We start from the raw sequence: 56,916 nt of genomic DNA on the forward strand, positions 1-56,916 counted from the left end.
CAACCAGGAGTTTAAAATGAACATCAAGAGCCTTCTTCTCGGCTCCGCTGCTGCGCTGGCAGCAGTTTCTGGCGCCCATGCGGCTGACGCGATCGTCGCTGCTGAGCCCGAGCCGCTGGAATACGTTCGCATCTGCGACGCCTACGGCGCTGGCTACTTCTTCATTCCAGGCACTGAAACCTGCCTCAAGATCGGCGGCCGCGTCCGTACCGAAGGCGAGTGGTACGATGCCTACAACCCGAACAGCCATAACGGTACGCTGTGGCACACCCGTGCGGAGCTGAGCGTCGACACGGCAACCGACACCGAATACGGCCCGCTGAAGACCAACACGGTCATCCGTTGGGATTGGAATGACGGTAACTCCACTTCCACGAAGCTGCTGTTCGCAAACATCAGCCTCGGCGGTTTCCTCGTCGGTAAGGCTGACTCCCAGTACAACTCCTACATCGGTTATGCCGGCGACGTCATCAACGACGACGTGATCTATGACGGTCCGTACGAACTCAACCAGTTGACCTACAACTACGACGCCGGCAACGGCTTCACGGCTGTGATCTCGGTTGAAGACTCGAACTCCAGCGGCTCGGGCGCTTCCTATGGCTCCAGCTGGTGGTCTGACGACAAGGGCAACCACTACGCTCCCGACGTCGTTGCCGGTGCTGGCTTCAAGTCCGGTGCATGGGGCTTCAAGGTCGTTGGCGGTTACGACTCGATCGTCGAAGAAGGCGCTATCAAGGCTCGTGTCGATGCTGACTTCGGTACCTTCTCGGCCTTCTTGATGGGCGGTTGGAACACCGATGGCGACAAGCTGAACAAGTATGCCGGCACCAACCTCGATCGTTCGGCTTGCCCGATTAACGATGCATCGAAGTGCGGCTGGGGTGACTGGGCTGTTTGGGGCGGCGTTGGCGTTCCGATCAACGAAAAGCTGAAGTGGAACCTGCAGCTCGCCTACACCGATTCGAAGATCTTTGCCGCAACCACCAACGTCAAGTGGAACCCGGTCAAGAACCTGCTCATCGAGCCGGAAGTCTCCTACACCAACTTCGATTCTGTGAACCAGGATCAGTGGGCTGGTATCCTGCGCTTCGAGCGTAGCTTCTAATATTGAATTACCCGGCTCAATGCCGGGTAAGAGAAGCCTGACGTTCCAATCCGTCAGGCTTCTTTCATCGATCGGTTGACCTCCGATCAAAGCAAAGGATCTGGCTTTCCCTCCGGATCCTTTTTTATTTCCAGCTTTGGGAAATCGGTTCAGCTCCCGGCAGAAGCTTCAAACCGCCGTCGTTGATTCTCTTCAATTCCGAAGGTAAAACCGTTCTAGGCTTTTTCCGGTATCATTGCGGCAATCGCCAGTTCCTGCGTCTGTGCCAGCGGGAACCAGGTCTTCAGCACCATCTTTATGAACATCTGTCCACACGGGACCAATTCGAAGCTGCCTCGGTCGAGGGTCCATTCGGTGATCAGGCCGCCGATGACCGCTGTCAATGCGGAAGAGGCGGTATCCGGGGTCCAGGGAGCCGGAAGTTTCGTCTTTTCATCCATAAGGGTGAATATGCGTTCGAAATTCTCGTGCATGTCGTGCCGAAACGAACTCGCCCGGCTCGTAGTGCCGTCGCAAAACGCCATGTCGAGATGCATCATAACTTTCAGCATGCTGCGCTTGCGCGGGTCGCTGTGAATATCGTCAAATATCGCGGCTATGGTATCGGCGATGAGATCAAGCGGGTTGGGCGGCAGTTCCTTCGACATCCGCTCCGCCAGATCCTTGAACGGCTGCTGGGCCTCGTCGCGGATCGCAAACATCAGCCCTTGCTTGTTCTTGAAATGCCAGTGCACTGCCCCCCGCGTGACACCGGCGGCTACGGCTATCTCTTCCAGGCTGACATTCTCGTAGCCCTTGTCGAGAAACAGAGCTTTTGCGGATTGCAAAATCTCGTTCCTCGTTTCTGCCGCCTCCTCCTTAGTTCGCCTCATTCACCTCTCCACAGAAACCGATGTTCAAGCTGTGCCCCTCTTCTTGATATTCTTCTTCCATCATGCCGTTCAGTGCTGGAGCCCATATACCAGCGATGCTCAACGGAGTGGAGGTATTTATCTATCCTCAAAAATTGAGCAAGCAAATCGCAACAGAATATATCCTGTCAAGCGCTATAAGCCACGCGCAAGTTTCCGTGAGCAATTTCCCCATGTTGTGAAGTGAAAATCGGAAAGTGCAAACGCTGATATAGCTATGATGGCGAAATATATTGGCCGGGCGATCCCCGGTCCGCTTGCTCCAGAAGCGATGTAGCGTTCAAGTTGAAACCTATGAAGCATTTAACTCGCGGCGTTCGTTCGCAGATCCGTCAGCTCATATTGACCATCGAAGTCTTGATTCCGCCTTCATGCGGCGGGTCTGACCGCCATGGCTTGGTCGAACTGGCGGGACCGGTCGACAAGTGATCCGCTGCGGCTCGGACCTAGCTTGAGCTTTCGTCTGTCTTCTTGCAAGCTGACAATAGCTCGCGCGCAAATCGTCTTTCGGCGTGGAAAGAGAATTCGAAAATTCCTGGCATGAGAGCGACGGATTTGCATAAGCGCCGCGTTCAATTCTCGTGAACCCGCGTTTGATGTCGAAGGATGATACGCTGACCGAGATGCTGCGATCCAAGTGGCACTGTTTGCCGGCTGTAAGGCTGAGGCTGAGGTGCCATGCAGTTATCGCAGTGAACTGGAGCGGTGGCGATTGTCGATGAAGTGGGATCGCGCGCCCAGGAGTGGCGACCAGGATGAGGATCTGCTTGGCCGAATCGCTGCAGGCGATGTTTCGGCAATGCGTATGATGGTCGCGCGGCAATTGCCGCGCATCGTCGCGGTCGCGACCCGCATGCTTGGCGATGCGGCCGAGGCTGAAGATGTGGCGCAGGAGACGTTTTTGCGCATCTGGCGAAATGCCGGCGGCTGGCGCCAGCGCAACGCGCGCTTCAGCACCTGGGTGCATCGTGTGGCGATCAACCTTTGCTATGATCGCCTGCGCCGCCGCAAGGACGTTCCTGCCGAACATCCGCCCGACATTGAATATGAAGGGCCGGCGCCGGATGCGGACTTGATGAGCGAGGACGATCCGTCGAGACGCGTCGAACGGGCCTTGCAGATGATTGCGCCCCGGCAGCGCGAGGCGATCATTCTGGTTTATTATCAGGCGCTGTCGAATGTCGAGGCGGCTGAGGTCATGGATGTCAGTGTCGATGCACTGGAAAGCCTGCTTGCGCGCGGAAGGCGCTCCTTGCAGGTGCTTTTGTTGAAGGATGAGGGCGATGGTTGAAAATATCGCGGGTCCGATGAATGCCGAGCGGTTTGAAGCACTGACTGCGGCCTATGGCGGTGATATCGGCCGATGGCCGCAGGCCGAGCGCGCGGCCGCGCGGGATTTTGCCAAGGGTACCGCCGCCGCGCAAACACTTGTGCGCGCCGCCGATCTGGATGCGCTGCTCGACACCTACGTCGTAAGACCCCGTCACACCGGCCTGGAAGAGCGAATCCTCGCAAAGCTCGTGCGGCGCCTGACGATACGAAACTGGTTCCGCTTCGGTTCGGCCGGGATCGGCCTTGTGGGGATCGGCATCGCCGGCGCGCTTGCCGGCAGCATTGCAATCGCCGTCTTGGTTCCGAGCCTGACATCCGATACCTCGATCGTCCCGGATGGAACCGCGACCATGTTCGGCGATATCGGACCGGATGCAGGCATAGCGCAGCAGGACAGCCAATGACGGACCGAAGCTTTCGAATAGTAGTTATCTCTCTGCTGGTGCTGAATACGTTCCTGATTGGAGCGTTGGCCGGTGGCGGCCTGACATGGATCCGCAAGACGCAGGCGCGTACTGAAATGATGCCGCTCGCCGGCGAGCAATTGCCATCGACCCAGAAGAAAGCTTTGCGCGCCGCCCTCAACGAGGCACGCAAGGGCGAGCGTCAGACCGTTCTCGAGGCGCAGCAGGCAAAGATCGATGCAGCCTCAATCCTCGGTCAACCCATGCTCGATACGGCGGCGCTTTCGGCGGCGTTCGCTAGGGCGCGCGATGCCGATATGGCCCTTAGGGCGAAGGTCGAACAACGTGCCGTCGATTTTGCGGCAACGCTTTCCTACGACGAGCGTCGGGCGCTATCGGAAAGCCTGGTCCGCCGCAGCATGCCCAAGGCTGCCGCTGCCACAAAATGATCACACTTGCCAAGCGACGGATCGGAACCAAGCCTGCGTTAAAGGAGCATGTCTGAAGCAGGAGTTGGCAACGCCATGGCCCAGCAGTCCAATGATGTTTACGCCGCGCTCGCACTTTCCCGTTTCGGGTTAGGGGCGGACCACAACGGCACCGCTTCGATCGCATTCGATCCGCGCGGTGCATTGCTGGAAGAAATCACCGAGCGTTACGTCCCGGTTCCAGTCGGGCCGCAGCTGCAATCCACAGCCGATCTTCTCGTTTCCCTCTATGCGTTCCAGGAAGAACGCAAGCAGGCCAGGCAGCAGGCGGCAGTGGCGGTCGCCGCCGCACCGCAGGACAAACAGATGCAGGGGCCGCCGCCGCAGAAGCCGACTGTGCAGCCTTCGGGCGCCACGTCGCCGAGCAGTCAGGCCATGGCGGCTCAGCCGAACAACCAAGCTATGGCGGCTGCCATCGGCAAGGCAGTCGAGAAGCTGGAAAAACCCGCAATGCCCTACCTGCCGCAGCAGATTTTGCTGGCGGAAGTGGATGCCCGCTTCAACGGCACCATCAGGCAGCCATTGATCGGCTTTGGCGAGCGGCTTGCCATGTTCTGGGCAAACCATTTCGCAGTCGCCGTGTCGAAGAGCGAGGAGGTGCATATCGTTGCCGGTGCCTTCGAGCGCGAAGCGATCCGGCCGCACGTCTTCGGCCGTTTCGCCGATATGCTATTTGCCGTCGAGACCCATCCGGCCATGCTTGCCTATCTCGATAACCAGCAATCGATCGGGCCGAACTCGAAAGCCAATGCCAACAAGAAGCGCGGCTTGAACGAGAATCTTGCCCGCGAGACGCTGGAACTCCACACACTCGGTGTCAATGGCGGCTACACGCAGACGGATGTGACGACGCTTGCCAGGATCATCACCGGCTGGACGGTGGCACGCAACGAAGGCAAGCTCGGGACGCCCGGCACCTTCGTCTTCAATGCCGGCGCGCACGAGCCTGGCGATCAGACGCTGCTCGGTCTGACCTATGCCGATAATGGCGTGGGGCAGGGGCGCGAGGCGCTGCGCGATCTCGCCCGTCACCCGGCGACGGCACAGCATATCGCCACCAAGCTCGTCCGCCATTTCGTCGCCGACACACCGCCGCCAGGGCTCGTACAGACCGTCGCTGCAACCTTCAGCAAGACGGATGGCGATCTTTCGGCCGTCTATCGGGCGCTCGTCGGCTCCGAGGATGCATGGAACCCGACACTGTCGAAGGTTCGCTCTCCGCTTGAATTCATGACCGCACTTTTGCGGGCCAGCGGCGAGACGCCGAAGCCGAATGTCATTCTCGGCGCCTTGACTGCCATGGGCCAGCCTTTCTGGGCACCAGCCGGCCCTAACGGCTTTGCCGACACCGCCGATGTCTGGGCCTCCAGCGAGGGGCTGAGCATGCGGATGGACGTCGCCAATATGATCGCGAATGCGGTGCCACCCCAGATCGATCCCCGCAGTTTCGTATCCGACAGCCTGGGGCCGCTTCTTTCGAATGAAACGCTGCAGGCGGTATCGCGTGCGGAAACCCGCAAGCAGGGCCTGACGATCGCTTATCTTTCCCCCGAATTTCAAAGGCGCTGACCATGACCTGCGAACTCATGACCCCCACCCGTCGTGCCGTGCTTGGCGCTTCCGGCGCCTTGTTTGCCTGGGCCTTCATCCCGCGCTTCGCCCATGCCGCCGGTGGACGCGACCCGCGTTTCATCCCCATTATCCTGCGCGGCGCGCTCGATGGTCTGACCGCCGTCCCGCCCGTTGGCGATCCCGATTATCAGGCGCTGCGGCAGGCGATCGCCATGACGACGAGTGGCCCCGAGGCGGCGTTGCCGCTCGACAGCTTCTTTGCGCTGCATCCGTCGATGCCGAATTTCAACAGGCTCTATCGCGCAGGGCAGGCAGCCGTCGTGCATGCCAGTGCGACGCCCTATCGCGATCGGTCCCATTTCGACGGTCAGGACGTGCTGGAGTCCGGTTACGAAATGCCCGGCCGTGTCGAATCCGGATGGCTGAACCGGATGCTGGAGGGACTGCCGAAGGGCGATAAGGTTTCACCGGGAGCTTCGGAGATCCGAGGCCTCTCGGTCGGCGCGAATGCGCCGCTTGTCATTCGCGGGAAGGCGCCGGTACTCGGCTGGTCGCCATCGACCCTCCAGCCGGTGAGCGATGATCTACCGCCGCGGCTGATGGATCTCTACGATCACACCGATCCGCTCTTTGCGAAAATCCTCACTGAGGGCATTTCGACCGGCAAGATCGCCGCCGGCCTCGATGTCAAGGCGAAGGGAGGTCCCGGCGATCCCACGGGCATGGAACAGATGGCGAGAGGGGCCGCGCGCCTGTTGGCCCAAGACGATGGCCCTCGCGTCGCGGCACTGGCCTTCGAAGGATGGGATACCCATGCCGGAGAGGTCGATCGGCTGAACAAGCTGCTCGTTGGGCTGGACAATTCCTTCGCCGCCTTCCAGCAGGAGCTTGGTCCGGCCTGGAAAGATACCGCTATTCTTGTTGCAACCGAATTCGGGCGAACGGCGCAGGTCAATGGCACCCAGGGCACCGACCACGGCACCGGAACGGCTGCCTTCCTCGCCGGCGGCGCGATCAAGGGCGGCCGGGTGATTGCCGATTGGCCCGGTCTCAAGCAGGCGCAATTGCGCGATGGCCGCGATCTTGCCGCCACGACGGATCTGCGCGCTGTCGTCAAGGGTATCGCGGTCGATCTGCTTGGCGCATCGCCGACCTTATTGGCGCGCGATGTCTTCCCGGGCTCCGATCATGTCCTGCCGATGAAAGGGCTCATCGCCTGACTTGTGTGCCGGCGGCCGGTGTTAAGGGCTGCGGCCTGCCAATAGAAATTACGTGAGAGCGGCATTGGGAGGAACGGCGCCGCTGCGCCTTTCGCTCGTAGCCGAGAGGATGGCAACCACGCAGGCCAAGGCAAGCGTGATCGCGCCCAGCACCGGCAGACTGCGATAGCCATATCCGCTCTCGAGCAGTGCAGCACCGACGCTTGCTGCGATCGCAATCCCGATATTGAAGCCTGACGGAATGAGTGAGGAAGCAAGGCCCGGCGCATCGGCGGTCCACATCAGGATGCGGGCCTGGATAGGGGTACCGATGGCAAAATTGAGCGCGCCCCAAACGAAGATCGCCACACTCATCGCCAAGGGGTAGGGGCTAACCAGGTAGAGAACGACGAGTATTGCGGATTGAATGGCGAGCATCGCGATAAGCGAGGGCATCAGCTTCCAGTCCGAAAGCCTGCCGCCGATCACAACCCCCAATGTCGCTCCGACGCCATTGAGCAGGAGGACCCAGGGAATAAGCATGGCATCCAGGCCGGTCACTTCACGCAGAAGCGGCGTTATGTAGGTGAACGGCACCATCTGGCCGATCATCAATGCGAGCATCATGATGAGAGATGTCCAGACCTGCTGGCGGCCGAGAACGCGCACTTCTCCACTCAAGTGGCCGGATTGCTGAGTTTCTGCCTTCGTCTGCGGGATCAAGACCCATATCGCGGCCAATGCGACCACACCAACCAAGGTCATTGCCCAAAACGTCGTCCGCCATCCCCAAAGTCCACCGATGGCCGCGCCAAGAGGAACGCCGACAATATTGGAGACCGTCAGTCCTGCAAGGATCACGGAAACCGCACGTCCTCGAAATGCTGGCGGGACGAGGCCGACCGCGACAACCATCGCAATCCCGAAATAGGCGCCGTGGGCAATTGCGGTCGCGACGCGGAAGAGGAGCATGGCGGCGAAATCGGGCGCAAGCGCACAGGCGATCTGGCCCAGGCAAAAGGCGATCGTCAGAGCGATCAGAATGGTCCGGCGCGAAACCTGTCGTGTCGCCATGGTCAGGAGCGGCCCGCCGAGTGCGATTCCCAGCGCGTAACCGGAAACCAGATAGCCGGCAAAGGGGATCGAGACATCAAGACCCTGCGCCACGTCCGGAAGAATGCCCGCGATGACGAACTCGGTCGTGCCGAAAGCAAAGGCGGCCAGAAACAAAGCAAAGAGGGGTAAGGGCACGATGACGTTCCACATAAAGGAATAGGGATTTCTTTATATCGCCGGCGAAGGCGGTATCAAGTGCAAGTTGTTGCCGATGGCGTTATCAACATAAAGTCGGCTTTTCGAATTGCGTTGAGGCCCGGCGAGCAAGCGCCATTTCGTGAGCCGATCCTTGACAAGCGCGGAATGTTTGTAAAGTTTGACTGTCATGAGTGAGGTGGCTGATTGGTTATCTTATACAAGTCCGATCAGTCGGAAAAACGCTGCCGAAGCAGTGTTTGATGATATTCGTTCGGCGATAACATCGGGACGGTTGGCGGTTGGGACAAGGCTGCCCGCCGAGTCGCAGCTTGCGACGCGTTATGGTGTCAGCCGCCCGATCATCCGCGAGGCGCTCCGTTCGCTTCAAACGCTCGGCCTAACCCAGACACGTACCGGCAGCGGCACCTATGTCGTCACCGCAACGCCGGGTCCGGAGCTGCGTTATGGCGGCTATTCCGCGCGCGACTTGATCGAGGCGCGTCCCTTCATCGAAGTTCCTGCCGCCGGCTGGGCGGCGCTGCGGCGCACGGAGCAGCAATTGACGCGCCTGCTCGAGCTTTGCGATGAGATGGACCGGGAAGAAGACCCCTTGAAGTGGGTAACTCTGGACTCGGAATTCCATTCGATGATTGCCGAATCCTCTGGAAATGCCGTCTTTGCCAAGATCGTTTCCGACGCCCGCGATGCACTGATGCGCCAATCGGAGCTCGTCAATATGATGGCGCAGCGCCGCGTGGCCTCGAATGTCGAGCACCGCCGCATCGTCGAGGCGATTGCGGCGGCATCGGAGGAGGAGGCCATCGCGGCGATGGAGGCCCATCTCGGTCAGGTCAAGCGCGTGGTGACCACGATCATCGGTCAGGATTAGCCGCATCGTTGAGAACAGCGGGCAAGTTGGCGAGGCGCTCCGGCCGCAATGCCTCGAAGAGCTCCTCTGCCGTCAAATATCCATGGTCCAGCACGATTTCCGGCACTGTGCGTCCGGTTGCCAGCGCCTCGCGCGCAACTTTGGTCGCTGCCTGGTAGCCGATCAGCGGATTGAGTGCCGTCGCAAGGCCGATCGATTCCTGCAGGCGCTGCGCCATCAGAGCCGGATTGGCCGTGATGCCGTCGACGCAGCGTTCGGCAAGAATATGGCAGGCCGCGGTCAGATGCATGATGCTTTCCGACAGCGAACGCACGATGATCGGCTCGAAGGCATTGAGCTGCAGCTGTCCCGCTTCCGCCGCCATCGTCACGGTGATGTCGTTGCCGATGACGGAGAACGCCACCTGGTTGACCATTTCCGGGATCACCGGATTGACCTTGCCGGGCATGATGCTCGAACCGGCCTGCATGGCCGGCAGTGTAATCTCACCGATGCCGGCGCGAGGGCCGGAAGAGAGCAGGCGCAGGTCATTGCAGGTCTTCGACAGCTTGACCGCGACGCGCTTGAGGACGCCGGAAAGATGGACGAAGGCGCCCGGGTCCTGCGTTGCTTCGATGAGGTCGCTTGCGGTGACCAGCGGGCGGCCCGTCAGTCGGGCAAGATGGGTGCAGGCAAGGGCGGCATAGCCGACGGGCGCATTAAGGCCGGTGCCGATGGCAGTAGCGCCGAGATTGACCTCATGCAGAAGGGCGGTCGATTCGATCAGGCGGGATCGATCTTCCCCGAGCATGACGGCAAAGGTCCTGAATTCCTGACCAAGCGTCATCGGCACGGCGTCCTGCAGCTGCGTGCGGCCGATCTTTAGAATGCTGTCGAATTCCTTGGCCTTGCGTTCGAAGGCCTCCTGCAGCGTTTCCATTGCCGCCGCGAGATTGTCGATCGCTTCGATGAGCGCCACATTGACGGCCGTCGGATAGGCGTCGTTGGTGGATTGGCTGAGATTGACGTGATCGTTCGGGTGAAGGTGAGCATAGTCACCTTTGGCATGGCCGAGCAGTTCGAGCGCGCGGTTGGCGATGACCTCATTGGCATTCATATTGGTGGACGTGCCGGCGCCGCCTTGAATCACGTCGACGACGAACTGGTCGTGAAGCTCGCCAGCGCGGATTTCGCGGCAAGCGCGCACGATTGCATCGAGCTTGTCTTCGCTCAGCAGTCCCAACTCGTGATTGGCGAGAGCCGCTGCTTCCTTGACGAAGGCCAAGCCTCGGATGAGATGCGCATAGCGGCCGATCGGTGTCCCCGTCACCTGGAAATTCTCCACGGCTCTTGCCGTGTGCACCCCCCAATAAACCTCGGCCGGAATATCCTTCTCGCCCAGCAGGTCATACTCGCTTCGCGTCTTGACCACATTATCCTCCTACATGGAAATCAAGCTAAATCTGTCAAGCTGTATGACAGATTTAGAAATCTGTTATCCCTTAGCTCCTGCCGCGTCAATAAGTGTCGTTTGGCTTGACCCGCCGTTATTTCTGTGTCTAAGAGGAAATCTGTCATACAGCATTACAGCATGACCGGCGATCGTTAAGCTCGATCGACGGCCAGATTAAGGCAGCGGCATCCCCTCGGGTGCAACATCAGCACCCCGGATCCGCTCATGGACAAACGGCTCGAGGGAGGAGCAATGTCAGTCGAACCTATTCAGAATATTCCGGCGGATCGCCGGCCGCCGGTCAACGAGGACCTTGGCTATCACAAGGCCTTGAAGCCGCGGCAGATTCAGATGATCGCCATTGGCGGCGCGATCGGAACCGGTCTTTTCCTTGGCGCGGGCGGACGTCTTGCCGCGGCAGGTCCGGCTCTCATCTTCGTCTATGCGCTCTGCGGTTTCTTTGCCTTTCTCGTGTTGCGCGCGCTTGGCGAACTGATCATGCACCGCCCGAGCTCCGGCTCCTTCGTTTCTTACGCCCGCGAGTTCTACGGTGAGAAGATGGCCTTTGCTGTCGGCTGGATGTACTGGCTGAACTGGGCCATGACATCGGTTGCCGATGTGACGGCCGTCGCCCTCTACATGAATTTCTTCAAGCACTACGTGCCCTGGCTGGCCGGTATCGACCAGTGGGTCTTCGCGCTGATCGCGCTGATGGTGGTGCTGGCCATGAACCTTCTGTCGGTGAAGGTCTTCGGCGAGCTGGAATTCTGGTTCAGCCTGATCAAGGTTCTGGCACTGGTCAGCTTCCTCGTCATTGGCATCTATTTCGTCGTGTCAGGCGCGCCGATTGCCGGTCATTCCGCTGGTTTCAGCATCATCAGCGATAGCGGCGGTTTCTTCCCCAATGGCATCTTGCCGGCCTTCGTCATCATACAAGGCGTAGTCTTTGCCTATGCATCGATCGAACTGATCGGCACGACCGCCGGCGAAACCGAAGATCCGCGCAAGGTGATGCCGGGTGCGATCCGCACGGTAGTCGCTCGTCTGTTGGTCTTCTATGTCGGCTCGGTCCTGCTTCTGTCGCTGCTTCTGCCCTACACGGCCTATAAGGCGGGTGAAAGCCCGTTCGTCACCTTCTTCGGGACGATCGGTATCCAAGGTGCCGATATCATCATGAACCTCGTCGTGCTGACGGCCGTTCTGTCCTCGCTCAATGCCGGCCTTTATTCGACAGGTCGTATCTTGCATTCCATGGCGGTTTCAGGCTCCGCGCCCGCAGCGCTGGCCAAGATGAACAAGGCAGGCGTGCCTTATGGCGGCATCGCGGTCACGGCTGCCGTTACCGTCATCGGCGTGGCGTTGAACGCCGTCGTGCCGTCGGCCGCTTTCGAGATTGCGCTCAATCTCTCGGCGCTCGGTATCATCTCCGCCTGGGGCGTGATCGTATTGTGCCAGCTGAAGCTCTGGAAATTGTCGCAGCGCGGCGAGATGGCCCGCCCGGATTTCCGCATGTTCGGCGCACCCTACACCGGTATCCTGACACTCGTCTTCCTCTTTGCGGTACTGGTGCTGATGGCGCTCGACTATCCCGTCGGAACCTGGACGATCGCGTCCCTCATCCTGATCGCGCCGGCTCTGGTCATCGGCTGGTATCTGTTGCGTGACCGCATCTATCGGCTGGCGGCAGAGCGGGGCCAGTCGTGACGGCAGGGCAAGCCAATCCGCTGGTGGCAGTCATTGCCACCGGCGGCACCATTGCAAGCGAGCGCACCGATAGCGGCGCCAGCATCCCGTCATTAACGGGAGAAAGCCTGCTGGCGCTTCTTCCCGACATGCCTGTCGATCTCAGGCCTATCGAATTGATGGCGAAGGATTCGGCGAGCCTGACGCCCGCGGACATGCAGGAGATCAGCGACAAGGTGGGCGAATTGTTTGCTGATGACGCCATCAACGGCATCGTCGTTCTGCATGGTACAGACGCTATGGAAGAGACGGCGCTTCTCGTCCATCTGCAGCACGGCCTGAATAAGCCGGTCGTGTTTACCGGTGCGCAATTCACCGCCGATCACCCCAAGGCCGATGGCCCTTCCAATCTCGCCGCCGCCGTTGCCGCTGCCATCGATCCTGCCAATGCGGGCCGCGGCGTGCTCGTCTGTTTCGGCGGCCGTCTGCTGCCGGCCTGGGGACTTTATAAGCACTCTTCCGATGTTGCCGACGCTTTCCGGCAATCGCGGCCGCTCGAAAATCCGCCAAGCCCGCGTCTTGCGGCGGCACTTGATAGCGTGCGGATTGATGTCGTCGCAATCTACCCCGGCTGTGACTCGGTGCATGTGGATGCGAGCCTCAGGGCCGACGCCCATGGCATCGTTCTGGCTGCCCTCGGTTCCGGCAATGCCAATCCGCGTCTGGTCGAAGCCGTCAGGCGGTGTGCCGATGTCGGCGTACCCGTCGTGGTTTCCAGCCGCGTGCCGGATGGATTGCTCGTTTCCAGCTATGGCGGCGGCGGGGGCGGGCATGACCTTGCCGCGGCCGGCGCAATCCATTCCTCGACGCTACGCCCGGGGCAGGCGAGAATTTTGCTGGCAGCCCTCGTTGCGTCCGGTGCTAGCGCGGAGGCGATCGAGCACATGTTTGCGGACTTCGTCAGCGACGCGACGCCCTGATTGCAGCCACGAAAACGGGCCGGCCGTCGATTGACGGCGCGGCCCGAATATTCGCTGAATACTGTCTTCGTTATGCCGTTTGCGTTGCCTTGGCGACGACGACGGGGATCAGGAGATCGCCCCAGTTGCCGTTGCCGCCATGGTGACGGGCCGAGCGGACGAGCTCGACGGAAACGCCGGCCTCGACCGCATTCATGACGGTCTGGTTGAGGCGATGCAGCTCATTGGCCAGCATGCGGATGACCGCCTGCTGATCGGCATTCATGGTGAGAGATTGCTCCTCGGCTCTCTCGCGAACGCGTGCTATCGATGCCATGTCATTCTCCTCCTAAGATCATGATATCACTCTGCTGCCGGCTTGAATTGGGCATGCTCGGTCGATCCGTGCATGGCCGTTGTCGATGACTGGCCGCCGGTGATCGCCAGCGAGACCGCATCGAAATAGCCGGTGCCCACTTCGCGCTGGTGCTTGGTGGCGGTGTAGCCATTGGCCTCGGCCACAAATTCGGCTTCCTGCAGCTCGGAGTAAGCGGCCATCTGGCGAGCCTTGTAGCCGCGGGCGAGCTCGAACATGCCGAAATTCAGTTGGTGGAAGCCGGCAAGCGTGATGAACTGGAACTTGTAGCCCATCGCACCCAGCTCGCGCTGGAACTTGGCGATCGTCGCGTCATCCAGGTTCTTCTTCCAGTTGAAGGACGGCGAGCAATTGTAAGCCAGCAGCTTGCCGGGATGGACCCGATGCACGCCTTCGGCAAATTTACGCGCCTGCTCCAGATCCGGCTTCGAGGTCTCGCACCAGATGAGGTCGCAATGCGGCGCATAGGCGACAGCACGGGCGATGCTGGGTTCGATGCCGTTCCTGACCTGATAGAAGCCTTCAACCGTGCGGCCCGCGTCGTAGTCGACGAAGGGCTGATCGCGCTCATCGATGTCCGAGGTTAGAAGTTTGGCGGCCTCGGCGTCGGTACGCGCAACCACGAGGGTCGGCACGCCCATGACGTCGGCAGCAAGCCGCGCCGCGTTGAGATTGCGGATATGAGCCGCCGTCGGAATGAGGACCTTGCCGCCAAGGTGACCGCATTTCTTCTCCGATGCCAACTGATCCTCAAAATGGACGCCTGCGGCACCCGCCTCGATATAGGCCTTCATGATCTCGAAAGCGTTGAGGGGGCCGCCAAAGCCTGCTTCGGCATCAGCGACAATCGGGGCAAACCATGTGTCGACGGAAAGCCCTTTGCCTTCGGCAGTCTCGATCTGGTCGGCGCGTTGCAGCGTGCGATTGATGCGCTTCGCCAGCTCCGGGCCTGCGTTGGCAGGATAGAGCGATTGGTCGGGGTACATGGCCGAGGCCGTATTGGCGTCGGCGGCAACCTGCCACCCCGAGAGATAGATCGCCTTCAGACCGGCGCGAACCATCTGCATGGCCTGATTGCCCGAAAGCGCACCAAGCGCATTGACGAAATCCTCCTCGTGAATGAGCTGCCAGAGCCGGTTCGCGCCCATCTCGGCCAATGAATGCCGGATGGTAACCGAGCCGCGCAACCGCTCCACATCCGCGGCCTGATAAGGGCGCTCGATACCGTCGAAACGCCCGGCAGGCGCGCTGGGAACCAGTTTGTAAAAATCTGTCATGCGATTCTCCCGATACTTCCTCTCGATCCTCCGATCGATCTTGATTGCATGACTATTTTTACAATATCGATGCTGCAAGAGCGAGGAAAACTAGAAAATGTCGTTAGATAAAAGGGTTATGATGTGTTATTGTTGACATTAGTCTTCGGTAAAATTGTAAATCTTGTAAAATATTGCCGGCTGTAGAATTGTAAAAGGCATGACATATGGTTGAGCGCAAGATCTTTGCCGGCCCGAAGGTTCGGCGCATCCGCATGGGCCTCGGTCTGACGCAGACGACGATGGCGCAGGCGCTTGATATCTCGCCGTCCTATCTCAACCTCATCGAGCGCAATCAGCGGCCACTGACCGTGCAGCTGTTGTTGAAGCTGTCGGCGGTCTACAAGGTTGATCTCGACGAATTGCAGGGCGAGCAGGGCGGCAGCGCAGGGCAATTGCGTGAAATCTTTGCCGATCCATTACTGGCAGGCGAGATCCCAGGCGATCAGGAGCTGATCGAGCTCGCCGAAGCCGCGCCGAATGCGGCAAACGGCATGATCCGGCTTTATCGTGCCTATCGCGAGCAGGCCGCAAGACTGTCCGATCTCGCCGAGCTTCTAGGCCGCGAGGGGAGGGTTGCCGAGGTCGCCGGACCGCGCCTGCCGCTCGACGAGGTTCACGATCGCCTGCAGTCGCGCCCGAATTTCTTTGCCCGCATCGAAGATGCTGCGGAGACCTTCCATGAACGCCTGTCGCCCGGGGACGACCTGGCGGGCGCATTGAAGGCATGGCTGAGGGCTGAGCATGGCATCGCGGTACGCGTGTTGCCGGTGCACGCCATGCCTGGCTTGCGTCGGCGCTATGACCGGCATTCCATGCGGCTTTTCCTGTCGGAGCGTCTGTCGCCCTTCGATCAGATCCGTGAGATTGCGACAGAAGTCTCTCTTTTGGCTCTGCGCGAGGAGATCGCCGCCGAGCTGAGCTCCCTCACGCTTTCGACACCAGAAGCCAACCGCATCGCCCGCTTCGAGCTGGCGCGCTACGCGTCCCATGCGCTTCTGATGCCCTATGGTGCCTATCTTTCGGCAGCGCAGCGACTGCATTATGATATCGAAGCCCTCGGCGCTCGCTTCGGCATCTCTTATGAGCAAGCCGCAACGCGGCTGAGCAGCCTGCAGCGACCAGGCGCATCCGGTATTCCGTTTTTCCTGATGGAGGTCGACAATGCGGACCATCGCCTGCGCAAGGCGGGCTCCCAAGGCTTTCCGCAGGCCCGTTTCGGCGGCGCCTGCCCGAAGCTCAATATCCATGCCGCTTTCGCTCAGCCCGGACAGATATTGGTGGACGCTGCCCAGATGCCTGACGGGGCCGGCTTTCTGACCATATCAAGAACGATCGAGGGGCCGCGGGCCGATTTCGGCGAAAGGGTGCGCCGCACCGCGCTCCTGATCGGCTGCGATATCGCCCATCGTGACGAGGTGGTCTATGGCAAGGCGCTGGGTGCCAATCAGAACATGATCGGCCCTGCCTGTCGCCTATGCGAACGCCAGGGCTGTCTGGCGAGAGCCGATCCTCCGGTCACGCGCCCGCTTGGCCTCGATGAAATGGCGGCCGGTCTCAGCGTGTTCGATTTTCAGTAGCTGCGTTGATTGCCATTGTTGAAAAGAAGACCGGAACCTCGCCGTGACGAGTGGAAGACGTGGCCTTATCGAGAATGCTGCGCTCGCGTCCGGGCTTTCAACGCGAATGGGATCGGCGGATCACCTCGGCCCGCGTCGGTGCCTCGGATCGTCCCCCAAAGGATTCGCACTTGATGGCGGCGGCGATAGAGGAAAAGCGGATTGCGTCTGCCGGCGGCATACCTTCTGCCGTTGCGAGAGCGAAGGCGCCGTGGAAGATGTCGCCGGCGGCGAGCGTATCTACAGCCTTGACGGAAATGGTCGGGCAATGCGCGACGGCGTTGTTTTGCTCGTCGAACCAGTAGCTGCCGGCCGCCCCTGCCGTCACGCAGATGAAAGCATGATCGAAGCGCTGTTTCAGAAGCTGCGTCATCGCGGACACTTCGCTTGTTCCGGTCAGGCTCTGCGCGGCCGGTTCGGAGAAGACAATATGGGTCGCTTCCGGCGCCAGTTGCTCGATGATGCCGTCAGGAGCCACGTCGCCGTCGAGAATGGCGGGCTTGCCCATCGCTCTGGCAGCTTTGAGAACCCGCAGCGCCAGCGCCGGCCAGCGCACGTCGACCAAGACGGCATCGAATGCGGCCATATCCTCGGCCGTGAATTCCTTCACCGTATGATGCAGTTTCGGATCGTAGAAGGGAACGATCAGCCTTTCGCCGTCGTCATCCACCAGGATGGTCGAGATAGCGGAACGGGCGCCATCCACACGCAGCATGCCTTCGACATGGATGCCGGTGGCATCCAGATCGCGGATAATGCGCTCGCCGGTATCGTCGTCGCCAACGGCGCCCCATAGGCTCGCCTCGCCACCGAGCTGGACGATGGCATAGGCAGCGCTGGAGGCCATGCCTTCCGCGATCTGCAGCATGTCATAAGGCAAAACCTTTCCCTGACCTTGGGGAAGGGTGCTGACGCGGAAGAGCGTATCCAGAACGGCAGCGCCGACGCAAAGAATATGCCTGGGCGTGCCGAAGGGCGGATCGAAGACGGATGGAGCGGTCAAAGGCGCTTTCCGCTCGCCTTATCGAAAAGATGGATGCTGGCCGGATCGAGGGCGATTTCGATCTTGTCGCCGAAGCGGATGTTCAGCCGCTCGCGGAACAGGCAGGAGATTTCTTCGCCGCCGCAATCGAGCTTGGCGTAGATCTCAGATCCCGTGCCTTCGACAATGCCGACCCGGGCCGGCAGGCCGCTTGCCGCTGCGCGGATATGTTCGGGCCGGATACCGTAGACAAGCGGACGTCCACCGTGGTCTGCGATCGGAAAGCCTTCCGGCAGGGGCAGGATGAGGCCTTTGTCGCTGCGGAAGACCCCTTCCTCTATCCTGCCGTCGATGAAGTTCATCGACGGTGAGCCGATGAAGCCGGCGACGAAGAGATTGGCCGGTCGGTCATAGAGATCGAGGGGCGCGCCGACCTGTTCGATAAAGCCGCCATGCAGCACCACGATCTTGTCGGCCATAGTCATCGCCTCGACCTGGTCATGCGTCACGTAGATCGTCGTCGTGCCGATGCGCTGATGCATGGATTTGATCTCGCCGCGCATTTGGACGCGCAGCTTTGCGTCGAGATTGGAAAGCGGTTCGTCGAACAGGAAGACCTGCGGATCGCGAACCAGTGCGCGGCCCATGGCGACGCGCTGGCGCTGGCCGCCGGAAAGCTGACGAGGCAGGCGATCCAGCAGATTTTCCAGGCCGAGGATGGCCGCCGCCTTCTGTACCTTAGCCGCGATTTCCGAAGCGTTTGCCTTTTTCAGTTTCAGCGCAAAGCCCATGTTTTCAGCGACCGTCATATGCGGATAGAGCGCGTAGTTCTGGAAGACCATCGCGATATCGCGGTCGCGCGCCGGCAGATGGCTGACCTCGCGCCGGCCGATGTGAATTTCGCCGTCGCTCACCTCTTCGAGCCCGGCGATCATGCGCAGCAGCGTGGACTTGCCGCAGCCCGAAGGGCCGACAAGGACGACGAATTCGCCATCGGCGATATCGACGCTGATATCGTGAATGACCTTCACCTGGCCGTAGCGCTTCTGGATGCTCTGTATATTGACGGGTGCCATGAATGTGATCCTATCCAAAAGATAAAGGCTGCGTCACTTGACGGCGCCGGCCGTCAGACCGGCGATGATCTGCCGCTGTGCGAACATCGTCAGCACGAGCACCGGCAGCGTTACGATCAAGGCAGCCGCTGCAAGTGGTCCCCAGCTGACCTGCTCGAAGGAGAGCATGTTATAGACGGCCACTGGCAGCGTGCGGGTCTCGCGGCTGGCAAGCACGATGCCGAAGACGAAATTGTTCCACGAGAAGATCACCGAGAGAATGAAGGCGACGACGATGCCGGGCCGGGCGATCGGTAGAGCGACAAGGCGGAAGACCTGCCATGGCGTTGCTCCGTCAATGCTCGCCGCCTCCTCGAGTTCCATCGGCGTCGTCTCGAAATAACCGATCATGATCCAGACGACGATCGGCACGGTGACGACGAGATGGATGATGATCTGCGGCCAGAGCGTTCCGAGCAGATTGAGCCATTGGAACAGCAGAAATAGCGGGATGAGGAAGGAAAGGCCCGGCGTCATGCGAGCGATCATGATGACGATGGCCGACTTCTCTGCCTTCAACCGCGCGATGCCATAGCCTGCCGGCACACCGATAACGAGGGCGAGCAGGGTCGCTGCCCCGGTCACGAGAATGGAGTTCCAGAAATAGAGGAAGAAATTGTTTTCCTGGAAGACATTGAGGTAGTTCGCCCAGGCTATGCGATCCGGAATGAGGATCGGCGGGTAGGCGCCGTTATCGATCTCGTATTTCAGCGACAGCGAGATCATCCAGAGGAAGAATAGAATAACGGGCGAGACGATGATCAGGGCCACGAAGAACAGGCCAATGCGGTTGAGTGTCGAGCGCTTCATCTCAATGTCCCTCCGCGTCGGTCCATTTCGTTCGCTGCCGCATCATCAGGAGGATGAAGGAAAGCGCGACGATGATGATGAAGAACACCACTGCCATGGCCGAGCCATAGCCGATGTCGTAGTAGGAAAAGGCGGTGTTGTAGAGATAGATGTTGATGGTCTCGGATGCCGTTCCCGGGCCGCCTTGCGTCATCGCATAGATGATGTCGAAGCTCTTGATCGCATCGATGCCACGGATGATGACGGCGATCATCAGGAAAGGCGAGATCATCGGCAGCGTCAGGTAGCGGAACTTCTGCCAGGCATTGGCGCCATCGATTTCGGCGCTCTCATAGGGTTCGCGCGGCACGGAGGCGAGACCACCGAGCACGATCAGCATGACCAGCGGCGTCCATTGCCACACCTCGACCAGCACGAGGGAGGGGATGACACTCGCCTGATTGTAGATCCACTCCTGCGGTCCGATGCCCACAAGCGACAGCAGGTAGTTGAGGACGCCGAGCTGCGGGTGGAACATCATCGTCCAGACGAGCGCCACCGCGACGGGAGTTGCCATCATCGGCATGACGAAGATGCCACGCAGGAATCCGCGCAGCGGAAAGTTCGTATCGAAGATCAGTGCCGCCAGCGTTCCGAAGATCAACGGGCCGACAACAGACAGCACGGTATAGAGAACCGTGTGCCAAAGGGATTCCCAAAAGCGCATGTCGGTCGCCAGCCGGACATAATTGTCCCAGCCGACGAAACTCTGCGATTGACCGAGCGTCCACTTGTTCACGCTCATCCACAGGGTGAAGACCCACGGAAAGACGATGACGGCGGCAATCACGATCAGGGCGGGAATGACGAAGGGCCAGTAGTTCGGAGCAAGCCGTTTCGGCTTGCTCCTTCCTTTGGTTGCCTTCGCGGCAGTATCTTCGATGCTCACGGAAGCCATTATCCCTCGCTTCGTGCCAGAACCGGCTCGAACTGGGCGGTTGCCGTCTTTAGTTCGGCTGCCGGATCTGCGCCGCCGATCATGTTCGTCAGCGCGACACCATAGATGTCGCGGAACTCGGTGACCGGGATGATGACGGGCAAGGCGAGCTGAGAGACCTTGGCGGAGCCGGCGACGGCATCGAGCCAGGCACCCGGCATCTTCACACCCTCGCGCACCTTCTGATCCTCCAGGATGGATTGGCGGAAGGGAACACCGGCGCCGGCCTGCAGGAGGCGCGCACCCATGTCGTGCGAGATCGCCCATTGGCAGAAGAGATAGGCGGCTTCCTTTTTCTGGCTGGCCGCCGTCACGCCGAGGCCGTCGCCGGTCGTCGCCGCTGCCTGCGCATTCGGTCCTTTCGGCATGACGCCGTAGCCGACCTGGCCGACGACGCGGGATTTTTCCGGGTTTTCGATCGGCGGCGCAAACCCGACGCCATCGACCCACATGCCGATCTTGCCCTGCAGGAACGCCGATTGCGCTTCCGCCCAGTTGAAGCCGGAAACGCCGGGAGGTGCCGATTTCGTCATCAGGCGCTGATAGAGCTTGGCGGCGTCGACGGCCCCCTGCGATTGCGTCTGCAGCTTGCCGTCAGCCGAAAGCGGCGTCGTACCGTAGCCGAGCATGAAGGTCGTCCAGACCGGCGCGTTGGCATTCTTCAGGCCGCGGGCGACGAAGCCGTAGGTGTTGGCCGATTTGTCCGTCAGCACTTCGGCGGCTTTTGCCATATCTTCGAAGGTTTCGGGATAGGCGAGGCCCTTCTTCTCAAACAGGGCCTTGTTCCAGTAGACGATCCAGTAGTCCACCGAGAAGGGCAGGGAGCGCATGACGCCTGCGGAATCCTTGGCGAATTTCAGCCCGGCCTCGGCGAAATCGCTTTCCGTCAGAGAGGGATCGGTGAGCGAGGGGTCCTTCATGAAGCCGCTGATATCGGCGAGCCAGCCACCTTTTTCGAACTGGCGCTTCTGGACGTGGTAACTCAGATGGACGACGTCGAAGCTTGGCTTGCCGGAGCTGAGCTCGATCGTGGTCTTCTGGCGCTGCTGTTGTTCCGGCGTCGCCTCGGCATTGACCTTGATGCCGGTCAGGGCTTCGAACTCGCTTAAGTATTTGAGGATCGTCTCGCTGCGCGGGCTCTTGACCAGATTGACCTCGAGCGTCGTGCCGGCAAAGCGCTTCCAGTCTACCGCGGCTGAGGCGGTGCGTACGCCCAGAAGGCTCGTTGCGCCTAGCGCGGCCGTGCCGGCCATGAAGCCGCGACGTGTCGGATTGAAAAATGACGATGACATTGCGTTCCTCCTCCTGTGGCCGAAAATCTCCTCATTCGCGGCCTTGTTATTCGAACCTCTTCACATCTTCAGCGCGCGATCCCGTGCTCCGCCAATGTGCGATACGAGAGCGGCAACGGCCTCATCGGCCGATCGTCGCTCGATTGCTTCAAGCACTTTCAAATGCTCTTCCATGACCGGCCCGACATGGCCGTTGATGCGGAACCTGTCCTGGCTGATCAGCCGCATCTTGATCGAATTGACCCGATAGGCATTCGAGATGATGGTGTTGCCGAGTGCGTCGATGAAGGCATCGTGCATGCCCCAGTCCACCGACTGCGCGTGAAGTTCGAGCTCCTGCGAGCTGTCGCCGGCCCGAATGGCATCTGCGATATCGCGATGGTCCTTCAAAAGCTTGGCAATCGCCTCGTCCGATGCTGAATGGGTAAAGAGCGCGACGGCTTCTTTTTCCAGAAAGAGGCGTAGTTGGAAGGCCTCGCGGATCAGGTCCAGATCGATATGGGCGATCTGCAATCCGCGCTGCGGCACCGTCTTGATCAGCCCTTCGGCTTCCAGACGCGGGATCAATTCGCGGATCGCGCCGAGCGTCAGTCCCGTCAGCTCGACGAGCCGCCGCTGCGAGATGAATTGCCCAGGTCGAACGTCGCGCGCCAAAAGATGGCGCGTGAAGCTCTCATAGGCTTTCTCTCTCAACGTCGTCTGTTCGCCTGATCCGTCCATCGGGAGCTCCGGGCTGATCGGTCAGGCTGCCTTGGCGCGAAACTGTGCGCCGAAAGCAGCAAAGAGCGTGTCGGAATCTTGGCTGTTCAATGCCACGAGCGGCGGACGTACGGCAAGCCAACTTTCGTTCTCAGTCAAACGGGCGAGAATGGCCTTGATCGAGGGGATGACCGGATAGTTCAGCAGTTGCCCGACGAAGCGCTCCACATTGGCGTCGTCGATGCCCTTTTCCGCCATGGCCTGAACTTCGCGAGGAAGGAGATTTGCCATGCCGGAGATTGCTCCCTGTCCGCCGAGCCGAACGCCGCGGGCCAGATGCCGCTCGTCGCCGATCAGAATGATGAGATCGCCATGCGTCTTCAGCAACTCCTCGGTATAGGGCCAATCGCCGGAGGAGTCCTTGACGCCGACAACGACATCCGGAAATGCGGCGCGCAGTCGACCAACGAGGGAAATGGAGAGCGGCACCATCGTCACCGACGGGATATTGTAGACGATCACGTCGCGAGCATGGGTGCCGAGCATGGTGAAAACGGCCGAAAACCATTTGAAGAGGCCGTCGTCGCTGACATTCTTGAAGTAGGAGGGTGGAGCGAGGAGAATGTTGCGGACACCCTGCGCCAGCGCCTGCCCAGCCTGTGCCGCAGCATCCTCGGCGGCATCGACCAGTACGCCCATGACGATCTGCTGGGGCGTGATGCCGGCGGCGAGCATAGCGGCCAGAACCTGTTTGCGCTCCTGCATGCCGATCGACGCGCCTTCGCCCGTGGTGCCGAAAAGGGTGACGCTCTTGCAGCCATTCGCAAGGCAATGCTTCGCCTGCTCGATCACTCCTGGGATCGTAATCTCGCCATCCACATCGAAGGGTGTTGCCAGGGCGGCCGACAGGCCAAAATTCTCACTCATCCGATCCTCCCGATCTTATGGGATCAGTGCGTATCATACTGACATGTTAGTTGTAAAGTGCAGTTTTATTCAGTCATGCAGAACTGATGTCATGGATGTGGGGGCGTCATTTGCCGATGCGATGGGCGTTATGACTACCACCTGCTTGTTCGCAATGGTTCCGACTGTAAACAGCCAGGGCTATTTCCGCACAGGCACGTAATCGAGCCCGCCATCGATCTTTGAAGGCCTGCCATCGAGGAAAAGTTCGCCGATGCGCGGCGCGGAGCGGGCGATGACCTCGCCGCGCTTGACGACGGCGAGGCGGTTGGGCTTCAGCCGCAGCGCTTCCAGCGTGTCGACGGCCTGCAGCACGACGAAATCGGCATTGCAGCCCTTTTCCAGGCCGTAACCTTCAAGGCCGAGCGTTTTGGCAGAGTTGACGGTGAGTGCGTCGAAGATCTTCTTCTTGTCTTCGATGCCGGCCATCTGTGCGACGTGGATGGCCATATGGCCGACCTCGAGCATGTCGCCCGAGCCCATCGAATACCAGGGGTCCATCACGCAATCATGGCCGAAGGAAACGTTGAGCCCGGCATCCATCAGTTCGCGCACGCGCGTCATGCCGCGCCGTTTGGGATAGGTGTCATGCCGGCCTTGCAGCATGATGTTGATGAGCGGGTTGGGGATGACGTTGATCTTCGCCTCTGCCATCAATGGGATAAGCTTGGAGACATAGTAATTGTCCATCGAATGCATCGAGGTCAGGTGCGAGCCCGCAACGCGGCCCTGCAGCCCGAAGCGGATGGTTTCTGCCGCCAGCGTCTCGATGTGACGCGACATCGGGTCGTCGGTTTCGTCGCAATGCATATCGACGGGAAGACCGCGGTCGGCGGCGATCCTGCAGAGCGCCTCGACCGAGGCTCCGCCCTCATCCATCGTCCGCTCGAAATGCGGAATGCCGCCGACGATATCGACGCCCATATCGAGTGCGCGTGAGAGGGAGGCCACACCGTCCTTGGCGCGGTAGTATCCATCCTGTGGGAAGGCGACGAGCTGCAGGTCGATATAGGACTTGACCCTGTCCTTTACCTCCAGAAGCGCCTCGGCCGTCACCAGCTTCGGATCGGAAGTGTCGACGTGGCTGCGGATGAACAGCAGTCCTTGCGTGACGGCGAGATCGCAGTAACGCAGTGCGCGATCGACAAGCTCCTCCTTCGTTACGATGGGGCGCAATTCTCCCCAAAGTGCGATGCCCTCCAGAAGTGTCCCTGATATATTCATGCGCGGCAGGCCAAGCGAAAGCGTCGCATCCATATGGAAGTGCGGATCGACAAAGGGCGGGCTCACCAGCCGGTTGGTCGCATCGATTTCTTCCTTTGCCTCTGCCGCGATCGCGGCCTCGATTGCCGCGATCTTTCCGTTCTTGACCGCAATGTCGATGCCCTTGCGGCCATCAGGCAGATTGGCATTGCGAATGATCAGGTCGAACATGGAAAGCTCCTCGGATTATCTCTCGCCGCGGCGATAGGGTTGCATCAGCGCCTGCGGCACGCGGGCGCGCCTGCTCATGACGGCAAGGGCAACAATGGACAGAACGTAGGGCGTCATCAGGAAGATTTGATAGGGCACACCCTGCACCGCCGTCTGCAGGCGCAGCTGAAATGCGTCGAAGAAGGCGAAGAGCAGGGCGCCGAACAGCGCCCGGCCCGGCCGCCAGGACGAAAAGACGACGAGCGCGATGCAGATCCAGCCGCGGCCCTGCACCATCGTCGGAAAGAAGCTGTTGAAGGCGGAAAGCGTCAGGAAGGCGCCGCCCATGCCCATCAGCGCGCTGCCGGCAATGATCGCGCCATAGCGGATATTCATGGGGTTGAGGCCTTGAGCCTCGGCCGCATGCGGGTTCTCACCCGTCATGCGGATCGCAAGCCCCACCGGTGTCCGAAAGATGAGGTAGGCCATGACGAGCGCGATTAGGATTGCGAAATAAGTCGGGGCGGTCTGCGTAAAGAGAGCAGGGCCGATGAAGGGCAGGGTGGAAAGCCCGGGAATGGCGATCGGCTGGAACGGCGTGATGGTCGGCGGCGTCCCGGCGACAGGGACGATCAGCCGGAAGACGTAGTAGCTGAAACTGGATGCAAACAACGTCACACCGAGACCTGAAACATGTTGCGACAGGCCGAGCGTCACCGTCAGGGCCGAATGCAGCAGTCCGAAAATGGCGCCGGCGATCGCCGCGATCAAAAGACCAGTCCAGAGATCGGCGCCGTGATAGACGGAGAGCCAGCCGATCATCGCGCCAAAGGTCATGATGCCCTCAATGCCGAGATTGAGGACGCCGGCCCGTTCGCAAAGCAGCGCACCAAGCGTGCCGAAGATCAAGGGCGTCGCAATCCGCAGCACGGCAGCCCAAAGTCCGGCTGAAGCAATGATATCGACCAGCGTGCTCATCGGCGGATCCTGTATTGCGTGAAGAACAGCGCGATCAGCATGGTCAGCAGCGACAGGGCGACCGTGACGTCGGCGATGTAAGTGGGGATGCCAAGGCTGCGGCTCATGCCGTCGGCGCCGACGAACATGGTGGCGGTGAAGATCGCCGCGAGGACGACGCCGAGCGGGTTGAGGTTTGCAAGCATGGCAACAACGATGCCGGCATAGCCGAAGCCGGGCGACAGATCGGTCGTGACGTAACCTTTGACGCCCATCACTTCGATCGCGCCGGCAAGGCCGGCAAGCCCGCCGGAAAGACAGGCAACCTTGACGAGGGTCGAGCCGAGGCGAACGCCGGCGAAGACGGCGCCTGACGGATTGAGGCCGGTTGCTCGCGACTGCATGCCGAAGACCGTGCGCGACTGGACGAAATAGACGATCGCCGCAATGATGATCGCAATTGCAAAGCCGATATGAAGGCGCGATCGGGCGATCAGCTTAGGTAGCATGGCGTGATCGGCAAGCGCCTGGGATTGCGGCCAGCCGAATGCCGTCGGGTCCTTCAGCACGCCGTCGATCAGCATGGAGACGAAGAGAACGGCGATGAAATTCAGAATAAGGCTCGTCACGACTTCGTCGACGGAGAAGCGCAGCCGCAGCCATAGCGGCACGAGGATCAGGATCATGCCGGCAATGGCGCCGATCACCATCAACAGCGGAATGAGGATCGGGCTGGGCAGGCCGGCGAGCATTTTCGACCCGAAGGCCGCAACGGCAATGGCGCCGAAATAGAATTGTCCCTCGGCGCCGATGTTCCACAGGCGGGCACGAAAGGCGACCGCAGCGGCGAGACCTGTTAGTATCAACGGTGTCGCGCGGGTCAGCGTCTCCGTTGCCGAAAGCCTGGAGCCGAAGGCACCGAGCAGGATCCGCCGATAGGCCTCGAAGACCGGCGCGCCGGCAATCGCAATCAGGATGCCGGCGAGCGCGAGCGCTGCGATGATTGCAAGCAGGGGAGCCAGGGTCATCATGTAGAGTGGGCGGTGCTCGCGCCGTTCAAATCGCATGTTCGGTCCCGCTCTTGTCTTTCCATTCTCCGGCCATCATCAATCCCAGCAGGCGTGCATCGGCCTCACCGGCGTCGATCGGTGCCGAAAGGCGACCGCCGACGATGGCCTGGATGCGATCGGCCAAGGCAATCACTTCGTCCAAATCCTCCGAGATCAATAGAACGGCGGTGCCCTGTCGGCGGGCATCCAGAATGCGTCCATGAACGGCGGCCACGGCCCCTTCGTCCAGTCCGCGCGCCGGCTGGGCGGCGATGAGGATACGCGGGCGTTCATGGAGATTGCGGCCAAGGATCAGCTTCTGCATGTTGCCGCCAGACAGCAGTCGGGTGCGACTTGCCGCACTGCCGCCGCGCACATCGAATGCCTCGATGATCTCCTGCGCGAAGGCCATGCCAGCACTGCGGTCGACCAGACCATGCTTCGAATAGGAAGACAGGCGCTCGAGCACGGCATTCTCCCAGATCGCCATTTCACCGATCGCACCATCACGATTTCGGTCTTCCGGAATGCGACCGACGCCTGCATCGATCACCGCAGCCACATCAAGATCGCCGACGGGCTTGCCGAACAGAAGAAGCTCGCCGGAGGAACGGTTTGTGGTGCCGGACAGAATCTGCCCCAAGGTCGCCTGGCCGTTGCCCGACACGCCGATGATCCCCAGAACCTCGCCTGCGCGGACATGGAAGCTGATCTTTTTCAACCGTTCGACGCCACCGCTTTTTACCGTGATATCGCGCGCTTCGAGAACGATATCGCCCGGCGTCGACGCTTCGCGGGTCGGGCGTGTCACGCGATGTCCGACCATAAGTTCGGCAAGCTCGGCCTTGCTGGTCTGAGACGCCTGTCTTTCGGCCGCGACCTTGCCGCCACGCAGGACGACGATACGATCGGCCGTTGCCATGACTTCATCGAGCTTGTGGGAGATGAAGATCAAGGACAGGCCTTGTGCCGCCATCTGTTTCAGCGTCGAGAAGAGCTTTTCTGCCTCGATCTGGGTGAGAACGGCGGTCGGCTCGTCGAGGATCAGGATGCGCGCATCGTTGTAGAGCGCTTTCAGGATTTCCACCCGCTGCTGCTCGCCGACCGAGAGATCGCCGAGGCGGGCATCGGGGTCGACCTTCAGGCCGAAACGTTCTGAGATCGCCAGAAGCTTGTTGCGGGCCGCCGTCATTTGAGATGTGAGCGACCACAACCTCTCGGTGCCCGTCATGATGTTTTCGAGCACGGTCAGGTTCGGTGCCAGCGAGAAATGCTGATGCACCATACCGACGCCAGCCCGAATTGCGGCGCGCGGCTTGCCCTGTGGCAGTTCCGCATTGTCGATCAGGATGCGGCCGGTATCGGGCACATAGTGGCCGAAGAGGATGCTCATCAGCGTCGTCTTGCCGGCGCCGTTTTCTCCGAGCAGGGCAACGATCTCGCCCCTTGCCAAGGACAGCGAGATATTGTCATTGGCGAGGGTGCTGCCGAAACGCTTGCTGACACCTTCGATGGTGAGAACGGCTGTGGTCATGTCGGGAAGCCCGCAATCGGGAAACGGTGCTGCCACCGTTGCTCGACCTCGAGCACAGATGCAAGCTTCAGCAACAGCTTATCCTCACCCATGGGAGCCATGATCTGCACCGGCAGCGGCAGCCCTTCGTCATCTTCGCCGAAGGGAAGTGTGATCGCCGGAAAGCCGGATATATTGGCGAGCGAGGCAAGCGGCGCAAAGGAGGCCATGCGCTCGAGATGCAAATCGGTGTCCGAATGATCCGTAGGGAAAGAGCCAATCGGCGGTGGTGCCGCGGCAAGCATGGGCAGGACGATGACATCGACCCTGTCGAAGATTTCCCACAGAGTGCGGCTTGCCCTGACGGCGCCATTAAGTGAGCGCCAAAGGACTGTTGCCGGCATGGCGCGTCCGCGCATGATGAAGGCTTGCGTCATCGTCTCCACGAGGCGCACGTCCAGTTTGAGATCGTCAATCAGGCCGGCGATATTGACGGAGATGATATCACCAAAAGCGCGGGCGCTGGCTTGAACGGCACTTTCCATCTCATCCCAACGGATGGATATCAGCTCGTTTCCTTGGCTTTCCAGGAACCTGGCTGCCGCTTCCACCGCTTGGGCCCGATCCGACTCGATAGCGTAGTGCCGTCCGGTATCGGTAAGGAGGCCGACGCGAAGTTTGCCCGTCTTGGCTGGGTGTTGAGCGATGTCCGCGTACGGCCCCCTTGTCTTTCCCCTGATAACATCGAAGATCGCTGCGGTGTCGCGCACGGAGCGGGTGACCGCAAGTTCGCTGGCGATGCCGCCGAGATGATTGCCGAAGGAGGGGCCGCCGGGCATAGCGCCGCGCGTCGGTTTCAGCCCGACAAGGCCGCAGCAGGCGGCCGGCACGCGGATCGAGCCCCCCGCGTCTGTCGCATGCGCGATCGCCACGATACCGGCGGCGACTGCGGCCGCGGCGCCACCCGACGAGCCGCCGGCGGTTCTGCTCGGGTCCAACGGATTTCGGCTGATCGGGCCGATCGCAGGTTCGGATGCGAGTGAGAAGCCGAATTCCGGGCTGGTGCTCAAGCCGAAGGCGCAGAGGCCGGCATCGCGAAAGCGCTCTGCCAAATCGCTGTCTTCACCTTTGCCGGTACGAGTGAACAGCCGGGAACCAGCGGTCACCGGCAGCCCCGGGAAGGGGCCGCCGAGATCCTTGGCGACCATCGGCACGCCGGCAAAGACGCGCTGCGCAAAGCGCTCGGGATACACCGAGGCCTCCTGATCCAGGGCGAGCGCTGCGGCAAGCCCTGTTTCAGGATTGACATGGGTAATGGCGCCAAGCTCATCTTGCTTGGCGCAGGCATCAAGCGCAGCCTGCATGGCATCCACGCAGGTAAGCGTGCCGGATTTGATGGCGCCGGCCAGCTCCGTGGCATCGGCGTATGACGGGCTGCCCATGATCGCGCCGGGCAGTTACTTCGGCTGATCCGCTACCTTCGGCACTTCGAAGGTCCCGGCCTTGATGTCGGCGCGGACCTTCTCCATTGCAGCTTCGGCCTCTGCCGGTGCGATGCCCTTCACATAGACGATGTCGCTGCCGCCTTCCTTCATCAGGCCATAGGCCGTGTAGTTGCGGCCGACCGGCTTGCCGGCGGCAACGTCGGCGATTGCGGCATTGAGAATGGGACGGAAGTACCACATGGCATTGGCAAAGACGGTATCGGGATAGCGCGGCGTGTAATCGATCAGCGATCCCACCGATTTGATATGCCGCTCCTTGGCGGCATCCGCGGTGCCGATGCGCTCACCGAAGAGAATGTCGGCGCCGGCGTCGATCTGCGCGAGACCGGCTTCGCGTGCCTTCGGCGGGTCGAAGAAGGTGCCGATGAAGGAGACGAGATGCTTGCAGTCAGGATTGACCGCTTTGACGCCGGCAGCAAAGGCGTTGATCAGCATGTTGACTTCCGGGATCGGGATGGCGCCGACCGAGCCGACGACATTCGACTTGGTCATCTTGCCCGCCAGCATGCCGGCAAGATAGGCGCCGTCATAGTTCCAGGTGCCGAAGACGCCGAAATTGCTGTCGGCAGCCTCGCCGCTGGAGCCGAGAACGAAGGCCGTATCCGGGTAGTCCGCAGCGACCTGACGTGCTTCCTTTTCCACCGCATAGGCTTCACCAATGATCAGCTTGTTGCCTTGTTCGGCATATTCGCGCATCGCGCGGGGATAGTCCGTGCCGGAAACGCCTTCGGAAAAGACGTATTCGATAACGCCTTCCTTGGCCGCATCTTGAAGTGCCTTGTGAAGACAGGAATTCCAGGCGTTTTCGACCGGCGAGGCGTGAATGCCTGCCACTTTGAGCGGCGCGGCCGCGCGCGCAGCCGGCGCAAGAGCGCTGACGCCGAGAGCGATGCCCGATGCAATGACGGCACGGCGTGACAGTATGATTTCATTGGTCATTTTTTAGTTCCCCAGCTTTTTGATCAATTGGTAAAAATCATATGGGGAGGCTAAAAATGTGTCAAGCGATCCGGGTGCTCAAATAATATGCGGGGCGGCAAGTATCCACCTGTTGCCGATGACTCCAGGCCGCCCGTTAGATTGCTATTTCATCGCTTTACGCGCGACGATCTGGCAGAGGTTGACGAATAAGCGCGTCAATCGGCGATCCGTTCGATCATATGGCCGATCGCCTGACGGTAGCGGTCAGCATCGCCGCCGGCATCGATCGCAAGGGCGGCCCGATCGAAGGCGGCCGATAGAATATCGGCAAGCGCGTCAATCGGAATGCCAGATTTGCGGCCGTGACGGAGCGCTGCTTCCAATCCCTGTTTGAGAGTGAGGCTAGTCGTCTCCTCGTCCAGTTTTTTCATCTCCGTAAAGCCCAGCACCGTCGGTCCTTCGATCAGCAGGAGCCGCGTGCGACCATTAACCCGCATGGCATCAAGATAGGCGTTGCTGCCGGCAATCAATGCCTCTCGCGCGGCAAGTTGCTCCGGCGTCGCCTGCTCGATGGCGCGGGTGACTGCTAGCGCCTCCTCTCTGACGACGGCGCGAAAAAGCGCACGCTTATCCTCATAATGGTGATAGAGCGCGCCGCGGGTGATGCCTGCGGCGGCGACGATCTCGGGCGTCGATGTTTCGGCATAGCCCTTCTCTACGAACAAGGCGCGCGCGGCCGCGATCAGGGCAGCCTTGGTCTTTTCGGTTCTCTCACGATTGGAACGAGGATCTTGCATGCATGCAGCCTGTATGTTATGTGAAAAATACAGGCAGATTGTATGTCTTTTTTGGGGAGATGTGAAGCATGAAGGTGACAAGCTATTATCCTGTCATCATGACCGAGCGCGTTGCGGAAACCGCAGCCTTCTACATCGAGCATTTCGGGTTTCAGGAAAATTTCGCAAGCGATTGGTACGTCCATCTGCAGTCGGCTGAAGACAGCGGCATCAATCTCGCCATCCTGGACGGCCAGCATGAGACGATTCCGGCGCAGGGACGCGGCCGTGTGACCGGGCTATTGCTCAATTTCGAAGTGGAAGATGTCGATACCGTCTATGACCGTATTCGGGGAGCTGGATTGCCCATTTTGCTTGCCATCCGCGACGAAGATTTCGGTCAGCGACATTTCATAACGTCCGATCCGAATGGCGTCCTGATCGACATCATCAAGCCGATACCGCCAAGCGCCGAGTTCGCAGCTCTTTATGCCGAGAGCGCCTTGCCACCGGGCCAGTAAGGTGTTGAGCCCAATCGATAAAATCGAGCAATACAACTCTATCTTTGATTAACTAGGTCGCTTCACCCAATATTTCGCTTTTCATGCGACAAAGCCGGCAGAGGTAAGGTGACCCATGCAAGAGCTTCCGGTTTCGTCAAAAATCATCAAATCAGTCTATTTCCGCCCGGATGACGGGCGGCTTTATATTCGCTTTAAAAATGGTGAGGAACGTCAATTCACCGGCGTTCCGCAAAAGGCAGCGATTGCCATGGTAAAGGCGCCGTCGCCCGGCCAGCACTATATCGAGCATATCCGCACGAAATTCGAACGCGTCGCCTGAAGCGCAGCCTGCAGCCTACACGCCGATTGGCATTTTCGCCTTGAAAGTGCCGGCTCGTTCGTCTTCCGTCACGAAGTCGAACGAGCTTTATGTCTCAGCGCATTGATAAACGCTGAGTTGCGCTATCTACATCGATCAGAACCATCTCCCAGGGAGGACGCGGCGTGATTGATGAAAAGCAGCTTATATCCAAGATCACCTGGAGGATTATGCCCTTCCTGGGCATCCTTTATCTGATCGCCTATATCGATCGCCAGAACGTCAGTTACGCAAAGCTGCAGATGGTCGGCGATCTCGGCATGAGCGAATATGCCTATGGTCTCGGCGCGTCGCTGTTCTTCATCGGTTATTTCATTTTCGAAGTGCCGAGCAACCTGCTTCTCGACAGATTTGGAGCGAGCAGATGGTTCGCGCGGATCCTGATATCCTGGGGCGCAGTCACGGTCGCTCTGGCTTATACGCAGAATGCGACCATGTTCTACATTCTCCGTTTCCTGCTCGGCGCCTGCGAAGCCGGCTTCTTTCCAGGCGTTCTCTATCTGCTGACCCTCTGGTATCCTTCGGCCTATCGCGGCAGAATGGTCGGGCTTTTCATGATCTTCAGCGCCTTTGCCAACGCGATCGGTGCGCCGCTCGGCGGCGTGCTGCTGGATTTGAACGGGCTCTATGGTATTGCCGGCTGGCAATGGGTCTTCCTGGTGACGGGTGTTCCCGCCATCCTTGCCGGCTTCATCACTCTGTTTTATCTGCCGGACCTGCCGTCCAAGGCGCCGTTCCTTGACGATACGGAAAAGAAATGGCTGAGGGACCGGCTCGCGGTGGAAAATTCGGGCATGGAGCAGAACGCAGCCGATGGCTTCAAGGCGCTGATCAATCCGCGCGTACTGCTGATGGCGCTTTGCTATATCGGTTTCCCGCTTGCCGCTTACGGTCTCAGCTACTGGCTGCCGACCATCGTCAAGAATTTCGGCGTCAGCAACACGACCAACGGCTTCCTGAACATCATTCCGTGGCTTCTCGTTGCAGTCGTTCTTTATGCGGTGCCGGCGGCGGCGGACAAGGCGGAGTCCAAGACGCCCTATATCGTCATTCCGGCGCTCATCGGTGCCGCAAGCCTGGTTCTGTCAGCCGTTATCCCGGACCATACGCTGCAATTTGTTTTCCTCTCTATTGCAGCAGCCGGCATTTTTGCGGGCCAGCCGGTGTTCTGGAGCCTGCCGTCGCGCTTCCTGCAGGGAGCGGGTGCGGCAGCCGGTCTCGCCGCGATCAACTCCGTTGGCAATCTCGGCGGCTTCATCGCCCAGAATGTCGTGCCCTGGATCAAGGATTCCACGGGAAGCACGATCGCACCGATGTTCTTCCTGGCCGCCTGCCTGCTGGCGGCGGCACTTTTGGTTCTGGTGGTGGGGCGCATGGTGCCGCGCACGCCACGCCCGGAAGATTTCGGCAACTCAGGCGCAGCCCGAGTCAAATGATTGCGCTCATCTAAGCAAAATATTCTTCGGATGAGAGGGGCGGCCTGGAGGGCGCCCCAATTTTCAAGTGACTGCTGATGGTAAGTTTACGCAAAGGCGTAGGAGCCGTCCGGGCGCTTCGGCACGCGCCGCTGCCAATGGATATAGCCTTCTTCTTCCATTGCCTTTTCATCCATCTCGACACCCCAGCCGGGCCGGTCGGGCCTGAGTTCGAGATAGCCGTCCTTTGGCAGATAGGGATTGACGACGTAGCGGGTTTCGCCCTGCCGCTGCTCGACCTCGTTGCCGCCATAGACATAGGCTTGGCCCTTGGGCAGCCGGTATTCGAGGATCCTAAAGTTCTGTGCGGCGGCGGAGAAGTGCACGTTGACGGCGGTTGCCAGCGGCCCCATCGGGTTGTGCGGGGCAACGCCGACGAAATGCGCCTCGGCGATCGTTGCGATGCGCCGCATCTCGCTGATGCCGCCCACGACGCAAATATCCGGCTGGATGAGGTCGGCACCCTTGACCTGCAGCAGGCGCAGGAACTCGTTGCGGTTATAGAGGGATTCGCCCGTCGCCAGGACGCAATTGAGGCCCTGTTTCAGCTCGCCCCACATCTCGACATTTTCCGGGCGCAGCGGCTCCTCGTAGAAGAGCGGGTCATAGGGTGCCAGCGCATTGCCGAGCTGGCGGGCTGCAATCGGCTCGAAGATCTTCGCATGGGCGTCGAAGGCGATCTCATAATCGTCGCGTACGGTTTCGCGCAGCGAACGGAAGTAGTCTGCCGATGCCTTGACGACATTGCCCCAGCGATGGGCGTGCATGTCAATGCGCCATGGGCTGAGCTTGAAGGCGGTAAAGCCCCATTCGGCGTTCAGGCGGTCGAGCTCATCGCGAGCAGCCGGCGCATCCGGTGCGGTATAGACGCCGGCATAGACCTTGATGCGATCGCGCACGGCTCCGCCGAGCAGCTTGTAGACCGGAACATTGAGGGCTTTTGCCGAGAGATCCCACAGGCAATGATCGAGTGCAGAGATCGCCGAGAGGCCAAGCGCGCCCGGCGGGAAGCGGCTTTGCTGGATCAAGAGGTTGACGAGATAGTCGATGCGGCTCGGATCCTGGCCGGCGATGAAGCCATAGAGATAGTCGAGGATCGGCGGCAGTGCCAAATCGGGGCCGTGGTTGTAGCATTCGCCCCAGCCGGTCAGTCCGTCATCCGTATCCAGCGCCACGATGACGCGCGGGCGATCCTTGTCGCGGGTCATGAACACCCGCATGCGGTCGATCTTCATCTTATCTTCCTTCTATCGATTGACATGAATGCGGCATGGGAGCTGCCGCAGCTCGGGAAATCGTTGCCACGCCAAACTGAGACCCGGCGTATGGTTGCCTGAACTATGAAGATGGAAACCATCACGCGGCACTCCCGTTCTTAACGGTTTCGGGCTCGACATAGCGAAAACGCCGCGAGCGATCCCGATCGCGAGGGTCGGGGCGCGGGATCGCCGAAATCAGCGCTTGCGTATAGGCATGTTCGGGTGAATTGCAGACCTTGTCGGCATCGCCGACCTCGACCAGGCGCCCTTTGTACATGACCCCGACGCGGTCGCACATGTAGCGGATGACGCCGATGTCATGACTGATGAAGATATAGGCAAGGCCGAGTTCGTCCTGCAGGCGCATCAACAGATCAAGCACCTGTGAGCGCACGGAGACGTCGAGAGCCGACGTCGCTTCGTCGGCAACGATCACGCGCGGATTAAGCGTGATGGCACGGGCGATGCCGATGCGCTGGCGCTGGCCGCCGGAAAAGGCGTGCGGATAGCGCTCGCGTGTTCTTGGATCGAGGCCGACTTGCTCCATTAAATGGCAGACGCGCTCGTCGAGCGCCCGGCCCTTGGCGATGCCGTTGACGAGCAGGGGCTCGCCGATGATCTGCGAGACGGTCATGCGCGGATTGAGCGAGCCGAAGGGATCCTGGAACACCATGCGCAGCTCGCGGCGCGCTGCCGCCAGGGCCGTTCCCTTGGCGCTTGCCAGATCCGTGACATCGCCCTCGGCGCGGCGGTAGAGGATTTCCCCGGCAGTCGGATCGATAAGGCGCATGATCGAGCGGCCCATCGTCGTCTTCCCCGATCCGCTCTCGCCGACGATCCCAAGCGTTTCGCGCGGCAGAAGCGAAATCGAGACATCATTGAGAGCGTGAACCTCGCCGAAGGCCATGGATACATTGCGCAGTTCGAGGATCGGGGCTGCTGCTCTGTCGAGCGGGGGCCGGGCAAGGCGGATTTCGGCCTTCCTTTCGAGCTTCAAGACTGAGCCGATCAGCATGCGCGTATAATCATCCTTCGGCGCATGGAAGATCTGCTCGACCGGTCCGTATTCCTTAACGATGCCGTTGTGCATGACGAGCACGTCGTCGGCGATCTGCGCGACCACGCCCATATCGTGGGTGATGAACAGCACCGCCATGCCGTTGGCCTTTTGCAGCCGGGCGATGAGACCGAGGATTTCCGCCTGTGTCGTCACATCGAGTGCCGTTGTCGGCTCGTCGGCGATGAGAAGCTGTGGCTTGCAGGCAAGCGCCATGGCAATCATGGCGCGTTGGCGCATGCCGCCCGAATATTGAAAAGCGTAACGGTCGATCGCCTTTTCAGGCGAGGGGATTTCCACCTGTTTCAAAAGTGAGATGGCCTCGGCGCGTGCCTCGGCCTTGCTCATTTTCGTGTGGAGGCGCAGCGCTTCCATGATCTGGTCACCGACCGTGTGGACCGGCGAAAGCGACGCCATCGGCTCCTGAAAGATCATGGCGATGTCGCGCCCGCGGATCGACCTGATCTGGCGCCCGCGTGGATTGAGCTTGACGATATCGGTGGAGCTGCCGTTCGCCGCGTTTAGAGTGATGGAGCCGGCGGTGATGCGCCCCGGCGCATCGACGATCTGCAGGATCGAGCGTGCGGTAACGGATTTTCCCGATCCGCTCTCGCCGACGACGCAGAGCGTCTTTCCCGGCTCGATGGCGAAGGAGAGATTGTCGACCGCGCGGAAAATACCCGTTCGCAAGGGAAAGTCGACGGTGAGGTTCTTGACCTGCAACAGTGGGCGGGCGGTGTTCATGGAAACGATATCGGTCATGCCCGCCTCATTTGTTGTAGGGATCGGCCGCGTCGCGCAGGCCGTCGCCGAGAAGGTTCAGCGCCATGACGGCGATGACGACGGCAACACCCGGCAGGAACAGCCACGGTGCGGTTGCGATCGAGCGGATGTTCTGCGCTTCGCGCAGCAGCACGCCCCAGGAAATGGTCGGCGGCTGCAAGCCGAGCCCTAGGAAGGAGAGGGACGTCTCCGCCAGGATCATCGCCGGCACGGCAAGCGTAATCGAGGCGATGATGTGGCTGGCGAAGCTCGGCAGCATATGACGAAAGATGATGCGCCCCTCGCTGGCGCCATCGAGCCTGGCCGCGGCGACGAATTCTTCCGTTCGCAGCGACAGGAAACGGCCGCGCACGACACGGGCGAGCTGCGCCCAGCCGGTCAGCGATAGGATGATGGTGATCATCATATATTGCAGCGCCGCCGGCCAGCCTTGCGGTAGGGCGGCCGCCATAGCGAGCCAGATCGGGATCGTCGGCAGCGACAACACGAAGTCGATCAAGCGTTGGATGAAGAAATCGAGCTTTCCGCCGTAATAGCCTGAAATTCCTCCGAGAACAATGCCGAGCAGGAGCGAGAAGAACACACCGACGAGGCCGATCGACAAGGAAATCTGCGCGCCTTGGACGGTACGGCTGAACACGTCGCGGCCGAGCCGATCCGCCCCGAACAGCAGGAGTGGCGTCGATTTGTCCGAGGATGCCAATAGATGGATGTTGCTCGTGAAGACACCGAGCACGGCATACTCATAGCCGCGCCCGAACAGGCTGATGGAGACGCGCTTGGTCGTATCTTCCTTGAAGATCGGCGCAAGCGTCTCCGGATCGCGGGTAAGCTTCAGCGGATAGTAGTGCAGCCCGAAGGAAAAACCGTTGTCTGTATCGAAAAAATGCACCCTTTGCGGCGGATGGAAGGTTGCGCGAGCATTCTGCTGATTGGGGTCATTGATCGCAAAGAATCCGGGCGCGATCGCAACGATGTACATCAGCACGGTAACGACGAGGGCGACCATGGCGAGCTTGTGGCGGCGGAATGCCCACCAGATCAGCTGCCACTGCGAGGCGACTGCGGTGCGGTCGGGGCGCAGGTTTGTAACGGCGATGTCGGCCATGGGCTGCTCCTATTCCAACCGGATGCGGGGATCGACGAGGGCAAGCAGAATGTCGCTGATAAGTGACCCGATCAGCGTCAGGGCACAGATTAACAGCACGAAGGCGCCGGCAAGATACATGTCCTGCGCCATCAATGCCTGCAGCAGCAGCGGCGCCGCCGTCGGGAGGTTGAGAACGATCGCAACGACGACGGATCCGGAAATGAGATTGGGCAGCAGCCAGGCGATGGTGGAGATGAACGGATTGAGCGCGATGCGCAGCGGATATTTCACCAGCAGCCGGAATTCCGAAAGGCCTTTCGCGCGGGCCGTCGTCACATAGGGTTTCGGCAGCTCGTCGAGCATGTTGGCGCGCATGACGCGGATCAGGCTTGCGGTCGAAGACACGGCGAGAATGATCACGGGAAGCCAGAGATGCGACAGGAGATTCAGCATCTTGGCAATGCTCCAGGGCGCAGTCTCGAATTCGGAAGAGAAGAGACCGCCGACATCCTGGCCAAACTCGACGGCAGCGACGTACATCAGCACCAGCGCGAGCAGGAAGGAGGGAATGGCAAGGCCGAGAAAGGTGAAGGCGGTAAAGAAATAATCGCCGATCGAGTATTTCCTGACGGCGGAATAGACGCCGATCGGCAGCGCGATCGCCCAGGTGGCGATCAGTGCCGCAAGCGCCAGAATGAGTGTCAGCGCCATGCGTTCCCAGATAAGGCCGGAGACGGGCTGCTGCCATTCGAACGAGATGCCGAAATCGCCGCGCGAAAGGATGCCCCACATCCATTTCAAATATTGGATGAGCATCGGCTGATCGAGGCCGAAGCGCTCGCGCAGCTGGGCAGCCGTATTCTGATCGACCACCTCATTCGATGAGGCGAGCGTGGCGATATAGGTCGTCACGTAGTCGCCGGGAGGCAGCTGGATCAGCACGAAGGCCAGGAAGCTGATGGCGAAAAGGGATGGGATCATCCATAAAAGGCGTTTTCCGATGAAGGCCAGCATAGCTGTTTCTCGCAGTGAGCGCTGCAATAGGCAGCTCCGTATGAAGGAAAGCGCCGCCCATGAAAGGCGGCGCTTGATCGGTATGATCAGCTGGTGAAGAAGAATTGCTGTGGCATGGCCGGCCCGGGATTGGGCCAGGACCAGCTGTCCGGCTGCTTTTCGGGAACATTGTGCAGATTGTTGCGAATGATGCCGAAGCCACCGACGGCAAGGCAAAGTCCAACGGTTTCGAATTCGTCGGCCGCGATATCGAAGATCTGCTTCATGACGGCGCCGCGCTTGTCGAGATCGGCCGTCGAGCGCGCCTCGTCGAAAAGCTTCATGCGCTTCTTTTGGCTTTCCGGCGGCTCTTCTCCATTCTTGCCGTTCGAAGTGTACCAGACCGACCACGGGATGGCGTAGCGCGAACCCTGCGGGTGGAAGGCGAAGAAATCACGCGGATCGAGCATGGGATCGAGGCCGCCAGGCCCCGGCCAGACCTGGGCATCATGGGCATTGTCGTCGCCACGGGTGTAATAGAGCGCGCGCTCAATCGTGTTGACCTTCATGTCGACGCCGATCTGCGCCCAATGCGCCTTCACCAGTTCGAGAGCGTCGACCAGATCGGGATAGAGGGTCGGAATGACGTCGACGGTAAAGAACATCCTCTGGCCGTCCGGTCGTAGACGGAAGCCGTTCGCATCCTTCTTGCCGTAGCCGGCCTGATCGAGCATCGCGCCTGCCTTGTCCGAATCGTAGTCAGTGAATTGCCGCGCGTATTTCTCGTTGTACCAGGGATGCTCCGGCCGTGGCCCGGCCTGGTAGGGCTGGCTTTGGCCGAAATAGACGATGTCGATGATCTCCTGACGATTGATGCCTAGCGAGAGCGCCTGCCGGACCGATTTGTCGGCAAACATCTTGCGCATGGCTGGATCTTTATGGGTGATGTTGAAGTAGATCTGGCATTGCTGCGAGGTCGAAGGGACAAGGGTCAGAAGGCGATAGTCGCCCTTCTTCATGTTCTGCGAGAGTGTCGGCTTGTTGGCGAGCACGCTGATATGGCGCTCCTGAATATCGATCTTGCCGGAGATGACATTCAGCATCAGCGATTCCACATCCTGCGAGATGCCGAAATTGATTTCGTCGACGTAGGGCAGCTGGTTGCCCGATGTATCGACCTGCCAGAAATACGGGTTGCGGGTCATCACGACGCGCGTAGCGCCGCCTGTGTAAGGTTCCTTGACGACCCAGGGATCGAGCGTCGGCTTGTCGGGATTGCCCCAGCGCGAGGGAATTTCGATATCGCCGCAGCGGGCGCGGAAAAGCTCGGGCCAGCTGTTGACGCCGGCCTTTTTTGCATCGTCGGCGACCTTCGGATTGTATTTCGGCAGGAACTGGCTGCAGTAATGCTTGGGAAACAGCGTCGGATGCTGGCCGAGTGGGGTTGCCAGATTTTCCAGATAGAGTGCGTTCGGCGCCGCGAAGGTGAATTTCACTGTGAAGTCGTCGATCTTTGTGACATCGACCGCCTTGCCGGCAACAGACAGCTGAGCCGGTGTCGCACTATAGAGATCGGTATTCTTGACGCAGTCCTCGATGGCGAAAACGACATCGTCTGCCGTGAACGGATGGCCGTCCGACCAGCGCGCGCCCTGGATGAGATAGAAGGTGAACTGCGAAGCGTCTGCGTTGACGTCCCAGCGCTCGGCCAGATTCGGCAGGACCTGGGTGAATTCGAGATTCCAGCGCACCAGGCTCTGGTTGCCCACCATGCGCAGGATACCGTTGTGGTCGGACGAGCCGCGCAGGCCGCGCCGTAGGGTGCCACCATAGGCGCCGACTTTTTCGTAAGGGGTGACTACCATTGGCTTTTTCGGCAGCCGCTCGGCCAGCGGCGGCAGTTTGCCATCCTTGACGAGCGCAGCCAGGGCAGGCGCCTCACCACCTGCATCGGCAGCGTTGACACGGCCGACCAGAGACATGGCTGCCATTCCCGCCATGCCTCCGAGGACGGCACGTCTGCTCACGCCGCGGGACAATGTTTCATCGCGCATCGAATCCTCCCATTTTGACCTCGGCCGGGTTTTCCTGAGCCGACGCGACAAGCTCCCAACCCGTCACCAGTGCACCCCTCTGGCGCAGCGTCGAAACCATATTATGTTCTCAGATAATTACAAGAGTTGACAGATTTTTACAGATTGAGTAACCCTATCGCGCAGGAAGATGCGCTATGGCTGTCGCCTGTCGGCATTCACGAAGGACGATGATGAAACTCTCTGTCGCCAACGATTCCGGTATGGGCGCGACGCGCTTCGGCGACATCATCTATGAGAGGATCGTCGCGATGATTGCGGATGGAACCTTTCCGGTGAACGAGCGCCTGCCTGCGGAAGCCAAGCTCGCGGAAATGTTCGGCGCGTCACGGCCTGTTGTGCGCGACGCTCTGGAGCGGCTGCGTGCAGATGGTTTGGTCGTTTCGAGCAAGGGGTCGGGTTCCTATGTCAGGCAAAGGCCGGATTCCTCGGTCCTGAAAATGGTGCCTGTAGGATCGCTGGCCGACGTCCAGCGCTTTTTCGAATTTCGCGCTGGACTTGAGGCGGAGGCAGCCGAGCTTGCTGCGCGCAACTGGCAGGCTGATGACAAGGAGCGGATCACACTAGCGCTTCAAAAGATCGAACAATGTCTTGGCGAAGGCCGCCTCGGTGCTGAAGAGGATCAGGAACTGCACGACGCCATTGCGATCGCGACCGGCAACCAGTTCCATATCACAGCTCGCGAATTGTTCCGGCCGCATTTCGCCATCGGTCATTCCGTGACCCGCAGCCTCAGCCTCAAGCGGACGCCCGAGCAGATCCGCAGCGTTCAGGACGAGCATGCCGTCATCGTGCGGGCGATTTTCGCGCGGCAGGAGACCGAGGCTCACGATGCCATGAAGCGGCATATCTTGAATGCACGCGCCCGTATGTTCCAGGGCGTCTAGGATATGGGATGAGGTAGGGCGAGGCGATGGCTTCTTTACGCCTCCTCGTTTGCGTCTCGATGGATGATAAAGGGTCAGGGTAGGAAGATGAGCATTGAAACCATGCGGCAGGTGCTGACCGGCGTCTCCGGTGTTCCGGTCACGGCCTATGATGGAAGTGGCGAGGTGGAACCGCGCGTTACCGCTCAAGTCTATCAGCGGGTAGCGGCTGCCGGGATTCATAACATCGTCGCAGCGGGCAATACGGGCGAATTCTATGCGCTGACGCCGGGGGAAATCCGCCGCGTCCACGAAGCTGCGATCGAGGGCGTCGACGGCAAGGCGCCGGTGACGGCAGCGATCGGCCGTTCATTGCGCGAGGCGATCCAGATGGCGAAGGATGCTGCCTCGATCGGCGCCTCCGCCGTCATGTCGCACCAGCCGGTGGATCCTTTCGCCGCACCCGGCTCGCAGATTGACTATTTCCGCGATCTGGCGGAGGCTTCGCCCCTGCCGCTCGTCGCCTATGTCCGCGCCGAGGGCTTCAGCGTCGACGATATGGTCCGCCTGGCCGGTCACGGCAACGTTGTCGGCATCAAGTTTGCGACGACGGATCTGATGCTGCTTTCGCGGGCGATCGCGAGTTCCGACCCAAAAGGCGCGCTCTTCGTCTGCGGTCTGGCCGAAAGCTGGGCTCCGACATTTGCGGCGGCCGGCGCAAGAGGCTTCACCTCAGGCCTCGTCAATGTTGCGCCGAAGCTGTCGCTTGCCGTTCACGCTGCCTTGGAGAAAGGCGATTTCGCCGCTGCCCGCGCCATCGTCAACAAGCTTGAGCCCTTCGAACGCATGCGCACGAAGTTCCGCAACGGAACAAACGTTACCGTCGTCAAGGAGGCCGTGACCTATTCCGGCCTGGATGTCGGTCCTGTCCGTGTTCCGGGCGTGCCACGCCTTGATGAGAAGGATCGCGAAGAATTGTTCGCTTTGCTGCGCAGATGGCGGGAGGCGGATGAGCTTTCCTTCAGCTGACGCGTGTCATTGCCGATAACACCCCTTCGTGAGCTGAATCGGCAATTGCCGAAGACGCAATCAGAGCACGACGACCTTTGCTCCTACGCTGACCCGGCTATAAAGATCCATTACATCCGGATTTGCCATGCGGATGCAGCCGGAAGATACAGCCTTGCCGATCGAGTTGGGCTCATTGGTGCCATGAATGCGGTAGAGGGTGGAGCCGAGATAGAGCGCGCGTGCCCCAAGGGGATTATTGAGACCGCCCTCCATGTGATCGGGTAATTCCGGCCGGCGGGCGATCATTTCCTTGGGCGGTGTCCAATTCGGCCACTCCGCCTTGCGGCTGACCGTTTCCGTGCCCTTCCAGGAAAACCCCTGCTTGCCGACGCCGATGCCGTATTTGAGTGCGGTTCCGTCATTCTGAACCAGATAGAGGCGTTTTTCCTTCGTGGAGATCACGATCGTGCCCGGTTCGTAGCCGGAGAAGGGGACCACCGTGCGCGGGATCGGCGATCGCGCCATGGCCGCGCGCTGGTCATCCTTGGCGCCGGGGGTGAACTGCGGGGAAGTCTCGCGCGGATCGATCGAAGCCTGCCGCGGTAGACGCCGGGGAGGAGGCGGGAAGTCGCCGTCCTCGTCATCATAATAGTCATAGGCGTCGCCGCGATAGTAATAGCCATCGTCGAGACGCCGATCGTCGCGATAGCGCGGTGGCGCTTCTCGGAAATACCGTGGAGCAGCGTAGTCGTCGCCATAGTCCGGCGAATATCTCCATTCCTGCGCATGCGCGGCGGCGCTTACCATCAGCACCGCCATAGCGGGCAAAAGAACCAGTCTCATAGTCTTCATGTCACAACCATATTTTCCGAAATTGTGCCCCGCGAGGGTGGGCAGCTTGCGCCGACAATTCCGGAAACGGCGGGCGTAATTGTGGCAAAACGGCTGAAAGTCTCACAATCAGGTGCTAGATACAGTCGATAACGAAGACATTGCGGCAGATTTGGAAGCGCCTGCAAGTCCCGACAAGCCGATCGGCAGAATCGCCAGGAGGACCATGGCGCGAGCTGAATTGTGCATCCGATGGCGCCCTGCACCCATAGAGATACCGCTTTTATTATCGAACGCTGCGATTGCCGGCTGGAGCTGTTAAATTCCTGCTCCGTCGAGCTGCTCAGCGTCGTCGCCTTCCCAGGGGGAGGGCATCGAGGTCCGATTGAGATTGGCCGAGGGAAGTGGCATCCAGCACTTCAATTCCGGCTCGGCATATTCGATGATGCACCCCGGCGCAGAATCGGAAGCGCGCCAGCCTTCCGACCCGAAGCGGTCCCCACTCGACCAATAGGCAAGGTCGACTTCTGCAGGCCCCTGCTCGGAGGGGCGAATCGTAACGAGAATTCTGCTGCCGTCTTTCGGCGCGCTTGCCATTTGGCGCCAGCGATCTGGCTCGTGCATCATTATTCCTCCTGCCTCGCTCCAGGTGGCAAGTGTCGCCTCACCATCGAGAACGGTCAACTCAAACTTTGCGCAATGCGGTCTCTTTCGATTGATCTTGGATCAGGAAACAGATCGCGATTTTCCGCAATCGGTGGGAGCAACCGCTGCCGATGTTTTGATGGATATAGCGTCTCTTTTTATGGGAGAGATCCGCGTTTGGCGCTGCCTTACCGGTGCTCCGCACAGCGCCTCCATAAGCAATAGCGGCTCAGATAATTCGAGGTCTCCGGCCGTGGGCAAGCTTTCGGCCGGGATCCATTTGCGTGAATGCCTCGATATTTTTCGGAACCAGCGGCCCACACCTGCGTAGACTTAGGTGACAAGCTTTGCTGGGTCCTCGCGAGCGCGCAGCGCGGTGCTTCGTGTCGTGCCCAGAAAGGGCGAATTTCATTGTACGACGATCCCTGGAGTCATGTCGAAAGGAGGCCGCATGTCCAGATATACGCCTCTGGTGCTTTTCTTCATCTGCGCGGGATTGCTGACTTGCATGATCGGTGTCGGTTTAGCCTCCCTTCTTCAATGAATGGGGCCATCCCGGGCCACAAAATACGGCCTGTGACGCCGTGCTTTGATGTGTCGCTAGTGCCCAGCGGCAATGGCTCGATAGGCCTCGCGGCCGGCGACCCAGGTACGCCGGACGACGGGTACATCGCCCTCGGGCCATTCGACCAGGATGAGGTCGGCTCGGCTGCCGACCCTGATCGTACCGCGATCATGCAAGCCTGATGCACGTGCGGGATTGCCGGAGACCAGCGGCCACAGATCTTGCAGCGATCCCATCCCATCCGCCTTTAGGCGCGCGAGTCCGAGCAGCATGGCGGGATAATAATAATCCGAGGCAAGGATATCGCACAGACCCTCACGGATCATGTCGGCCGCCCCGATCGAGGCGAGATGACTGCCGCCTCGCGTCGCATTCGGCGCGCCGAAGACAATAAAATCACCCGCGTCACGGGCGGCGCGCGCCACGCGGCGGTTCATGGGGAATTCGCAGAGACGTGCACCGCGTGCGCGATAGAAATCACGCGTCTCAATCTGGCTGTCGTCATGTGAAAGCATTGGAGCGCCGGCAGCCTCGCCAAGCGCTGAGACCTCGTTGATGGCCGCCAGCACTTGCGGCCGGCGCTCCCACATGGCGCGTGCCATGGCGATCATGTCTGAGACAGGCAGCTTTGCCCTCTTCGCCCGTTCGGCCATCTTGTCCGCGAAAACCGGTGAGCCCGGATCGAGAGCAGGGAAATTCGGGTCGAGATCGAACGGCCGTTCCTGCAGCGAGACCGAGGGATCAAGCAGCAGCATCGATGTGTGATCGTTGAAGGCAATGGAGGGCCGGCGAGGACCTGACAACGCATCGCGAATAAGATCGATCGCCTCAAAACAAAATGTTTCCCAGCGCAATTGTACCCGGTTGTCGACCATCAGCCTGGAAGCCAGCATATCGAGGGAGGAAACCACCGTGCGGCCGTTGTCGACGGAACGCAGCCCCGGCTCCCAACTCAAGGTCAGTGCGTGGAAGGCTGTGGCGATGCCATTGGCAGCAAGCTGTCGATCCGTTTCGAGCAGCGCCGGCGCGACAGGCAACATCGTGCCCGGACGCGGCATGAGCTGTCGCTCGAAAGCGTCGCCGTGGACATCCACGAAAGCTGGCCCGAGAAGATGACCGCGCCCGTCGATAACGGCGGCTCCGTCGCGCACACCGTCGATATCGGTAATGCGCCCCTCTTCGATCCGTATCGATGCTGATTGCAGGCGGTCGCCAAAGACAACGGTGGCGCCCTCGATGAGAATGGGAGAATTGTGGTGCATGGGCGGGCCTGTTTCGCAACGTGACGAGGGCGGGAATCGCAGCCCTGTGGCCGCCGATTTCCAGCACGTGCTTCTAGTGACACGATATGACAGATTTGAGAATGCTGCGGCTTGGTCTCGCGGAATGAAAACCGCCCTCAACCTCCGGTCGGACGATCTGAAGCGCATTTCCGACAGCCGACACCTTGCCTGCCCCAAGTGCCGGTCGCCGATCCTATCGGTCTGCTTTCGGAGGGAGGATTTGGCCCCTGTCGCCGGAGATAGACAGGATCTCGCAGCTCTCGGTATGGGACGGCGCTTGGCCTTCCGTGGCGAGAGCCTTGGTACAGATGCCGATTTCGTGCCCCTGGATCCGGAAGAAGGTGATGCCTCCGGTCTCGAGCGCCAGTCGCAGTTGCGCTTCCGTCGCCCGATGCAGGCTGTGGCGATTGCCCTCGTAATCGCGGATCGTGCTGCGCGATACGCCCGAACGGTCGGCAAGGTCCATCTGCGTCCAATCGAGGAAGCCGCGGGCCGCCCGGCAGAGCGCTGGTGTCAAAATCATCGCCATCTTACCTTGACGCAGGGTTTCAAGCTGCCCATATTGGGCGATATCTATCATATAGGGCATAATATAGCGGATTTCCAGGGGTTTTGCCGACTGGCATGATCCGGCCAAGCGAAGGAGCAACGTTTTGGGATAACGAGCGGGCCTATTTTTATTTTAGCACTTTTGGCTCTGCCGTTTATCGGAAGTCTTCTTTCCGTATGCCTCTTGCGCACGCAGTCGCGGCGTGGCCCGGCCTGGATTGCCGGCATCGTTACATTTCTGGCGCTGTTGCTTTCCGCAAGCTTCTATCCTGCTGTCAAAAACGGCGGCGTCGTCCGTTATAGCATAGAATGGCTGCCGCAGCTTGGGCTAGATTTCAGCCTCAGATTGGATGGCTTTGCCTGGCTGTTTTCGCTCGTCATCACCGCCATCGGTTTTCTCGTCATCGTCTATGCCCGCTACTACATGTCGGAAGAGGACCCGGTTCCCCGCTTCTTCTCCTTCCTGCTTGCCTTCATGGGCGCGATGCTCGGCATCGTGCTGTCAGGCAATGTCATCCTGCTCTCGATATTCTGGGAGCTGACCAGCATCTTCTCCTTCCTGCTGATCAGCTATTGGCACAATACCGCAGCGGCGCGTGATGGTGCCCGCATGGCTCTGACGATCACCGGGATTGGCGGGTTCTGCCTGCTCATCGGGCTGATCCTGCTCGGCCATATCGTCGGCAGCTACGATCTGGACAATATCCTGGCATCGGGCGAAATCATCCGCAATCATCCGCTCTATCTGCCCGCGCTGATACTCATCCTGCTCGGCGCGCTAACGAAGAGCGCGCAGTTTCCCTTCCATTTCTGGCTTCCGAATGCGATGGCGGCGCCGACGCCCGTCTCCGCCTATCTGCATTCCGCCACGCTGGTGAAGGCCGGCGTCTTCTTGCTTGCACGCTTCTGGCCGGTTCTCTCCGGCACCAATGAGTGGTTCTACATAGTCGGGGCCGCCGGCATCATCACGCTGCTGCTCGGCGCCTATTTCGCGATGTTCCAGCAGGATCTCAAAGGGCTGCTGGCCTATTCGACGATCAGCCATCTCGGCCTCATCACCACCTTGCTCAGCCTCGGCAGCCCACTTGCGACGGTTGCCGCCATCTTCCACATGCTGAACCACGCGACCTTCAAGGCGTCGCTGTTCATGGCGGCCGGCATCATCGATCACGAGACCGGCACGCGTGACATGCGCCGTCTGAGTGGCCTGTTCCGCTATATGCCGTTCACCGGGGCGCTTGCGATCGTTGCGAGCGCCGCCATGGCCGGCGTGCCGCTGCTCAATGGCTTTCTATCCAAGGAAATGTTCTTCGCCGAAGCGATCGAAACCCATGCGGATTCCATCCTCGATCGTATGCTTCCCTATGTGGCGACGCTCGCAAGCGCCTTCAGCGTCGCCTATTCGCTGCGCTTCATTCAGACGGTGTTTTTCGGGCCGGCGCCGACCGATCTGCCGATCGCCAAGCCGCATGAGCCGCCGCGCTGGATGCGCTTCCCGATCGAGCTTCTGGTCGTGGTATGCCTGGTTGTCGGCATCGTTCCGGCGCTTTCGGTGGCGCCCTTCCTGCATGCGGCTGTGGTCAGCGTTCTCAACGCCGATACGCCGCAATACAGCCTCTCGCTCTGGCATGGCTTCAATTTGCCGCTCGTGATGAGCATCGTCGCATTGGTCGGTGGCACGGCGTTCTATTTCGCCTTCAAGGATTATTTTTCGCGATGTGACGACGGTCCGCCCCTCTTTCGCCGCCTGAAGGGGCAGCGCATCTTCGAGCGGGTGCTGGTCGAGGTTTCCTGGCACTGGGCGCGAATAGCCGAAAAGCGGATCGGCACGCGCAAGCTCCAGCCCCAGCTTCGCTGGGTGGTGGCAACAGGCTTTGCGGCTGGCCTGCTGCCGCTCTATCTGTCGGGCTTCGAGGCCAAGCATTTTGCCTTTTCAGGCGCCGATCCGGTCTTCGCCATCGTCTGGGCAATCGGGATTTGCCTGGCGATCGGCACTGCCTTCTTTGCCAAATATCACCGGCTTGTCGCGCTCGTGATGCTGGGCGGGGTCGGATTGATCGTCTGCATGACGTTCATCTGGCTGTCGGCGCCGGATCTTGCGATTACCCAGCTCCTCGTCGAGATCGTCACGACAGTTCTCATCCTTCTGGGCTTGCGCTGGCTGCCGAAGCGGACAGAAGGGATTGACGATACGGTGAATTTGCGCGCCCGTTTCCGACGCTTCCGCGATCTGGCGCTCGCCGTCATCTGCGGCGTCGGCATGATGTTCATTTCCTATGCCGTCATGACCATGCCGGTGCCTGACGCCATCGCGAATTACTTCCTGGAAAATGCCTATTCGAAGGGCGGCGGCCGTAATGTCGTCAACGTCATTCTGGTCGATTTCCGTGGCTTCGACACCTTGGGCGAAATCGCCGTCCTCGGTGTCGTCGCCTTGACCGTCTATGCGCTGCTGCGTCGTTTCCGCCCTGCGCCCGACAGCATGGAGATGCCGGAACAGCAGCGGATCCAGAACCGTTTCGACGAGGAGCGGCCGGAGCGTTCGGCCGGCGATACGGTGCGCGACTACCTGCTCGTGCCCTCCGTCATCATGCAGTGGATGTTCCCCTTCGTGATCGCCCTTTCGGTCTATATCTTCATGCGTGGGCATGACGCGCCGGGCGGCGGCTTTTCGGCCGGCCTCACGCTCTCGATCGCCTTCCTGCTGCAATATCTTGCCGGCGGTACGCGTTGGGCGGAGGATCGCATTCGCATCCTGCCGCTGCGGTGGATGGGTGCAGGGCTTCTGATCGCGACGGCAACGGGTATCGGTGCCTGGTTCTTCGGCTATCCGTTCCTCACCTCGTATTTCCAGTATCTCGATGTGCCGTTGCTCGGCAAGGTTCCGGCGGCAAGCGCGCTGCTCTTCGATCTCGGCGTTTTCCTGTTGGTTGTCGGCTCCACTGTTCTGATCCTCGTCGCGCTTGCGCACCAGTCGATCCGTATAAACCGCCTGCGTGCGCTAGACTCCGACAAGGCAAAGGGGGACTGATGGAACTCATCTTGTCCATTGCAATCGGTGTAATGACGGCTTGCGGGGTCTGGCTGATCCTGCGCCCGCGCACCTACCAGGTCATCATCGGCCTGTCCTTGCTCTCCTATGCGGTCAATCTCTTCATCTTCGGCGTCGGCGGTGTGAAGACGAATGTGCCGCCGCTGCTTGGCGATGGCACGGCAACGCACGCCTTGGCAGATCCGGTGCCGCAGGCTCTGGTGCTGACTGCGATCGTTATCGGCTTTGCCACGACGGCTCTGTTCCTGGTCGTGCTGCTTGCCTCGCGCGGCCTGACAGGTACGGACCATGTCGATGGCAGGAGTGACCGGAAATGACGGGCTGGTGGCATCATCTCATCATCGCCCCGATCCTGGTTCCCCTTGTCGCAGGTGCGTTGCTTGTATTCATCGATGAGCGTTCGCGCACGCTGAAGGCGCTCATCAGCCTCGTTGCAACGCTGTTGCTGGTGGGCATTGCACTTGCGCTCTTCCGTGCAGAAGGCGGATCGCCGGGGCAGGAGCGTGCGTATCTACTAGGAAACTGGAGCGCGCCCTTCGGCATCGTGCTTGTGCTCGATGGCTTGTCGGCACTCATGCTGCTGTTGACATCCATCGTTGCCGTTGCCGCGTTGATATTTTCATTGGCGCGCTGGCATGCGGTCGGTGCGCATTTCCACACCATGTTCCAGTTGCTGCTGATGGGGGTCAACGGTGCGTTCCTGACGGGTGATCTCTTCAATCTCTTCGTCTTCTTTGAGGTCATGCTGGCTGCATCTTACGGCCTTCTGCTGCATGGCTCCGGGCCGCTCCGGGTCAAGGCGGGCATGCATTACATTGCCGTCAATCTCGCAGCCGCGCTGCTCTTCCTTATCGGCGTCAGCCTGATCTACGGCACGGCGGGAACGTTGAACATGGCGGATCTTGCCATGCGCATCCCGGAAATGTCGGCAGATCGCCGCATGTTGATGCAGGCGGGCGCCGGCGTGCTCGGCATCGCATTCCTCATCAAGGCCGGCATGTGGCCGCTCTGCTTCTGGCTGCCGACGGCCTATAGCGCGGCGTCGGCGCCGGTTGCCGGCATATTCGCGATCCTCAGCAAGCTTGGCATCTATGTCATCCTGCGGCTGACCATGCTCCTGTTCAGCGCCGGCCCTTCCGCCGGCTTCGGCGCGACCGTGCTTCTCTATGGCGGGATGGCAACCCTGATCTTCGGAACGGTCGGTGTGCTGGCGTCGCAGGCGCTTGGCCGGCTGGCCGGCTTCTCGGTACTGGTTTCTTCCGGTACGCTGCTGATGGTGATCGGTATCAATGACGGCTCCATCTCGTCCGGCGCGCTGATGTATCTCGTCAGCTCGACGCTGACGATCAGCGCATTCTTCATGCTGATCGAACTCGTGGAGCGCGGACAGGATGCGGGTGCCAGCGTTCTCGCGGTCACGATGGAGGCCTATGGCGATGCCGAGGAGAAGGAGCCGGCAGAAGGCGATGGCGTGACAATGCCCGGCACCATGGCGATGCTCGGCATCTGCTTTGCCGCCTGCGGCATCCTGCTGGCCGGCCTGCCACCGCTTTCCGGCTTCATCGCCAAGTTTGCCATGCTCTCCGCTATGATGGGAACGGGCGCGATCGGCATTCCGCCGAGCACTGCGGTATGGGCGTTGATCCTTCTGGTCATTCTCTCCGGCATTGCCGCTTTGATCGCCATGACGCGTGCCGGCATACGCACGTTCTGGAGTTCGCTGGAGGGCACGGTTCCCCGTGTGCTTGTCATCGAGATATTCCCCGTCATGGGCCTGCTCGCATTGACGCTGGCACTGACCATCTGGGCCGGCCCCGTCATGCAATATATGGATGCGACCATCCGCACGCTCAGCGATCCCAATCTCTATGTCGATGCGGTCCGCAATGCTGTGGTCGCGCCGGCAAAGACGGGAGGCCTGTGATGCTGCCTTATCCGCTCCTGGCGCTGAGCCTGATCCTGATGTGGCTGCTGCTAAGCGGCTTCACGCTCGGTCAGCTTATCCTCGGCATCATCGTCGCGGTCTTTGCCTCCTGGGGGATGGCATCGCTACGACCCGAAAAGCCGCGGCTGCGGAAATGGTATCTGCTGCCCAAACTCTTCTTCCGGGTCGTTTTCGATGTGGTGAAATCGAATGTACAAGTGGCCTGGATCATCCTGAGAGGGCGCTCGCGCAAGACGACGCCGGGTTTTGTGGTTCTTGAGCTCAGGGTGCGGGATCAGATCCCGCTGGCGCTGCTTGCGGTTATCCTGACCAGTACACCGGGCTCTGCGTGGCTGGAATATGATTCCAACGACAACACGGTGCTGCTGCATGTCCTCGATCTCGAAAACGAGGCGCAATGGCGTCAAACGGTCGCCAACCGGTATGAAAACCTGCTGATGGAGATTTTTGCATGAGCGCCACGATCATCCAGATATCCGTTACGATTGCGCAGATGATGATCGTGGCGGCGATGGCGATCGCCTCCATTCGCATGTTCCGGGGACCGCGCGCGCAGGATCGCATCATCGCGCTCGATACGCTGTATGTGAATGCCATGCTGCTCCTGTTGACTTTCGGCATTGGAACCGGCCGTGTCGTCTATTTCGAGGCGGCACTCGTCATCGGCATGCTGGGCTTTGTCGCAACGGTTGCCTTGGCGAAATTCCTGATGCGCGGGGAGGTGATCGAATGAGCGCGTCATTTGAAAACATACCTCTGTGGGCCGCGATCCCCGTCGGCGGGCTTCTCGTGATCGGCGCCTTCCTGACGCTCGTCGGCGCAATCGGATTTCTGAGGCTTGGAACATTCTACGAGCGTATTCACGCGCCGACATTGGGAACGAGCGGCGGTATCGGCGCGATCATGATCGCATCGATGATCTTCTTTTCGACCGCGACGCGGTCCCTCGTCATTCATGAACTGCTGATCGGTGTTTTCATAACCGTGACGACGCCGATCACCTTCATGCTGCTCGCCCGCGCGGCTCTGCATCGCGATCGTGCCGAGCAGAACGGCAACGTTCCGCCAAAACAATCGCCTGAGCAGAAGCCGGTCGAGGGGCATTCGTCATAAACGACCAACGACTACTGCCGCATGAAGATGCGGCGCTGCGTCTTCTATGGGATCGCGGCACTTAATGCTCAAGCATATAGCAGCACTGGACGATGGTTTCGCGGCGCGCTCGCGAAGAAAGCTCTCTGTTGCCGACTGGCCTAAAGCCCAGTTTGGTCAGCACCCGTCCCGAGGCGGGGTTGTCGGATGCGTGACCGGATTCGAGCCTGGACAAGCCGACCACCTGGAAGGCAAAGCCGATCAGTGCTCGCGCTGCCTCGAAGGCATAGCCCTTTCCCCAGGCTTGCCTTTCCAGCCAATAGCCAAGGCTGCCCTCGCTCCCGGTAATGCCATCGACGTCGACGATGCCGATCATTCTTTCCTCTTGTTCGATGGCGAAACGATAGGCGGAGCCTTCGGCCCATTCGCGCCCATGGCTGGAAAACCAATCTCTGATATCGCTTTCGTCCGGAGGGTATGAGGCGTTGCTCAGCATACGTGTCACGGCCCAGTCGCTCTGGATTTCGAATGCGCGTGTAGCGTCGATGGCCGACGTAGGGCGCAAGCGGAGGCGTGCCGTCTCGATGGAAGAGCGCTGGATTGATTTCGCTGTCATCATAGAAGTGTCTTGCCGGTAGAAAGATGGCGATGTGCGGTGAGGGCTCCTGAGTTTACTATCTCTGCGCGAGGTGATGATGGGAAGCAATTTTGTTAGGCTGCCGTTTTTTAGTCTTAGCCAATATATTGCCGCAATGGGCGCGCAAAAGCGCCGCCTCTTGCGGGCCTGGCCTGCGGGAATGTGGGACCGGCCGTGAGAGCGTTCCGTTTACGAGGGGCGAACCCCCTTTCGCGGTCCGGTCCTTTATCGCCGCGTCTTCCCGCAGATCCCCGCCGACCGCTGAAGCCGTGCGCATAGTCTTCGTTGAGGCAGCGTGACGGCGCTGCCGGTACGCGTCCATGACGTCTTCGTCGATGGTTTCCAGATCGCCTGCTCAATCATATCCGCATTGAAGATGCGGCCTATGAACATGATAGCTTCGATAAAGATGCTGCAACAAAGTTCTTGTTCGATCGGTATGGCGACCTGACGAATGTAGTCGCATCGATGAACACCTATGAATTTGCCGGACAACAAAATAGCGGTCAGCGCTAGCTGCTATCAATAAATTGTCGATACGCCATAAGTTTTATATTGTCGCGGGTTACTTCGAAGCGAGTATGCGCAGCAGCACGAGGGTGTCGAAGTTCCAGATCGGAACGAGAGCGGCCTGTCCTAGCGAAGGAAAAGATAAGAAATTTGCGCTTCGGGGTCGAAAAGGCGGCAATAGGACGGCCAAAATGGCGATTCGCTCCGCAATAATAACGGATTATGTTGCCATTATACATCTATCCTTTACATATATGCGGGCATCCCTGTGGAGGAGCTCCGTCAGCTTTTTTGAAGCGATGGCGGCGTGACAAGGAACGCTAACCTGAAGAGATCGGATCAATGGCAAACTTTCTTGAGAAATGGACTTCCAAAAAGGCTGACAAGCCGAAGGCTGGTGCGCGGAACGTGGTTGATACATTTCGTGCAAGAGTAGCGGAGCAGAAGGCATATCTGGAGGAGTACGAGCGCGACGCGGCTGGTTTCAGGAAGTGGCGCTCCACCTGGTTCCAGCGCGTTCCAGGCGGATATGGTGTAACGGTCGGTCGTGACTCGATCAATGCCGGCCGCGGCTTGAGCTATGTCGTCGTCGATACCATCAAGGACGTGGCTGAGTTTCTCGATGATCTCGCCTATCATGCGGAACACGATGTTGGTTTCCAGCAGGCTCTCGAGCAGAACCGCCAGCGTCGTGTCGCACTTCTGAACGCGGCAAAGACGGGAGGCAAGGCAACAACGTCCAAAGCGAAAGCCAAGGCAAAGCCCGCAGCGGCAAAACCGGCCGCCGCCAAGCCTGCTGCCGCCAAGGCGTCGACGAGAGCTCCCCGGGCAAAGGCTGCTGCGGCAGCTCCCGCACCGGCTGCCGCAGAAGCGGCAAAGCCGAAGCGCACTCGCAGGACGAAGGCCGCCAGCGCGGCAGAATAAAGCTGAAGAAGCCCGCCTCGCGCGGGCTTCATTTTGTCTTCCTTCTGCATGGAGGATTATGCGTCAGTTGAGGTGAGACGCAGCATCCAGCAGCATCTATGTTGCAGATGCCGTCTCACGGACAGGAAAGAATACTCGGATCGCGATAGGCATAGTTGGCGCTTCGGTCTCTATCGCATGAGTGGATCGATGAAATTTCCATCATGTGTGCGGTCATTCAAAAGCCATAAAACTGGTGAGGCTTGGAACGGCAAGATGGATCGGCATGATCCAATAGCCGTTGCTTGATATGTTCGTGAGGCATCAGCCTGCATCACCGCATATCCCCGTATGCAGCGCGCTCATCCATAAGGACCTGAATGAGAGGGTTCGCCGTAACCAAAGCAGATCTGCGAGGTTCAATGCGATGCATTCCATCCAAGACCGCGTTCCCGTCTCTATCGTCATTGCGAACTATAACTACGCACATTTTCTGAGGCGCAGTATCGATAGCGCGTTGGAACAGGATTACGATGAAGCTGAAGTCATCGTCGTCGATGATGCATCGACCGATGCGACGGCTGATGTTATCGCCTCCTATGGCTCTCGAATAAAGACATGTCTGCGTGAGATGAACGGTGGACATGCTGCCGCATTCAACACAGGCTTCGCATCCAGCCACGGCGAGATCGTGCTGTTTCTCGATGCGGATGATTATCTCTATCCGAATGCAGTATCGGAAGTTGTCGAAGCCTGGGAGGACAGGACAGCACAGGTGCAGTTCAGACTGCATATCGTTGATGAGCAAATGCAGGTGAAGGATGTATTCCCGCCTGTCGAATTGCCCTTCGATTCCGGCGACGTCACTCCGGAGCTGCTGCGGAAAGGCCGCTATCAGACGACGGTCACCAGCGGTTTGGCATTCAAGCGTTCGGTGCTGGACAAGGTCATGCCGGTGCCCGAGCCGGAGTTTCGGCAGGGAGCGGATGGATATCTTGCCACGGTTGCGCCGCTTCATGGTGAGGTAACATCCATCGAAGATTGCCTCGGCGCCTATCGTATTCATGGTGCAAATCATTCTGTCTTCGCCGAAAAGCTCGGACAGCGCGCGCGCTGGCGGATAAAACATGATTTCCGCCGGCTGGAGGCCCTGTCGGATCAGGCAAGCGAGATCGGACTGAACATGCGTGACGATGCCGGCCTCCACGATCCCGTCCATCTGGAAGAGCGTCTGGCATCGCTTTGCATCGACAGGGACCAGCATCCCGTCGCGAATGATTCCAGACTCTCCCTAGCCGCGGCCGGCGCGGCTGCCAGTCTCAAGATGAATGCGTCGCGAAAGCGCCGGCTGATGCTGGCCGGATGGTTTCTTTCCGTCGGTGTTCTGCCCAGGGATATGGCAAGGACTATTCTGTCATGGAAGCTCGTTGCCTCATCGAGGCCTCGGTTCCTTTTGCGTCTCTCGAAGACCATAAGACATGCGATGGGATAGCTGCATACAGGAGACCTGGAGCCCCTCGCGCGAAAGAATGGCATTGATCCTATTCGGCCTTGCCTGACTTACGCGACGGCCCCATCAAAGCGTCGATCACGTCTTGATGGTGGAGGTTTCTGCCATGGCGGCTGTCGGCCGCAAGCTGCATCAATCCGGAAAAGGCACTCCTGGCGGAAGGTTTCTTGCCCTCGCCGCGGAGATATGCGGTCAGGAGGCGATAATTGGCATTCGTCTTGATCTCCAGCGGATTGCCGGCGCCGATCTTCTTCAGCGGCCACCAGGACCAGCCGATACCGTTCTTCTCCTGCAAGGCCACTGCGCGGGCATACCAGTCATTGTTGTTCTCGCCGGATTCACCGTTCCAGAGCGGCATGTCATATTGTT

At 60.0% G+C, this 56,916-nt stretch carries 52 protein-coding genes and 1 pseudogene (1 of these 53 running past the window's edge); 23 read left to right on the forward strand and 30 right to left on the reverse strand.

Annotation, left to right across the window (positions count from 1 at the left end; all coding sequences use genetic code 11):
• Positions 1-16: 16 nt before the first annotated feature.
• Positions 17-1,108 carry a porin gene (locus RTCIAT899_RS25560; protein WP_015342717.1) on the forward strand — a complete coding sequence of 364 codons (1,092 nt, stop codon included), beginning with the start codon at positions 17-19 and terminating at the stop codon, positions 1,106-1,108.
• Between the two features lie 215 nt (positions 1,109-1,323).
• Here the strand turns inward: RTCIAT899_RS25560 and RTCIAT899_RS25565 are convergent, their stop codons facing one another.
• The gene (locus RTCIAT899_RS25565) at positions 1,324-1,980 is read right to left on the reverse strand and encodes a TetR family transcriptional regulator (RefSeq protein WP_015342718.1); all 657 of its coding nucleotides are present in this window, start codon (positions 1,978-1,980) and stop codon (positions 1,324-1,326) included.
• A gap of 757 nt (positions 1,981-2,737) precedes the next feature.
• Here RTCIAT899_RS25565 and RTCIAT899_RS25570 point away from each other — a divergent pair.
• The 5 genes from RTCIAT899_RS25570 (at position 2,738) to RTCIAT899_RS25590 (ending at position 7,035) form a co-directional block, all read left to right on the forward strand.
• Positions 2,738-3,310 carry an RNA polymerase sigma factor gene (locus RTCIAT899_RS25570; RefSeq protein ID WP_041678170.1) on the forward strand — a complete coding sequence of 191 codons (573 nt, stop codon included), beginning with the start codon at positions 2,738-2,740 and terminating at the stop codon, positions 3,308-3,310.
• Positions 3,303-3,755: a hypothetical protein gene (locus RTCIAT899_RS25575; RefSeq protein WP_015342721.1), complete on the forward strand. Its 453-nt coding sequence runs from the start codon at positions 3,303-3,305 to the stop codon at positions 3,753-3,755. Before RTCIAT899_RS25570 ends, RTCIAT899_RS25575 begins: the two co-directional genes overlap by 8 nt.
• The gene (locus RTCIAT899_RS25580) at positions 3,752-4,204 is read left to right on the forward strand and encodes a periplasmic heavy metal sensor (RefSeq protein WP_015342722.1); all 453 of its coding nucleotides are present in this window, start codon (positions 3,752-3,754) and stop codon (positions 4,202-4,204) included. Before RTCIAT899_RS25575 ends, RTCIAT899_RS25580 begins: the two co-directional genes overlap by 4 nt.
• A gap of 75 nt (positions 4,205-4,279) precedes the next feature.
• The gene (locus tag RTCIAT899_RS25585; RefSeq protein ID WP_015342723.1) at positions 4,280-5,812 is read left to right on the forward strand and encodes a DUF1800 domain-containing protein; all 1,533 of its coding nucleotides are present in this window, start codon (positions 4,280-4,282) and stop codon (positions 5,810-5,812) included.
• 2 nt (positions 5,813-5,814) lie between these two features.
• Complete coding sequence (locus RTCIAT899_RS25590; protein WP_015342724.1) at positions 5,815-7,035, forward strand: DUF1501 domain-containing protein; 1,221 nt, start codon at positions 5,815-5,817, stop codon at positions 7,033-7,035.
• A 48-nt stretch (positions 7,036-7,083) separates the two neighbouring features.
• Here RTCIAT899_RS25590 and RTCIAT899_RS25595 read toward each other — a convergent pair whose 3' ends face one another.
• Complete coding sequence (locus RTCIAT899_RS25595) at positions 7,084-8,265, reverse strand: MFS transporter (RefSeq protein WP_184462029.1); 1,182 nt, start codon at positions 8,263-8,265, stop codon at positions 7,084-7,086.
• Between the two features lie 190 nt (positions 8,266-8,455).
• Between RTCIAT899_RS25595 and RTCIAT899_RS25600 the strand changes: the two genes are divergently transcribed.
• The gene (locus RTCIAT899_RS25600; RefSeq protein WP_041678171.1) at positions 8,456-9,157 is read left to right on the forward strand and encodes a FadR/GntR family transcriptional regulator; all 702 of its coding nucleotides are present in this window, start codon (positions 8,456-8,458) and stop codon (positions 9,155-9,157) included.
• Here RTCIAT899_RS25600 and aspA read toward each other — a convergent pair.
• Positions 9,141-10,568, reverse strand: a complete 1,428-nt coding sequence (aspA, locus tag RTCIAT899_RS25605) for an aspartate ammonia-lyase (protein ID WP_015342727.1) — start codon at positions 10,566-10,568, stop codon at positions 9,141-9,143. The two genes, RTCIAT899_RS25600 and aspA, sit on opposite strands and share 17 nt — an antisense overlap.
• A gap of 273 nt (positions 10,569-10,841) precedes the next feature.
• Between aspA and RTCIAT899_RS25610 the strand changes: the two genes are divergently transcribed.
• Both RTCIAT899_RS25610 and RTCIAT899_RS25615 read left to right on the forward strand, forming a co-directional pair.
• Positions 10,842-12,293: an amino acid permease gene (locus tag RTCIAT899_RS25610; protein WP_041678172.1), complete on the forward strand. Its 1,452-nt coding sequence runs from the start codon at positions 10,842-10,844 to the stop codon at positions 12,291-12,293.
• Complete coding sequence (locus RTCIAT899_RS25615; protein ID WP_015342729.1) at positions 12,290-13,252, forward strand: asparaginase; 963 nt, start codon at positions 12,290-12,292, stop codon at positions 13,250-13,252. The genes RTCIAT899_RS25610 and RTCIAT899_RS25615 overlap by 4 nt, the downstream gene beginning before the upstream one ends.
• A gap of 70 nt (positions 13,253-13,322) precedes the next feature.
• Here the strand turns inward: RTCIAT899_RS25615 and RTCIAT899_RS25620 are convergent, their stop codons facing one another.
• Complete coding sequence (locus RTCIAT899_RS25620; protein ID WP_015342730.1) at positions 13,323-13,568, reverse strand: SMc00767 family acetate metabolism repressor; 246 nt, start codon at positions 13,566-13,568, stop codon at positions 13,323-13,325.
• Positions 13,569-13,594: 26 nt separating this feature from the next.
• Positions 13,595-14,884 (reverse strand): isocitrate lyase, encoded by a 1,290-nt coding sequence (gene aceA, locus RTCIAT899_RS25625; protein ID WP_015342731.1) that lies wholly within the window; start codon positions 14,882-14,884, stop codon positions 13,595-13,597.
• 206 nt (positions 14,885-15,090) lie between these two features.
• On the opposite strand from aceA, the gene RTCIAT899_RS25630 reads away from it, so the two are divergent.
• On the forward strand, positions 15,091-16,503 hold the full coding sequence (locus RTCIAT899_RS25630) for a helix-turn-helix domain-containing protein (protein WP_015342732.1): 1,413 nt from the start codon (positions 15,091-15,093) through the stop codon (positions 16,501-16,503).
• A gap of 97 nt (positions 16,504-16,600) precedes the next feature.
• On the opposite strand, the gene RTCIAT899_RS25635 is transcribed toward RTCIAT899_RS25630, so the two are convergent.
• From RTCIAT899_RS25635 to RTCIAT899_RS25700, 14 genes are all read right to left on the reverse strand, one after another.
• Positions 16,601-17,545, reverse strand: a complete 945-nt coding sequence (locus RTCIAT899_RS25635; protein ID WP_015342733.1) for a sugar kinase — start codon at positions 17,543-17,545, stop codon at positions 16,601-16,603.
• On the reverse strand, positions 17,542-18,600 hold the full coding sequence (locus RTCIAT899_RS25640; RefSeq protein WP_015342734.1) for an ABC transporter ATP-binding protein: 1,059 nt from the start codon (positions 18,598-18,600) through the stop codon (positions 17,542-17,544). The genes RTCIAT899_RS25635 and RTCIAT899_RS25640 overlap by 4 nt, the downstream gene beginning before the upstream one ends.
• A 33-nt stretch (positions 18,601-18,633) precedes the next feature.
• Positions 18,634-19,449, reverse strand: a complete 816-nt coding sequence (locus RTCIAT899_RS25645; protein ID WP_015342735.1) for a carbohydrate ABC transporter permease — start codon at positions 19,447-19,449, stop codon at positions 18,634-18,636.
• A 1-nt stretch (position 19,450) separates the two neighbouring features.
• On the reverse strand, positions 19,451-20,386 hold the full coding sequence (locus tag RTCIAT899_RS25650) for a carbohydrate ABC transporter permease (RefSeq protein ID WP_041678173.1): 936 nt from the start codon (positions 20,384-20,386) through the stop codon (positions 19,451-19,453).
• Complete coding sequence (locus RTCIAT899_RS25655; RefSeq protein ID WP_015342737.1) at positions 20,386-21,717, reverse strand: ABC transporter substrate-binding protein; 1,332 nt, start codon at positions 21,715-21,717, stop codon at positions 20,386-20,388. The genes RTCIAT899_RS25650 and RTCIAT899_RS25655 overlap by 1 nt, the downstream gene beginning before the upstream one ends.
• 60 nt (positions 21,718-21,777) lie before the next feature.
• Positions 21,778-22,437 carry a GntR family transcriptional regulator gene (locus RTCIAT899_RS25660; protein WP_015342738.1) on the reverse strand — a complete coding sequence of 220 codons (660 nt, stop codon included), beginning with the start codon at positions 22,435-22,437 and terminating at the stop codon, positions 21,778-21,780.
• Positions 22,438-22,458: 21 nt separating this feature from the next.
• Positions 22,459-23,343: a dihydrodipicolinate synthase family protein gene (locus RTCIAT899_RS25665; protein ID WP_015342739.1), complete on the reverse strand. Its 885-nt coding sequence runs from the start codon at positions 23,341-23,343 to the stop codon at positions 22,459-22,461.
• 180 nt (positions 23,344-23,523) lie between these two features.
• A complete protein-coding gene (locus RTCIAT899_RS25670) occupies positions 23,524-24,816 on the reverse strand; it encodes an amidohydrolase family protein (protein WP_015342740.1) in 1,293 nt (430 codons plus the stop codon).
• Positions 24,817-24,831: 15 nt separating this feature from the next.
• Positions 24,832-25,773, reverse strand: coding sequence for an ABC transporter permease (locus RTCIAT899_RS25675; protein ID WP_015342741.1), 942 nt, complete (start codon positions 25,771-25,773; stop codon positions 24,832-24,834).
• Positions 25,770-26,819 carry an ABC transporter permease gene (locus RTCIAT899_RS25680; RefSeq protein ID WP_015342742.1) on the reverse strand — a complete coding sequence of 350 codons (1,050 nt, stop codon included), beginning with the start codon at positions 26,817-26,819 and terminating at the stop codon, positions 25,770-25,772. Before RTCIAT899_RS25680 ends, RTCIAT899_RS25675 begins: the two co-directional genes overlap by 4 nt.
• Positions 26,809-28,335, reverse strand: coding sequence for an ABC transporter ATP-binding protein (locus RTCIAT899_RS25685; protein WP_041678174.1), 1,527 nt, complete (start codon positions 28,333-28,335; stop codon positions 26,809-26,811). Before RTCIAT899_RS25685 ends, RTCIAT899_RS25680 begins: the two co-directional genes overlap by 11 nt.
• Positions 28,332-29,756: an amidase gene (locus tag RTCIAT899_RS25690; RefSeq protein WP_015342744.1), complete on the reverse strand. Its 1,425-nt coding sequence runs from the start codon at positions 29,754-29,756 to the stop codon at positions 28,332-28,334. The genes RTCIAT899_RS25685 and RTCIAT899_RS25690 overlap by 4 nt, the downstream gene beginning before the upstream one ends.
• A gap of 15 nt (positions 29,757-29,771) precedes the next feature.
• Positions 29,772-30,758 (reverse strand): BMP family protein, encoded by a 987-nt coding sequence (locus RTCIAT899_RS25695; protein WP_015342745.1) that lies wholly within the window; start codon positions 30,756-30,758, stop codon positions 29,772-29,774.
• A gap of 197 nt (positions 30,759-30,955) precedes the next feature.
• Positions 30,956-31,537, reverse strand: a complete 582-nt coding sequence (locus tag RTCIAT899_RS25700; protein WP_015342746.1) for a TetR/AcrR family transcriptional regulator — start codon at positions 31,535-31,537, stop codon at positions 30,956-30,958.
• A 68-nt stretch (positions 31,538-31,605) separates the two neighbouring features.
• Here RTCIAT899_RS25700 and RTCIAT899_RS25705 point away from each other — a divergent pair, with 68 nt between their 5' ends.
• The 3 genes from RTCIAT899_RS25705 (at position 31,606) to RTCIAT899_RS25715 (ending at position 33,834) form a co-directional block, all read left to right on the forward strand.
• A complete protein-coding gene (locus RTCIAT899_RS25705) occupies positions 31,606-32,037 on the forward strand; it encodes a VOC family protein (RefSeq protein ID WP_015342747.1) in 432 nt (143 codons plus the stop codon).
• Between the two features lie 115 nt (positions 32,038-32,152).
• The gene (locus RTCIAT899_RS25710) at positions 32,153-32,359 is read left to right on the forward strand and encodes a KTSC domain-containing protein (RefSeq protein WP_015342748.1); all 207 of its coding nucleotides are present in this window, start codon (positions 32,153-32,155) and stop codon (positions 32,357-32,359) included.
• 164 nt (positions 32,360-32,523) lie between these two features.
• A complete protein-coding gene (locus RTCIAT899_RS25715) occupies positions 32,524-33,834 on the forward strand; it encodes an MFS transporter (protein ID WP_015342749.1) in 1,311 nt (436 codons plus the stop codon).
• A gap of 86 nt (positions 33,835-33,920) precedes the next feature.
• On the opposite strand, the gene RTCIAT899_RS25720 is transcribed toward RTCIAT899_RS25715, so the two are convergent.
• The 5 genes from RTCIAT899_RS25720 to RTCIAT899_RS25740 form a co-directional block, all read right to left on the reverse strand.
• Complete coding sequence (locus RTCIAT899_RS25720; protein WP_015342750.1) at positions 33,921-35,108, reverse strand: galactarate dehydratase; 1,188 nt, start codon at positions 35,106-35,108, stop codon at positions 33,921-33,923.
• Between the two features lie 121 nt (positions 35,109-35,229).
• Positions 35,230-36,951, reverse strand: a complete 1,722-nt coding sequence (locus RTCIAT899_RS25725) for an ABC transporter ATP-binding protein (protein WP_015342751.1) — start codon at positions 36,949-36,951, stop codon at positions 35,230-35,232.
• A 7-nt stretch (positions 36,952-36,958) separates the two neighbouring features.
• On the reverse strand, positions 36,959-38,080 hold the full coding sequence (locus tag RTCIAT899_RS25730; protein WP_015342752.1) for an ABC transporter permease: 1,122 nt from the start codon (positions 38,078-38,080) through the stop codon (positions 36,959-36,961).
• Between the two features lie 9 nt (positions 38,081-38,089).
• Positions 38,090-39,076: an ABC transporter permease gene (locus RTCIAT899_RS25735; RefSeq protein WP_015342753.1), complete on the reverse strand. Its 987-nt coding sequence runs from the start codon at positions 39,074-39,076 to the stop codon at positions 38,090-38,092.
• Positions 39,077-39,162: 86 nt separating this feature from the next.
• Complete coding sequence (locus RTCIAT899_RS25740; RefSeq protein WP_015342754.1) at positions 39,163-41,109, reverse strand: ABC transporter substrate-binding protein; 1,947 nt, start codon at positions 41,107-41,109, stop codon at positions 39,163-39,165.
• A gap of 212 nt (positions 41,110-41,321) precedes the next feature.
• On the opposite strand from RTCIAT899_RS25740, the gene RTCIAT899_RS25745 reads away from it, so the two are divergent.
• A complete protein-coding gene (locus RTCIAT899_RS25745; protein ID WP_041678383.1) occupies positions 41,322-42,035 on the forward strand; it encodes a FadR/GntR family transcriptional regulator in 714 nt (237 codons plus the stop codon).
• 87 nt (positions 42,036-42,122) lie between these two features.
• The gene (locus RTCIAT899_RS25750) at positions 42,123-43,043 is read left to right on the forward strand and encodes a dihydrodipicolinate synthase family protein (RefSeq protein WP_015342756.1); all 921 of its coding nucleotides are present in this window, start codon (positions 42,123-42,125) and stop codon (positions 43,041-43,043) included.
• A gap of 60 nt (positions 43,044-43,103) precedes the next feature.
• Here the strand turns inward: RTCIAT899_RS25750 and RTCIAT899_RS25755 are convergent, their stop codons facing one another.
• The 4 genes and pseudogenes from RTCIAT899_RS25755 to RTCIAT899_RS25770 form a co-directional block, all read right to left on the reverse strand.
• Positions 43,104-43,877, reverse strand: a complete 774-nt coding sequence (locus tag RTCIAT899_RS25755) for a L,D-transpeptidase (RefSeq protein WP_015342757.1) — start codon at positions 43,875-43,877, stop codon at positions 43,104-43,106.
• Between the two features lie 297 nt (positions 43,878-44,174).
• On the reverse strand, positions 44,175-44,480 hold the full coding sequence (locus tag RTCIAT899_RS25760) for a hypothetical protein (RefSeq protein WP_015342758.1): 306 nt from the start codon (positions 44,478-44,480) through the stop codon (positions 44,175-44,177).
• A gap of 621 nt (positions 44,481-45,101) precedes the next feature.
• On the reverse strand, positions 45,102-46,328 hold the full coding sequence (locus RTCIAT899_RS25765) for an alpha-D-ribose 1-methylphosphonate 5-triphosphate diphosphatase (protein ID WP_015342760.1): 1,227 nt from the start codon (positions 46,326-46,328) through the stop codon (positions 45,102-45,104).
• Between the two features lie 325 nt (positions 46,329-46,653).
• A pseudogene (locus RTCIAT899_RS25770) lies at positions 46,654-46,938 on the reverse strand (helix-turn-helix transcriptional regulator); the annotation flags it as partial.
• 69 nt (positions 46,939-47,007) lie between these two features.
• Here RTCIAT899_RS25770 and RTCIAT899_RS25775 point away from each other — a divergent pair.
• The 6 genes from RTCIAT899_RS25775 to mnhG are packed head-to-tail and all read left to right on the forward strand — an operon-like array spanning position 47,008 to position 53,008.
• Positions 47,008-49,929, forward strand: coding sequence for a monovalent cation/H+ antiporter subunit A (locus RTCIAT899_RS25775; RefSeq protein ID WP_135488112.1), 2,922 nt, complete (start codon positions 47,008-47,010; stop codon positions 49,927-49,929).
• Positions 49,929-50,267 carry a Na+/H+ antiporter subunit C gene (locus RTCIAT899_RS25780; RefSeq protein WP_015342763.1) on the forward strand — a complete coding sequence of 113 codons (339 nt, stop codon included), beginning with the start codon at positions 49,929-49,931 and terminating at the stop codon, positions 50,265-50,267. Before RTCIAT899_RS25775 ends, RTCIAT899_RS25780 begins: the two co-directional genes overlap by 1 nt.
• Entirely contained in the window at positions 50,264-51,874 is a 1,611-nt protein-coding gene (locus RTCIAT899_RS25785) for a monovalent cation/H+ antiporter subunit D (RefSeq protein WP_015342764.1), read from the forward strand. The genes RTCIAT899_RS25780 and RTCIAT899_RS25785 overlap by 4 nt, the downstream gene beginning before the upstream one ends.
• Positions 51,874-52,350, forward strand: a complete 477-nt coding sequence (locus tag RTCIAT899_RS25790) for a Na+/H+ antiporter subunit E (RefSeq protein WP_015342765.1) — start codon at positions 51,874-51,876, stop codon at positions 52,348-52,350. Before RTCIAT899_RS25785 ends, RTCIAT899_RS25790 begins: the two co-directional genes overlap by 1 nt.
• Positions 52,347-52,628 carry a K+/H+ antiporter subunit F gene (locus RTCIAT899_RS25795; RefSeq protein ID WP_015342766.1) on the forward strand — a complete coding sequence of 94 codons (282 nt, stop codon included), beginning with the start codon at positions 52,347-52,349 and terminating at the stop codon, positions 52,626-52,628. The genes RTCIAT899_RS25790 and RTCIAT899_RS25795 overlap by 4 nt, the downstream gene beginning before the upstream one ends.
• On the forward strand, positions 52,625-53,008 hold the full coding sequence (gene mnhG / locus RTCIAT899_RS25800) for a monovalent cation/H(+) antiporter subunit G (protein ID WP_015342767.1): 384 nt from the start codon (positions 52,625-52,627) through the stop codon (positions 53,006-53,008). Before RTCIAT899_RS25795 ends, mnhG begins: the two co-directional genes overlap by 4 nt.
• Positions 53,009-53,069: 61 nt before the next feature.
• Here the strand turns inward: mnhG and RTCIAT899_RS25805 are convergent, their stop codons facing one another.
• Positions 53,070-53,603 (reverse strand): GNAT family N-acetyltransferase, encoded by a 534-nt coding sequence (locus RTCIAT899_RS25805; RefSeq protein WP_135488113.1) that lies wholly within the window; start codon positions 53,601-53,603, stop codon positions 53,070-53,072.
• A gap of 873 nt (positions 53,604-54,476) precedes the next feature.
• Here RTCIAT899_RS25805 and RTCIAT899_RS25810 point away from each other — a divergent pair.
• Both RTCIAT899_RS25810 and RTCIAT899_RS25815 read left to right on the forward strand, forming a co-directional pair.
• Entirely contained in the window at positions 54,477-55,058 is a 582-nt protein-coding gene (locus RTCIAT899_RS25810) for a hypothetical protein (RefSeq protein ID WP_015342770.1), read from the forward strand.
• A gap of 406 nt (positions 55,059-55,464) precedes the next feature.
• On the forward strand, positions 55,465-56,529 hold the full coding sequence (locus RTCIAT899_RS25815) for a glycosyltransferase family 2 protein (protein ID WP_015342771.1): 1,065 nt from the start codon (positions 55,465-55,467) through the stop codon (positions 56,527-56,529).
• 49 nt (positions 56,530-56,578) lie between these two features.
• On the opposite strand, the gene RTCIAT899_RS25820 is transcribed toward RTCIAT899_RS25815, so the two are convergent.
• Positions 56,579-56,916 carry the final stretch of a glycoside hydrolase family 5 protein gene (locus tag RTCIAT899_RS25820; protein ID WP_015342772.1) on the reverse strand. The gene runs 919 nt beyond the window's last position, so only the last 338 of its 1,257 coding nucleotides appear in the window; its start codon lies off the right edge, out of view — the gene reads right to left on this strand; it ends in the stop codon at positions 56,579-56,581.

Source organism: Rhizobium tropici CIAT 899, assembly GCF_000330885.1.
Classification (GTDB): Bacteria; Pseudomonadota; Alphaproteobacteria; order Rhizobiales; family Rhizobiaceae; genus Rhizobium; species Rhizobium tropici.

Coding starts and splice junctions, on each gene's coding strand:
- RTCIAT899_RS25700 (WP_015342746.1), bottom strand. CDS start 31,537: ATGCAAGATCCTCGTTCCAATCGTGAGAGAACCGAAAAGACCAAGGCT.
- RTCIAT899_RS25675 (WP_015342741.1), bottom strand. CDS start 25,773: ATGAGCACGCTGGTCGATATCATTGCTTCAGCCGGACTTTGGGCTGCC.
- RTCIAT899_RS25590 (WP_015342724.1), top strand. CDS start 5,815: ATGACCTGCGAACTCATGACCCCCACCCGTCGTGCCGTGCTTGGCGCT.
- RTCIAT899_RS25780 (WP_015342763.1), top strand. CDS start 49,929: ATGGAACTCATCTTGTCCATTGCAATCGGTGTAATGACGGCTTGCGGG.
- RTCIAT899_RS25750 (WP_015342756.1), top strand. CDS start 42,123: ATGAGCATTGAAACCATGCGGCAGGTGCTGACCGGCGTCTCCGGTGTT.
- RTCIAT899_RS25695 (WP_015342745.1), bottom strand. CDS start 30,758: ATGACCAATGAAATCATACTGTCACGCCGTGCCGTCATTGCATCGGGC.
- RTCIAT899_RS25785 (WP_015342764.1), top strand. CDS start 50,264: ATGACGGGCTGGTGGCATCATCTCATCATCGCCCCGATCCTGGTTCCC.
- RTCIAT899_RS25755 (WP_015342757.1), bottom strand. CDS start 43,877: ATGAAGACTATGAGACTGGTTCTTTTGCCCGCTATGGCGGTGCTGATG.
- RTCIAT899_RS25660 (WP_015342738.1), bottom strand. CDS start 22,437: ATGGACGGATCAGGCGAACAGACGACGTTGAGAGAGAAAGCCTATGAG.
- RTCIAT899_RS25725 (WP_015342751.1), bottom strand. CDS start 36,951: ATGACCGATATCGTTTCCATGAACACCGCCCGCCCACTGTTGCAGGTC.
- RTCIAT899_RS25680 (WP_015342742.1), bottom strand. CDS start 26,819: ATGCGATTTGAACGGCGCGAGCACCGCCCACTCTACATGATGACCCTG.
- RTCIAT899_RS25665 (WP_015342739.1), bottom strand. CDS start 23,343: ATGAGTGAGAATTTTGGCCTGTCGGCCGCCCTGGCAACACCCTTCGAT.
- RTCIAT899_RS25760 (WP_015342758.1), bottom strand. CDS start 44,480: ATGCACGAGCCAGATCGCTGGCGCCAAATGGCAAGCGCGCCGAAAGAC.
- RTCIAT899_RS25640 (WP_015342734.1), bottom strand. CDS start 18,600: ATGGCACCCGTCAATATACAGAGCATCCAGAAGCGCTACGGCCAGGTG.
- RTCIAT899_RS25575 (WP_015342721.1), top strand. CDS start 3,303: ATGGTTGAAAATATCGCGGGTCCGATGAATGCCGAGCGGTTTGAAGCA.
- RTCIAT899_RS25720 (WP_015342750.1), bottom strand. CDS start 35,108: ATGAAGATCGACCGCATGCGGGTGTTCATGACCCGCGACAAGGATCGC.
- RTCIAT899_RS25690 (WP_015342744.1), bottom strand. CDS start 29,756: ATGGGCAGCCCGTCATACGCCGATGCCACGGAGCTGGCCGGCGCCATC.
- RTCIAT899_RS25570 (WP_041678170.1), top strand. CDS start 2,738: ATGAAGTGGGATCGCGCGCCCAGGAGTGGCGACCAGGATGAGGATCTG.
- RTCIAT899_RS25560 (WP_015342717.1), top strand. CDS start 17: ATGAACATCAAGAGCCTTCTTCTCGGCTCCGCTGCTGCGCTGGCAGCA.
- RTCIAT899_RS25745 (WP_041678383.1), top strand. CDS start 41,322: ATGAAACTCTCTGTCGCCAACGATTCCGGTATGGGCGCGACGCGCTTC.
- RTCIAT899_RS25645 (WP_015342735.1), bottom strand. CDS start 19,449: ATGAAGCGCTCGACACTCAACCGCATTGGCCTGTTCTTCGTGGCCCTG.
- RTCIAT899_RS25620 (WP_015342730.1), bottom strand. CDS start 13,568: ATGGCATCGATAGCACGCGTTCGCGAGAGAGCCGAGGAGCAATCTCTC.
- RTCIAT899_RS25600 (WP_041678171.1), top strand. CDS start 8,456: ATGAGTGAGGTGGCTGATTGGTTATCTTATACAAGTCCGATCAGTCGG.
- RTCIAT899_RS25685 (WP_041678174.1), bottom strand. CDS start 28,335: ATGACCACAGCCGTTCTCACCATCGAAGGTGTCAGCAAGCGTTTCGGC.
- RTCIAT899_RS25670 (WP_015342740.1), bottom strand. CDS start 24,816: ATGTTCGACCTGATCATTCGCAATGCCAATCTGCCTGATGGCCGCAAG.
- RTCIAT899_RS25610 (WP_041678172.1), top strand. CDS start 10,842: ATGTCAGTCGAACCTATTCAGAATATTCCGGCGGATCGCCGGCCGCCG.
- RTCIAT899_RS25580 (WP_015342722.1), top strand. CDS start 3,752: ATGACGGACCGAAGCTTTCGAATAGTAGTTATCTCTCTGCTGGTGCTG.
- RTCIAT899_RS25730 (WP_015342752.1), bottom strand. CDS start 38,080: ATGGCCGACATCGCCGTTACAAACCTGCGCCCCGACCGCACCGCAGTC.
- RTCIAT899_RS25630 (WP_015342732.1), top strand. CDS start 15,091: ATGGTTGAGCGCAAGATCTTTGCCGGCCCGAAGGTTCGGCGCATCCGC.
- RTCIAT899_RS25565 (WP_015342718.1), bottom strand. CDS start 1,980: ATGAGGCGAACTAAGGAGGAGGCGGCAGAAACGAGGAACGAGATTTTG.
- RTCIAT899_RS25810 (WP_015342770.1), top strand. CDS start 54,477: ATGGCAAACTTTCTTGAGAAATGGACTTCCAAAAAGGCTGACAAGCCG.
- aceA (WP_015342731.1), bottom strand. CDS start 14,884: ATGACAGATTTTTACAAACTGGTTCCCAGCGCGCCTGCCGGGCGTTTC.
- RTCIAT899_RS25705 (WP_015342747.1), top strand. CDS start 31,606: ATGAAGGTGACAAGCTATTATCCTGTCATCATGACCGAGCGCGTTGCG.
- RTCIAT899_RS25735 (WP_015342753.1), bottom strand. CDS start 39,076: ATGCTGGCCTTCATCGGAAAACGCCTTTTATGGATGATCCCATCCCTT.
- mnhG (WP_015342767.1), top strand. CDS start 52,625: ATGAGCGCGTCATTTGAAAACATACCTCTGTGGGCCGCGATCCCCGTC.
- RTCIAT899_RS25740 (WP_015342754.1), bottom strand. CDS start 41,109: ATGCGCGATGAAACATTGTCCCGCGGCGTGAGCAGACGTGCCGTCCTC.
- RTCIAT899_RS25585 (WP_015342723.1), top strand. CDS start 4,280: ATGGCCCAGCAGTCCAATGATGTTTACGCCGCGCTCGCACTTTCCCGT.
- RTCIAT899_RS25805 (WP_135488113.1), bottom strand. CDS start 53,603: ATGACAGCGAAATCAATCCAGCGCTCTTCCATCGAGACGGCACGCCTC.
- RTCIAT899_RS25795 (WP_015342766.1), top strand. CDS start 52,347: ATGAGCGCCACGATCATCCAGATATCCGTTACGATTGCGCAGATGATG.
- RTCIAT899_RS25815 (WP_015342771.1), top strand. CDS start 55,465: ATGCATTCCATCCAAGACCGCGTTCCCGTCTCTATCGTCATTGCGAAC.
- RTCIAT899_RS25710 (WP_015342748.1), top strand. CDS start 32,153: ATGCAAGAGCTTCCGGTTTCGTCAAAAATCATCAAATCAGTCTATTTC.
- RTCIAT899_RS25790 (WP_015342765.1), top strand. CDS start 51,874: ATGCTGCCTTATCCGCTCCTGGCGCTGAGCCTGATCCTGATGTGGCTG.
- RTCIAT899_RS25655 (WP_015342737.1), bottom strand. CDS start 21,717: ATGTCATCGTCATTTTTCAATCCGACACGTCGCGGCTTCATGGCCGGC.
- RTCIAT899_RS25650 (WP_041678173.1), bottom strand. CDS start 20,386: ATGGCTTCCGTGAGCATCGAAGATACTGCCGCGAAGGCAACCAAAGGA.
- RTCIAT899_RS25765 (WP_015342760.1), bottom strand. CDS start 46,328: ATGCACCACAATTCTCCCATTCTCATCGAGGGCGCCACCGTTGTCTTT.